The organism is Kitasatospora sp. NPDC094028 (assembly GCF_049543595.1).
GTDB lineage: Bacteria > Actinomycetota > Actinomycetes > Streptomycetales > Streptomycetaceae > Kitasatospora.
Genome location: NZ_JBMVFA010000018.1, coordinates 1 through 56,078, shown reverse-complemented (window position 1 = coordinate 56,078; position 56,078 = coordinate 1). Strand labels below are relative to the sequence as shown.

The window sequence follows — 56,078 nt, the reverse complement described above, 5'->3', positions numbered from 1 at the left end:
CGCGGGAGGCGAGGTCCGGCCAGCGCTCGTGCAGCAGCACCCAGCCGCCGGGTTGCGGCCGGGAGAGCGTCGCGCGCTCGACGAAGCGTTCGGTCGCCCTGGTGTCGGGGTGGCTGTCGAAGCGCCGGTCCTGCCAGCCCTGCACCTGTGCCCAGACCCGGCCGCCGGACTGCAGTTGCACCTCGGCTTCGAGGGTGTCGTCGGTCAGGGCGGTGATCCGGATGTGGCAGGGGAGCCGGGTGCCGGGCTCGGGCGGCGGCCCGTAGAAGCACAGTCGGCGGATGCCGACCGGGAAGACCACGGAACGGTCGGTGCGGGTGGCCATGATCCAGTAGCCGAGCAGCTGGCCGACGTTGTCGAGCAGCGCGCCCGGGGCGGCCGGTACCGTGATCACGCCACGGACGTGGTTCTCGCCGATCGCGGTCAGTTCGGTCACGCCCTGGAAGGCCGGGCCGTGGAACATCCAGCGCTCCTGGTAGAGCCCGGCGGCGGTGAGGTCCGGGGTTCGTTCGGCGGTGGGTCGCACCGGCCAGGGTGCGGGCGGCCGATCGTACCGATGCGCCAGTTCGACCGTTCCGCCGGCGAAGCCGCCGAAGGAGGCGGCGAGGCGGCCCGGCCCGGCGTCCTTGAGGGTGATCTCCACGTCCAGCGGCGTGGCGGCCGGTACCCACTGCTCGAACCGCAGGTCGGACAGCGCGGCGGTGACCCGCTCCGGGTCGGCCCGCTCGGCGGCGTCCATCAGGTGCTGGATGATCGTGGTGGCGGGGACCACCGGCCAGCGGTCCGACACCTCGGGCCAGCCCGGCCGTTGGCGGAAGAAGCAGTGGTCCAGCAAGTAGGGCATGGTGTCCACGGAGATCCGCAGCCTGTCGGCCCGGGGCGGTTCGGCCCGAGGCGGTACGGCCCGGGGTGTCGCGAGTGCCGGGGCGGGGCCGAACCGCCGCCGCGCGCCGATCAGTTCGGCCGCCGTCCGCTCGGTCTCCCGTAGCAGCGCGCCGAGTTCGGCCGCCACCGGGAAGCGGGCCGCGAGCGCGGCCAGTTCGCCGACCGGTGGCGTGGACACCGTCCCCGTGGCGGAACCCAGTTCGGATCGCAGGGCGGTGAGCGCGGTCGGGTCCAGCGAGACCAGCGCGCTGTCGAGGCCGACCGGTACGGCCGGGTGCGGGCGCTGCTCGGGGGCGGTGGGCAGCAGGGCGGCGGCGTCCGGCGAGGCGCCGTTCGCCCAGAGCGCCGCGGCGACCCGGCGCAGTTGCGCCAGCCCGTCCCGGTGCGGGGAGTTGGCGGCGACGACCAGGTGTTCGCGCTCGCCCAGGATATCGCCCACCAGTGAGCCCAGCTGCCCGGTGCCGACCTGGACGAAGGCTCGGAACCCGGCCTCGTACATCGCCTCGACCAGCGGCCGGAACCGGACCGGCTCCAGCAGGTGACGCAGGAACAGCGCACGCACCTCGGCCTCGCCGGCCGGGAAGGGCGCCGCGGTCGTCCCCGACCACACCGGCACGGTGGGCCGGTGGAGTTCGAAGCGCTCGGCGGCCTCCCGGATCGGCGCCAGGTACGGCCCCAGCATCGGGGTGTGGAAGCCCGACCGGAACGGCAGTACCTGGCCGAGGACGCCGCGGGCGCGGAAGTGCCGGACCAGCTCGGCGACCGGCTGCTCCGGGCCGCAGACGATCGCCTGCTGGGGCGCGTTGTCGTGCGAGAGCACCACCTCGGCCAGGCCCTCCACCGTCGCCAGCGCGTCGAGCACCTCGGCCGCCGAGGTGCCGAGGGTGGCGAAGGCGAGGCCGGGAACGTGCAGTGAGGCGGGGTCGAAGGTGCTCAGGAAGGAGTCCACCGCGGCGCCGGAGTGCAGCCCGGCGCAGATCATCGCCGTCCACTCGCCGACGCTGTGCCCGGCGACGCCGTCCGGCCGTATGCCGATCCGGCGCAGCGCGGCGTCCAGCAGCCGGCCGACACCGACCACGCCGGCGCCGTGCCGGGCGACGTCGCCCACCTGTGCGGTGTCGGCGCCGAGCGGGCGGGGCAGGCCGAAATGGTCGGCCACCTCCGTCACCCGGGGGACGAACTCGCCCTCCAGTCCGGGGAAGAGGAACGCCACCCGCCCGGTCGCGTGCTCCCCGAGCAGGGGGCGCGGTGCGAACCAGACGTCGTTGCGCCCGCGCCAGGCCCGGCCGCGGCTCACCGCCCGCCGGGCCAGCGCCAGCCGCTTGGCGGTCGGGTCGACGATCGCCACCCGGCAGCGCGGCGCGGGTCCGCCCCGCTCGGGCAGGCCGGCGGCCAGGACGGCGGAGTCCCCGGCCGCCAGCAGCCGCGCCAGCTGCTCCGGCCCGTCGGCGGCCAGCCGCAGCACCCGCTCGGGCTCGGCAACGACAGTCGGCCGCACGGGCGCGATCGCGGGCGAGGAGCCTGCACCGGGGGCCTGCTCCAGCACCACGTGGGCGTTGACACCGCCGAAGCCGAAGGCGTTCACCGCCGCGCGCCGCGGGCCCGGACCGGGCTCCCAGGGCCGGGCCGCGTCGATGGTGCGAAAGCGGGTCGCGGCCAGGGCCGGGTGCGGGTCGTCGCAGTGCAGCGTGGGCAGCAGCAGCCCGTGGTGCACCGCGAGCGCCGCCTTGACCAGGCCCGCGATGCCGGCGGCCGGCATGGTGTGGCCGATCATCGACTTGACCGAGCCGAGCACCGAGCGCTCCGAACCCTCCGCCGCCCGGCCGAACACTTCGGCCAGCGTGGTGAGTTCGGCGGCGTCGCCGGCCGGGGTCGCGGTGCCGTGTGCCTCCAGCAGGCCGAGTGCGCCGGGCGCGGCCGGGTCGAGCCCGGCCGCCCGCCAGGCCGCCCGCACCGCCCGGCTCTGCCCACCGGGGTCGGGGTTGGCGAGCCCGGCCGTCCGGCCGTCGCCGGCCACCCCGGTACCCCGGATCACCGCGTAGACGCGGTCCCCGTCGCGCTCGGCGTCGGCGAGCCGCTTGAGCACCACCACGCCGGTGCCCTCGCCGATCAGGATGCCGTCGGCCTGCCGGTGGAACGGGCGGATCCGCTGGCTCGGCGAGAGCGCCCGCAGCTGGGCGAACACGCTCCACAGCGTGACGTCGTGGCAGTGGTGCACCCCGCCCGCGAGGACCGCGTCGCAGCGTCCGGTCGCCAGCTCGCCCACCGCCTGGTCCACCGCGACGAGCGACGACGCGCAGGCCGCGTCCACGGTGTAGGCGGGGCCGCGCAGGTCGAGCCGGTTGGCCAGCCGGGAGGCGGTCAGGTTCGGCACCAGGCCGATCGCCGACTCCGGCCGGTCCGGCCCCAGCTGCTGAGCGAACGCCGCGCGCACGCGGTCGAGTTGACTGTCGGTCAGGTGCGGCAGCAGCTCGCCGAGGGTGCGGACCAGCTGGTGCGCGCTGCGCACGCGCTGGTCGAGTCGGACCAGGCCCGGTGTCAGGTACCCGCCGCGGCCCAGCACCACCCCGACCCGGTCGCGGTCCGGCAGACGGTCGGCTCCGCCGGCGTCCGCGATGGCCGCCGCGGCGACCTGGAGCGCGATCAGCTGGTCGGGCTCGGTGCCGGCGAGCGAGTTCGGCATCAGGCCGAACCGGGTCGGCTGCACCTCGGCCAGCCCGTCGACGAAGCCGCCGCGGCGGCAGTACAGCCGGTCCGGCGCGGCCGGCCCGAAGGCGGCCTTCGGGTCGTAGTACTCCGCGTCCCAACGACCCTCGGGGACGTCCGTGATCGCGTCGACGCCGTCGACCAGGTTCCGCCAGTAGGCCGCCAGGTCGGGCGCGCCGGGCAGCAGTACGGCCATGCCCACCACCGCCACCGGGGGCAGCTGGGTTCCGGTCAGGGACACCGCGCCGTCACCAGCCCGACGCGGTGTAGACCACGGACGGCACCGACTCCTCGCCCCAGGCCAGCTCGCGCAGTAGTGCCAGCGTGCCCGCGTCCGGATCGATCAGCCGTACGCCCCGCCGCCGGTAGTCCCGGGCCAGCTCCTCGGTGACCATGCCGCCGTGTGCTCCGGACGGCGCCCACGGGCCCCAGTGGACGGTCAGCGCCCGGCCGCCGGTCCGCAGCGTCCAGCGGGCGCCCAGCTCCTCCAGCGCGTCGTTCGCCGCGGCGTAGTCGGCCTGGCCGCGGTTGCCCAGCGCGGCCGCGACGCTGCCGAACAGCACGGTGAACCGCGGCCTGTCCGGGAGTTCGGCCAGCGCGTCGAGCAGGGCGGCGGCGCCGTGCGCCTTGGTGGCGAAGACCCGCCGGAACGAATCCGGGTCCTTCTCCGCCAGCACCTTGTCCTCGATCACGCCCGCGGCATAGACCACGCCGTCCAGCCGGCCGTACTCGGCGTGCACTTCCTTGACGGCCTGGCGGAGGGCGGCCGGATCGGCGGCGTTCACCGTCCGGTAGCGGGCCGGCGAGCCCAGCGCGGACAGCTCGTCGAGCGTCGCCGCGACCTCGCGTCCGGCCAGCAGGCGGGACGCCGCGGCGTCGACCTGCGGCAACGGGACGCCCTGCCGGGCGAGTGCGGCCCGTAGCGCGGAGCGGTCGCGGGCGGCGGCCGTCGCCGGGTCCTCGGGGCCCTCCGGGGCGGCGGTCCGGCCCAGCAGCTCCAGACGGCAGTGGCCGGCCGCGGCGAGCGTCGCCGCGAACCGCGCGGTGATCCCGCGCGCGCCGCCGACCAGCAGCACCACGGCGTCGCGGTCCAGCCCCAGCGCGGCGGTCTCCGCGACGCCGTCGCCGGCCGGGCCGGCACCCGTGCGGCCCAGCACGCCGAGGCCCTCCTCGGCGAGCGCCAGCCCCTGGCGGCCGGCCGGGCCGCGCAGCACCACCGGCTCCCGGTCGTCGGCCAGCAGCTCGGCGACCAGCGCGTCCGCCGCCTCGGCCGGCTCGACTTCGACCAGCCGGACCGTGCTGTCCGGGTACTCGCGCGCCAGCGTGCGGAACAGCCCGCGCAGCCCGTCCGCCCGGCCGCCGGCGGACGGCGTCGCGGGGCGGGCGGCGAGTAGGTGGCGCGGTGCCAGGGCCAGCGCGGCCTGCAGGGCGGGGACACAGCCGGGCAGCACCGGCGCGCCGCGCTCGGCGAGCGGGTCGAGGAGTAGCACGCCGTCCAACGGGCCGTCTGCGGGGGACAGTTCGTGTGCCGCATCGAACGGCAGGGCGGCTGCGCCGGCCGCGCCGAGCCGGGCGGCGAGCGCGGCGGCGAGGTCGTGGCCGTCGTCGCCCAGCAGGGCGAAGCGGCGGCCCGCGAGCGTGTCCGGCGATCCGGTGGGGTCGGGCAGCGGAACGGCGGCGAACCGCAGGCGGACCGGCTCGTGGCCGGCCACGACGGCGGCGGGTTCAGGGGCGGCGGCGGGCTCCGGGTTCGGTTGGGTGGCGGGGGTGGTGTGGGTGGTGAGCCAGGTGGTGATGGCCGTGACGGTGCGGGCGCGGGAGAGTTCTTCGATCTGTCGGTCGTCGAGGGTGGTGAGGTCGGTGCCGGTGGTGGTGAGGCGGCGGGCGAGTTGGCCGATGATCTCGGTGCGCTTGATGGAGTCGATGCTGAGGTCGGCTTCGAGGTCGAGGTGGGGTTCGATCATGTCGGCCGGGTAGCCGGTGCGTTCGCTGATGATCTCGACCACGACGTGCAGCAGGTCCACCGGTTCGGACGCCGCGAGCACCGTAGGCTCGGCGGCCGCGGCCGGCAGCGCCGGGGCCACCGGGGTGACCGCGGGAGCGACGGGGGCCGGCCGGGCCGGCGCCGCGGCCGCGCCGCCGAAGTACGTCATCAGCACGTCCCGTTGGGCCGCGATCAGTTCCCGGCTGGTGCGCAGGTAGTCCGCCACCAGCGCGTCACCCGCGCCTTCGTACCCGCCGTTCTCCTGCGGTGCCTGCGCGGTCATCAGAGCCTCCGGTACGGGTCGGGCCGGTGCCAGCGCACCGGGCAGCAGGTCTCCGGCGGCCGTCCGCACCAAGTGCCCGTCCACCGTCCAGCCGGGCCGGCGCGTGGTGCGCACCCGGCCCGGGTCCACCGCGTCCCGGCCGCGCAGCAGCGGCCCGGTACGCACCGGCACTCCCGCGACCGCCAGTTCGGCCAGCGCGTCGAGGAAGCCCGGCAGCCCGCGGCGACGTCCCTCGACAGCCACCACGCGGTGCGGCCGCTCGCCGAGGACGGCCGACACCAGACCGGTCAGCACCGCCCCCGGGCCGGCCTCGACGAAGACGCGCGCACCGGTTCGGTACATCGCCTCGATCTGCTCGACGAAACGCACCGGTGCGCCGATCTGCGCCGCGAGTTCGGCCCGCACCCCGGCCGGGTCCGCCGGGTAGGCGGCCGCCGTCCGGTTCGACCAGACCGGGAACTCCGGCGCGCGCACCGTCCGGGAGGCCAGCGACGCCGCGAAGCGCTCGCCCGCGCCGTCGACCAGCGGGCTGTGGAAGGCACACGCGACGGGCAGCCGCTTGACCCCGAACCCGGCCGCCCGCAGCAGTTCGCCGGCCGCCGCGACCGCCTCCGTCCCACCGGAGATCACCGTCTGCCGTGGCGAGTTGTGGTTCGCGATCACCACGCTGCCGGCCGCGCCGGACGCCGTGAGGGCTCGCCCGACCTCCTCCGACCCGGCTGCCACGGCGGCCATCGCGCCCGGATCCGCGCCCTCGCCGACCGCGTCCACGATCGCCCGGGCCCGCTCCGCGCTGAGCGACGCCAGGTCCTCCGCGCCGAGCGCCCCGGCCGCGCACAGCGCGACCAACTCGCCGTAGCTGTGGCCCCCTGCCAGGTCCGGGCGCACCCCGGCCAGCGCCAGCAGCTCGTACGCCGCGAGACCGGTCACGCCGAGCACCGGCTGCGCCACCCGGGTGTCGGTCACCGCCGCGCGCTGCGCCGCACGGTCCTCCGGGGTGAAAGCCGCCGGCGGGTACAGCACCTCGGCGAACTCCCGGCCGAGCCGTAGCTGACGCTGCAACACCGGGAAGGCCGTGAAGAGCTCCGCGAACATCCCCGGGCGCTGGCTGCCCTGCCCCGGGAACAGGAACGCCACCTGCCCGGCCTCGCCGCCCAGCGGCCCGGCCAGGTGCAGCCCGTCCGCCGGAGCGTGTTCCCCGGCCCGCGCGCGGTGCAGCAGCCCGGTCAACTCGGCCACGTCCGAGGCCACCACGGCGATCTGCACCGGCCCGCGCCCCGCCTCCGCCCGGCGGGACGCCGCCAGGGCCAGGTCCCGCAGCCGCCACGGCTCGCCGTCCGCCGCCAGTTGCAGCAGTGCCCCGACCCCGTGCAGCGCTGCGGCCCGGTCCGTGCCGCGGAACAGGAACAGCTCGGCCGGCCACTGCGGCAGGCCGTGCACCGGCGGGGGGCTGTCGTAACCGCGCAGCACCGCGTGGAAGTTGGTGCCGCCGAAGCCGAACGCGCTGACTCCGGCGACCCGTTCGGTCGGCGGAACCGCCCACGGCTGCGCCTCGGCGTGGAAGACGAACGGGCTCTCCGACTCCCGCCAGGCCGGGTTCGGCCGCTCCAGGTGCAGGGTCGGCGGCTTGACGCCGGTGTACAGGGCCAGCGACGCCTTGATCAGACCGGCCAGGCCCGCGGCACACTTGGTGTGCCCGATCTGCGACTTGACCGACCCGAGCGCGCAACTGCCCGGCGCCGCCCCGGCCTCCATGAAGACCTCGCTCAGCGTGGCCAGTTCGGCCCGGTCGCCGACCACCGTCCCGGTGCCGTGCGCCTCCACCAGCCCCACCTCGGCCGGCCCGATCCCGGCACCGCGGTACGCGCGCTCCAGTGCCGCCCGCTGCCCCTCGGGGCGCGGGGCCGTCAGGCCCAGCGAACGGCCGTCGCTCGCGCTGCCGACGCCCTGGACCACCGCGTACACCCGGTCGCCGTCCCGCTCCGCGTCGGCCAGGCGCTTGAGCACCAGGCAGCCCACGCCCTCGCCCAGCGCGATGCCGTCCGCCGAGGCGTCGAACGGGCGGGAGCGGCCGGTCGGCGAGAGCGCGTGCACCGAGGCGAACAGCAGGTAGTCGTTGATCCCGTTGTGCAGGTCCGCGCCGCCGCACAGCGCCAGGTCGCTGGTGCCCGCGACCAGCTCCTTGCAGGCCACGTCCAGCGCCGCCAGCGAGGACGCACAGGCCGCGTCCACCGTGAAGTTGGCGCCGCCCAGGTCCAGCCGGTTGGCGATCCGGCCCGAGATGACGTTGGCCAGCATGCCCGGGAAGGAGTCCTCCGTGAGCTTGGGCAGCTGGGCCGCGAGCGGCTCCGGCACCCGGCCCAGGTACGCCGGCAGGACCGACGCCAGCACCCCGGCGTTCGACAGGTCGCTGCCCGCCTCCGCGCCGAACACCACCGTGGTCCGGGAGCGGTCGAAGCTCCGCCCGCCCTCCGCTCCGCCGCCGTCGTAGCCGGCGTCCACCAGCGCCCGGCGCGCGGCCTCCAGCGCCAGCAGCTGGACCGGCTCGATGCTGGCCAGGGCGGTCGGCGGGATGCCGTAGCTCAGCGGGTCGAACGGGATCGGCGGCAGGAAGCCACCCCACCTGGACGGCGTGCTGCCGGGCTCGCCGTCCGGCGAGTAGTACAGCGCCGGGTCCCAGCGCTCGGCGGGCACCTCGGTGACCGCGTCGACCCCGCCCACCACGTTGGCCCAGAAGGCCGGTAGGTCCGGCGCGTTCGGGAACATGCCCGCCATGCCGATCACCGCGATCTCCAGCGGCGCGGCCACCGGGTCGGCCTGCGCGGCCGGCTCCAGCTCCAGCTGCTGGACCAACTGCGCGGCCCGGGTGGCCAGGAACTCGGCCGCGCCGGTGCTGACCGCCGTGTGCAGCTCGGCCAGCGTGGTGGCGGCCGAACGCAGCACCGCGACCTGGCCGGCCATGAACATCCCGCGGGCCAGCTGCTCCTGTTCGTCGACGCCGGTCAGCGAACCCGCCACCCGGTCCAGACCCTTGCTGGCGACCCGCAGCCGGCCCACGTTCAACTGCTCCAGCCGCTCCCAGACTTCGCGGTCCGGCACGCCGTCCGCCCGAAGCCGCTCGCGGGTCCGCCGGAACTCCGCGGTGAACGGGCTCGGTACGCAGCGGGTGGCGTGGCCCGGCGCCGTCTGCAGAAGCTCCGTCCCGCGCGCGGCCAGCACCTGCCGCTGGAACTGCGGCCGGACGGCGCCCAGGGCGACCGCCTCCTCGGTGAACAGGTACGCCGTGCCCATCAGCAGGCCCGCCGCCACGCCTCGGCCCGCCAGCGGTGCGGCGAGCGCCGCGACCATCGCCGCCGACCGTTCGTCGTGCACGCCTCCCGCGAGCAGCACCTCGACTCGGGTGACCGCGTCCGCGGCGTCCAGGAAGTCCGAGAGCACGGCCAACTGGGCCTCCCAGAGCGGGAAGCTGTGCTGAGGCCCGACATGCCCGCCGCACTCCGAGCCCTCGAAGACGAACCGGCGCGCCCCGTCCTCCAGGAACTGCCGCAGCAGGCCGGGGGAGGGGACGTGCAGGAATGTCCGGATCCCGGCCTGCTCCAACGTCCGTGCCTGCGACGGGCGTCCGCCCGCGATCACCGCGTGGGTGGGGCGCGCGGCCAGGACTTCGTCCAGCTGGGCGCCGCGCACCTCCTCCGGGGCGAAGCCCAACACGCCGACGCCCCAGGCGAGTCCGCCGGCCGCCGCGCTCGTGCGGGCGAGCAGATCGCGGGTCTGGTCACGGTCCGCCAGCGCCAGTGCGACGAATGGCAGCGCACCGGCGACGGCCACCGCCGCGGCGAAGGCCGGCTGGTCGCTGACCCTGGTCATCGGCCCCTGCGCCACCGGCAGTGCGCTGCCCAGCACGTCACACATCCGCGCGTCCGGCCCGAGCAGCGCGGTGGCCGCGCCCGGCGCCGACGCGGCCCGCAACCCGTCGAGCACCGCGTCCCGGACGGCCCGGACCGCTCGGCCGGCGGTCCTCCAGCGGTCGGCGAATCTCTGGGCCAGGAAACCGTCCTGACCCAGCGGCAGATCCATGACGGTTCCGTCCGGCCGGGCGCGCCGAAGCGAGCGGCGGCCGTCCACCAGCACGGTCTCGGAGCCGTCCAGGCCGCGCAGGGCGGCGGCGGCCTCGTCCGGCGGGGCCGACTCGGACAGCAGGGCCAGCTGGCTGTCCAGCACCACCCCGGCCGCACCGCCCGCCACGGCCGCCGCCGCGGTGTGCGGCCCGATCCCGCCGCACGCCCATACCGGCGCGGCGATCTCCGGTGCCGCCAGGAGCTGCTGCAGCAGCACGAAGGTGCTCAGCTCCCCGACCCGCCCGCCGCACTCGCTGCCGCGTGCGACCAGGCCGTGCGCGCCGGCCCGCAGCGCCGCCAACGCCTCGGCCAGATCCGTCACTTCGGCGAGTACCCGGTACTCGCCGGCCAGCCCCGCCACGTCCCAGCCCGGGGTCGGCGCCGCCAGCACCACGGTGTGCGGGCCGGCGCCGCCCGGGGAGCGCAGCTCATCGGGGGTCAGGCCGCAGTCGGGCTCGACCCGCACCCCGAACCGGCCGGGGGCACGTTCGTACAGCCGGGCGAGCTCCTCGCGCGCCCGGCGGTCGCCGGTGCCGAGGTCGAGCACGCCGAGCGCGCCCGCCCGGCACACGGCCTCCGCCAGGCCGGCGTCAGGTCCGTGGAACGGGGTGATTCCGATGACGAGGTCGGCCAGTGGGGGATTGGGCCTCATGGGCACTCCGGTGTGAGTCACGGTGCAGTCGGGGGCAGGTGCGACTCCTGGCGCAGTGGGCTACGCGCCTCGCGAAGGGGGGTGCGAGGCATCGTTGCGCGATCCGCTGGCCGGTTGAAGAATGACCCTACCGATTGGTAGGCCCGGCAAGGTTAAGCCAAAGTTGCATGCGCATGTCAATATCTCGCGCATGGCTGACCCACTTTTCCGACGATCACTCAACTCTCGTATACGGCAGACGACTTGCGTCGCTCCCCGGGTGATCGGGCGCTGCCGCGTGGCGGTAGTGGCGCGGCCCCGGGGTGCGGACCCGGCCCGGTGCCGCGCCCTGGCCGTCCTTGCTGCCCACCAGTACGCCGCCGGCGTGGGAGGTGATCGTATGGACCTGCTCCGGTACGGGGGTGGGCCAGGCGGTTCCCGACCATGGAGTTCATCGGCTGCGGGGGCTTCGCGGTCACCGCAGCGAGCGGATCGCCGGACTGGTGGCGACCAGGCCGGCACAGACCAGGACGGCGCCGCCGCAGAGTAGGAACAGCGTCGTCGTGCCGTACGGGAGCAGGGCGCCGGCCAGCACGTAGGAGAACGGTTCGAACGCCACGGTGGCCAGCACGACGAGGCTGAGCACCCGTCCGAGCAGGTGCTCGGGCACGCGCTCCTGCAGGGTGGCCACGACGACCACGCCGAGGAACCCGGAGCCGAGGCCGACGAGGGAGACGACCGCCGTCGCGGCGGCGACGTCGCCGGCGGCGGAGAGCCCGACCATGCCCGCGCCGATCGCCGCGACACCGGCGACCACGGCCCGGCCGCGCCGCGCCGGCGGCCGCCACCCGACCACCAGGGAACCGGCCACCGAGCCGGCACCGAAGCCGGAGAGTACGACGCCCAGGGCGCCCGCGCCGCCGAGGCGTTGGTCGGCGAGCACCGCGCCGCCCACGAGCACGGGCCCCACCACCGCGATGTTGATCAGGGCGATGGCGGCCAGCAGCCCGCGCACCAGTGGGTCCCGCCAGGCGTACCCCAGACCCGCGTGCAGGGCGCGGGCGCTGCTGAACGCCTCACCGTCGACGGCGCCCGGCACCGAACCTCCGCGCGGTACCGCCCGGACAAGCGTGCCGAGGGCGACGGCGGCCAGCGCGGCCATCGCCACGATCCCGCCGAGCGTCGCGGTGAAGCCGACCGCGGCGACGCACCCGGCGGCCACCGCCGGGCCGACCAGATCGCCCGTGGACTCCGCGCCCTGCACCAGCCCGTTGACCCGGGCCAGCTTCTCGGCCGGCACGAGGGCGGGAAGCAGCGCCAGCGCTGCGGGGAAGTACGCGGCGTCGGCGGCGCCGAGCAGCCCGCCGAGCACCGCGACCGTCGGCACCGAGGGCGAGGCGCCGGCGACCGACGCGGCGAGGGCGAGCAGGACGGCGACCCGGAGCCAGGCGGCGCCGGCCACCACCCGGGCGGGACCGAGGCGGTCGACCAGGACGCCCCCGGGCGGCAGGAGCAGCACGCGCGGCAGTGCGACGGCCACGAGCACGAGCCCGGTGGCGAAGCCGGGTTCCGACCGTTCCAGCACGTAGAGCGTGAGCCAGACGATGAACAGCGCGTCGACCACGGCCGCCAGCGCCTGGCCCACGATCAGGCGGCGCAGGTGCGCAGCGCCGAGCGGTTCGCGAGGATGACCGCGTGGCTCACCGATCAGCACCGTGAACACCTCCGCTCTCAGGTTCGGACCGGGCGCGCCGGCTGTGGCTAGGCGATGTGGGTGCCCCCGTCGACCGTCAGGGTGGCGCCGGTGATGTAGGACGCGGCGTCGGAGACGAGGAAGACCAGGGCCGCGGCCAGTTCCTCCGGCCGCCCGATCCGGCCCGAGAGCACCCGCGGCATCATCGCCTCCAGGTAGCCCTCGGCGTAGCCGTCGGTCATCGCGGAGGGGAAGAGGCCCGGCGCGAGGGCGTTCACGCGGATGCCCCGGCCGGGGGTCCACTGCTGGGCGAGGTCGCGGGTGAGCCCGAGCAGCCCGGCCTTCGACGCCGAGTAGGCGGCCTGTGGCAGGCCGCCGGTGACCAGCGCGAGGATGCTCGACACGTTGACGATGGCACCGCCGGGCGGCATCACCCGGCTCGCGGCCTGGGCCATCCAGTAACAGCCGTGCAGATTGGTGTCGATGACCTCGCGGAACTGCTCCGGCGTCTCCTCCGTCGCGGGCTGTTCCCGGCTGATCCCGGCGTTGTTGACCAGGATGTCCACCCGCCCGAACGCGCGCACGGCCGCGTCGACCAGTGCGCAGCAGTCCGCCGGCTCGGCGACGTCGGTGCGCACGGCGACGGCCCGGCGGCCGAGCTGCTCGACGGCCGTGCGCACGGCTTCCAGCCGGTCGGCGCGCCGCGCCCCGAGCACCACGTCGGCGCCGGCCTCGGCCAGCGCGGTGGCGAAGGCGACACCCAGCCCGGAGGAGGCGCCGGTGACCACGGCGACGCGACCGTCCAGCCGGAAGCGGTCGAGGACGCTCACGGCCGCCCGGCCTACGGTCGCCGCTGGTCGGCGAGGTAGTCGACCATGTCGCCGACGGTCCGCAGCTCCGCGGTCCGGTCGTCGGGGATCGTCAGCTCGAACCTGTCCTCGACGGCCACGGTGATCTCCACCATCGCCAGGGAGTCGACGTCGAGGTCGTCGGTGAACGACGTCTCGGCGCTCACCTCGGCGGGGGCGACGCCGAGGACCTCCTCGACGATCGCGACGACGGTGTTGAGGATGTCGGTGGTGTCCACCAGGGGTTCCTCCCTCTTGGGACGGGGCCGGGGCGAGCCGGCCACCGGGTGTGCTCTGCAGGTCGGTTGGCGGGTGTCGGTGGGGACGTCAGAGCCCGAGGCGCCGCCGGTAGGTGAGGAGGGTGCGCAGGAAGCCGTCCAGCTGCTCCTCGGTGTGGCCCGCGTGCGGGAACAGTCGCAGCAGGGCCTGGTTGCGGGAGACGGCCGGGTAGGAGAAGACCGGGACGAGGTAGCCGTCCTCGACGAACCACTCCCGCATCTGCAGGGCGGCGGCGTCGTTGCCGACCGGCACCGAGAGCATGTACGACTCGGTCGGCGTCGTCGGCGTGCCGGCCTCGCGCATCTGCCGGCGCAGGCGGGCGGCGTGCGCCAGGTAGTCGTCGACGATCCCGGGGTTGTCGGCGAGGACGGCGATCGTGCGCTCGGCGGTGTAGGCGGTCGGCGGCTGGATGGCGGCGGTGAACATCGAGGTGCCGGAGAGCAGTTCGAAGGCGTCGATGGCCGCCGCCGGCCCGGCGATCGCGCCGCCCTCCAGGCCGACGGCCTTCGACAGGGACACCATGACGAAGTCGGCCCGCTCCCGGATCGCGGCCGCCTCCCGGGCGTAGGGACGGTTCTCCGGCCCGTAGACCATGAAGCCGTTCGCGTCGTCGATCATGCTGACGGCGCCGTGCCGGTCGCACTCGTCGAGGATCTCCACGATCGGCCCCATGGTGCCGTCGGCCGAGTAGATGCTCTCCGCGATCACCACGGTCTTACGGGCGCGGACCCGGTCCAGGATGCGGGCCAGGTCCCCGACGTCGTTGTGCCGGAACGCGTGGACGGTGCGGCCGAAGCCGAGCCCCTGGAGGCCCTTCCAGATGCTCCAGTGGACGTCACGGTCGACGACGAAGACGGTGTCGCGGTTGCGCACCTCGATCCCGGTGTCGAAGTGTGCGGAACTGCTCATCGCGTGGACGAACCCGATGTTGGCCAGCAGCCCGGTGGCGAAGCTGATGGCCCGTTCCTTGCCGGTGTGGCGGGCGATCGTCTCCTCCAGCACCTGGTGCGGGCGGCAGATCCCCTGGGTCATCCTGGACCCGCTGGTGCTCAGCCCGTGGGCGAGCGCCCCCTCCGCGAAGTGCCGCCGCACCGGGACGTGGCGGTCCAGGTCGAGGAAGCTGATGCTGGCGAAGTTCACCAGCTCGCGGCCGTTGCGGACGATGGTCGGCCCGACCGGGCCGTCCACCACCGGCGGGCGGTACGCCGTGTCGTGGGTGTTCGCCTCGACGAAGGCGTCGAAGGCCCACGGGGCCAGGCGGTCGGCGGAGGGCGCGGCGGCGCGGGGCCTGGTCATGGCGGGGTCTCTCCTCCACGGTGGGCGCGGGGTGGCAAGGGCTCCAGGGCTGTGGCGAGCCGCCCGAGCGAGGCCCGGCCGGCCAGCTCGTCCGAGGCGATCCCGGTGAAGCCGGACCGGTGGAGCAGCGCCAGCAGCCGGGGGACGCCGACCAGGGTCACTCCGTGGTCGGCGAGGCAGCGGTTCAGGTCCACGGCGTCGGGGCCGACCGAACTGCTCGGTGCGACGGTGGCCACGGCGGCGGCCAGGGCCCGTTCGGCGCCCGTCGCGGGCGGGCGCGCAGGGATCCGCGGCGTGCCCGTGTCGGTGGTGGCGGACCGGTCGGCCGTCGACAGCAGGTAGCGGCCCGGGGCGATCAGGCCGGGTACCTCGTCCAGGTGGTCCAGGACGTGGCGGTGCAGGTCGGCGGGGGTGACACCGCGGTCGGTGCGAGCGCGGGCGACGAGGTGCGGCTCGTCGCCGTCCCCGCCGGGCGCCACCGTCACGTCGAGCACGCCGGGATGGCCGCGCACCACCTCCTCGACCACGGCCGGGCGCACCCACCCCTGCGGGGCGCGCCACCAGCCGGCGGCCGCCGGTGCGGGCGGGCCCGCCGGGACCGGGCACTCGGCACCGTCTGCGACCGCGCGCAGGAGAGCGCACACCCGGACGGGCAGCGCGGCGGCCTGCCCGGCGTCCAGCAGGTGGTCCCCGACCATGACGTCGAGGGTGACGGCGCCCCCGTCGAGGGCGAGATCGACGTAGAGCGTGTCGCAGGGCTCGTCGGGCGCGCTGCTGATCCAGCCGTCTGACGGCGCGCTCAGCCCGGGGACCAGGTAGTCACGCGGCCACGAGTAGCAGTTGTACTCGATGGCGGGCACGGACACGACGCCGCGGCGACGGTCCAACCGCGCCTGGGCGGCGACCAGTTCGGCGGGGCGCCAGTGACCGTGCCGGTAGCCCGCGGCGGAGGCGGCGGCGACCGAGGCGATCACCGCACCGAACGCCGCGCCCGGGCGCAGGGCGATCTGCACCGGCACCGTCAGGGCCCGGACACCGACGCTGTGCCGATCGGCGGCCCGGACCCGGTTGGACACCACCACCGAGGCGAGGAACCGGTGTTCGCCGGTACGGGTGGCGACGTCGTGGGCCAGCGCGGCGAGCACGACGACCTCCGGGCTGGCCCGATGGCGCCGGGCGACGCGGACGAGGTCGTGGTACGCGGCCACCGAGCGGTGCTGGAGGCGGTGGCGCCCTGAACCGCGGCCGGCCCCGCCGAACGGCGCCAGCACGCCGGTCGGGTTGCGCGCGAGCCGCACGAGCCACTCGCGCTCCGCCGCGCGGGCCCGGTCCGGGGACTGGGCGGCGACCGTGTCGAGCGGGTGCACGCCGGTGTTCGCCGGTGCGCCGGTACCGCGCAGCCGCTCGTGCAGCTGGCCGAGCACCACCGCCAGCGCCCAACCGTCGATCAGCACGTGGTGGGCGGCCATCAGGACCGCGCGCGGCTTCCCCGCTTCGAGCAGCACCCTGGCGAACCAGGGTGGATTCCGCTCGGGATCGATCGGACGAGCGGCCAGCGCCGCGGTGGCGGCCGCCAGGGTGCCGGCGTCGACGACGGGGACGTCGAGCCGGTCGACCGGCAGTGGCGCCCAGTCCGCGCGGTGGACGTGCTGGACCGGACGGAGCGGGTCGACGGTGCTGCGCAGCGCCTCGTGGCGGGCGGTGAGGGAGGCGAGCGCCGCGTGGACGTCGGCGACGGTCGCCGGGGGCGGGACGTGGCAGTGGTCGGCGAGCGGTGTCGGGTTGACCCGACGCGACGGGGGGATGGTGCGTTCGAACCAGTGCCACTGCTGGACCCAGGTCAGCGGTCCGCTGCGGATGGCGGTGGCGGGGCGCGAACTCGGCTCCGGGACGTGGTTCACGGCCGCCGCCTCACACGGCTCGGACCACGAGGGCGGCATTGTGGCCGCCGAAGCCGAACGAGTTGCTGAGCGCGATCCGCATCCGCTCGTGGTGCTGCGCCCGGTGCGGGACGAAGTTGATGTCCGGGTCGATGGGGTCGTCGCAGTTGACGGTCGGCGGGACGTCGCCCGTGCGGAGGGCCTGGATCGACACCACGAGCTCGACCGCTCCGGCGGCGCCGATCATGTGCCCGGTCATCGACTTGGTGGAGCTGACCGGGATCCGGGTGACACGGTCGCCCAGCACCTTGCGCAGGACGGCCGCCTCGGTGGCGTCGTTCAGCAGCGTTCCGGTGCCGTGAGCGTTGACGTAGTCCACGTCCGCTCCCGTGATGCCCGCGTCGCGCAGCGCCGCCTCGACGGCGAGGCACGCGCCCCGGCCCGCGGGGTGCGGGGCGGTCCAGTGATGGGCGTCGGAACTCGCCCCGTAGCCCGCGAGTTCGGCCAGCGCCGTCGCTCCTCGCCGCTCGGCCACCTCGGCGGCCTCCAACACCACCACGGCGGCTCCCTCGCTCATCACGAACCCGTCCCGCCGCGCGTCGAACGGCCGGCACGCCGCGGCCGGTTCGTCGTTTCGCCTGGACAGCGCGCGGGCGTTGCCGCTGCCCGCGAGGTCGACGGTGGTGACGCAGGCGTCGGCGCCGCCGGCGAGGACGATGTCGGCCTCCCCGTGGCCGATCATGCGCATCCCCGCGCCGACCGCGTCCGCGCCGCTGGCGCACGCCGTGCTCTGTGCCCGGCTGGGCCCCTGGGTGCCGAGCCGCATGCTGATCTCGCAGGCGGCGCTGTCCATGGCGGTGGTGACCTGGGTGAACGGGCTGATGCCCCGCGGCCCCCGGTCGCGCAGCGTGTTCGCGGCGCGGTAGATCGAGCCGACCGGGCCGTAGCCGCTGCCGATGACCACGGCGACCCGCGGCGCCAGGCCGTCGTCGACGACGAGCCCGGCGTGCGCGCACGCCTCCAGCGCCGCGGCGAGGGCGTACTGCGCGTACGGGTCGGCGCGGCGGCTGACCGTCGGCGGCATGTAGCGGCCGGGCGCGAAGCCGCGGACCTGTCCGCCGATCCGGACGTCCAGACCGGGCACGGCGATCGCGTCCACGGTGGCGATGCCGCTGCGCCCGGCCAGCAGCGCCGTCCACGTCTCGTCGACGCTGTGGCCGAGCGGCGTCACCGCGCCGTACCCGGTGACCACCACCCGGCGCCGGGACGGGCTGCGCCCGACGCCGCTCCGCTCCTTCCTCACGTCCGTCACTGGGGAACCACCTCGGCGTCGCGGAGGGCCGGCAGGATGTCGTCGGGTGCGACCGGCACCATCAGCACGGCGGTGCCGCCCTGGGCGCAGAACTTTCGTGCGGCGTGGATCTCCCCGGTCAGCGCGGTCTTGTCGCGCAGCACCCGGTAGTGGAGGTCCGGCCCGTCCACGGCGGGCGGCGGCGCGCCGGGGCGGGTGAAGGGGTGGCGTTCGGCGTCGAGCCCGAGGCGGGAACGTTGGGCGTCCAGCCAGCCGTAGCCGCCGTTGCACAACACCACGTACAGCACGCCGCCGTGGGCCGCGGCGGTGACGGCGATGTCCGCGCGGGCCGCGAGGAACGCCCCGTCCCCGACGAACGCGGTGACCTCGTGGTCCGGGGCGGCCCGCTTGACCCCGATGGCCGCGGCCGCGCCGAAACCCAGCGGGGTCTGCTCGGACGGCACGACGGACCCGCCGCCGACGTGGAACGGGAAGCCGTAGGACCACATGTCCTGCAGCCCGTTCTCCTGCACCAGGACGCGGAGTTCGCCGGAGGTGGCGTCGAGTGCGGCGAGCAGCTCGGCGATCCGGATCCCCGGCAGCGCCGCCGCGCGGGCCAGTTCGGCCTCCACCGCCAGCGACATGGCCGTACGGGCGTCGGCGATCCGCTTCCCCCACTGCTCGGTGGCCCGGCCGTCCTCGTCCAGCGCCCGCGACCAGCCGAGCACGGCGTGCCGGGCGTCGCCGAGCACGCGCGGGCCGGCGAACTCGGCGGACAGCCCGGCCGGATCCACGTTGACCTGTACCACCGGGACCGGCGGCCAGGGTGTGCCGCCGTCGACGACCGTCTCCTCCAGGCGCCCGGCGAGGGACACCACCAGGTCGCAGGAGGACCACAACGCGCGGGCGGGAGCGGCGGCGTAGAGGCCGGCCAGGCCGCAGAACAGCGGGTGGTGCTCGTCGACGGCACCGCGGCCGGAGGCGGTGGTGAAGACTGCCGCGCCGAGGCGTTCGGCGAAGCGCTCGACCACGCCACCGCCGTTGCGGTGCCGCATCCCGCCGCCCACCAGCAGCACCGGACGCCGGCTCCGGCGGATCGCCGCCAGGGCCCGTCCCGGCGCCACGGGCACGGAGTCGGGGAGCAGCGGTTCGGGCAGCGTCGGCGGCGGCCCGGTGACGGTGATCTCCGCCGTGCGGACGTCGTCGGGGATCTCCAGGTAGACCGGCCCGGGCGGCGGGCCGACGGCTCGGGTCAGCGCCGTCACCGTCGCGGGGACGACCCGGTCCGGATGCCCGACCCGGTGGGCCCACCGCACGAGCGGTGCGGTGACGGCGACCTGGTCGAGTTCCTGGAAGCCGCCGCTGCCCCGGCGGCGTTCGGGCCCACCGGCGGCCAGCACGAGCACCGGCGCGCCGGACTCCCGCGCCTCCAGCAGGCCCGTGGCGGCGTGGGTGACGGCCGGGCCCTTGCCGAGTGCGCAGACGGCGGGCCGACCGGACTGCAGCGCGTAGCCGGTCGCCATGTACATCGCGTTGCGCTGATCACGGCAGGGGACGAGGTCGAGGCCGGCGGCGTCGAGGGCGCGGAGCAACTCCAGGTCGTCGCCGGGGAGTCCGAAGCAGGTGTCCACGCCGTTCGCCACCAGCAGGTCGACGATCGCGGACCACGCGTCGGGGTACCGCTCGCTCATCTTGCTCACCTCAGTCCCCGATCGCCGCGGCAGGGGCGGCAGTCGGCAGGTTCCGCGCCACGGCCTGCGACATGAGCAGTGGTTCGGCGTGCCGCTCGCCGCCGTAGGAGACGTAGTTCGCCCTGATCCCGAACCCGCCGAACGGGCGGTTGCCGTCCTCGGCGTCGAGCAGCGTGTGGTTGACGCAGATCCGGTGCCGCTTGGCCAGGACGTCCACCGTCTCCGGGTCGTTCCCGTAGAGCATCGCTCCCAGCGCGCGCTCGCTGAAGTAGGGGGTCTCCAGCCGTTCCCGCAGCAGCCGCGCGCTGGGGTAGGCCACGACGTTGAACACCGGGGCGAACATCTCGGCGAGCGGGATCTTGTCGTGGAAGCCCCACAGCAGCACGGTCGGCTCGATCCTGCGGGACGGCAGGTCGAGGCGCCCGCCGTGCCGAATGCGGTGGGTGTGCCGTACCAGGTAGTCCGAGCAGTTCACCAGCGCCGAGTCGGAGAAGATCGGGCCGTAGTCGGCGACGGGGTCGCCGTTCTGCCCGAAGCGCAGCGAGGTCAGCTTGGCGGACAGCAGGTCGACGAATTCCTCGGTGCGGCGCTTCGGCGTGAACACGACGTCGGGACCGAAGCAGTCCTGGCCCGAGTTGTAGAGCCGGATCCTCGTGAGGTCGTGCACGGCGCGGGTGAAGTCGGCGTCGGGTGCGATCACGAAGGGGTTGATGCCGTGGCCGAAGAACAGGAAGAGCTGGTCCTCTGCCAGCCCTTCGCGGATGGTCTCGGCATTGGCGTAGTCGCCGGTGAAGACGATCAGGTCCGCTTCGCGCACCGGTCCCGTCACGAATTTTCGCTGGCTCAGCTCGGAAAGGTCGATCGGCAGGCCGTGCACCGATGCCAGCAGATCGTGCAGGCGTTGCATCTGGCTTTTCGTCTCGGAGGACGGGCGAAAGGTGATTCTCTCGCTGTAAAGCGAGGCTATGAGCATGTAGAGCGCGTAGGAATAGAGCGGAATGTTGGAGGGCATGAAGACCGCGGTCCGGGGCACGTGGCAGGGCCGGACCCGGCGGATCTCCTCCTCCGCCCCGTCCAGGGTGGCGAGGAACGAACGGATCTCCGCCTCGGCGGTGTGGAGGGGCGAGGTCTCGGTGAGGATCCTCAGCACCTCGTCCTCGTGGTCGGCCACGTACCGGCGCACCGCGCGCAGCGCGCCGACCCGGTCGGCGAAGGGGGCGCGGTAGCCCGTCGCGTCGACGGTCGAGGCGGACGCGGTGACGTCGGGGGGCGTGCGGTTCGAGGCGGAGAGCGAGGTCATGGCGATGGTCTCCAGGGCGGCCCGGTCGGGCTTTCCGGTGTTCGTGAGGGGCAGCGAGGGCAGCACGAGGATGTGGTCGGGCTGCTCGTAGCGGGCGAGCGCGGGGCGCAACAGTCGTTTCCAGTACGCGGGTTCGTGCCCGTCCGGGTCCGCGATCACGAACACCAGGCGGCTGCCCAGGCGTGCGTCGGGGACGGCGACGACCTGCGTCTGTGCGCCGGCCTCCCCGGCCTGTTCGGCGAGCTGGTCGGGGTAGAGGGTGTGACCGTCGCGGTGCACGGCGTGCTTGCGCCCGATCGGGAAGACCCGGCCGGCGCCGTCGAGCAGGCCGATGTCGCCGGTGCGGTGCACGGGGCTCGACACCGGGACGATCTCGCCGTCCTCGCCGAGCCGGCCGGTCATCAACCCGTCGCTGCGGACCACGAGTTCGCCGACTCGGCCGGGGGGAAGCGGCCGGCCCCGGTCGTCGTGGACCTCGACGACCACCCCGGGCAGGGGCGTGCCGCAGCCGACCGGATCGCCGGGCGGTGCGAGCGCGATGTTCCCCACCTCGGTCGCCCCGTACCCGTCGAGCAGGTGCCGCCCGGTGCGGGCGTGGAACCGGGCGGCCAGCGCGCGCCCCAGCGGCGCGCCGCCCACGCACCAGGCCCGTACCGCCCCCAGCGCGTCCGCGAGGGCGGGGCGGCGGTCGAGCAGGTTGAGCAGGCTGTAGTAGGTCGACGGCGCCCCGTCGACGACGGAGAGGCCGTGCTCGACGCCGACCGCGAACGCCCGGTCCAGCCGCGTCGTCGGCCCGTGGACCACCAGCGTGCCGCCGCCCAGCCACCAGCAGAGCACCAGCGACAGGCCGTACTGGTGGGAGTACGGCAGGACGGGCAGGAAGACCTCGTCCGGTCGGTACCCCATGCGCTCCGCACTGAGCGCGAGGTTGTCCAGGATCGAACGGCCGGAGCGGACGATGCCTTTGGGGCTGCCCGTCGTGCCCGACGACCACGAGATCGCGGCGTCCCGGCGCCGGGCCCAGCGCGCGAGATCCGGCCCGGCCGTCGGGTCCGACCTGCCGAGCGGCGCCGCGGTGTCGCCCTCACCCTCGCCGACGTCGAGCACCACGCGCGCCTGGGCGCGGATCCGCGACCGCTGGGCCGGTGCGGCCCGGTGATCGGCCAGGACCACCGAGGCGTCGAGGTGGACGAGTGCGAGCAGAACGACGACCCATTCCAGGGAATTGGCCCCGCTCATCATCACCCGTGAGCCGGGTCCGACACCGCGGCGGGAAAGGGATTCGGTGGCACCGAATATCCGGGACACGATTTCGTCGGTCTCCCAGATGCGCCCCTCGGGCGAGATCAATCTCCTGGAAACGGGCACCGTGCACTCCTCAATACCAGGCGGTTCGAGGTGACTATCGCACACCCGGGGAACGGTGTCGAGGGGTGCGAGAAAATACCACTGCGTGTACGGGATAACTGTGTGCGAAGTGGCGGAAGGGAAATGTGAGGAGTGGGATTTCCTCAATAGAATTCATTTGATCCGATAATTGAATGGGTGGTTGCTCAGGTCTTCGGGGCGTCCGGCGCGAGGGTGCTGTCCGGCCGGCACGATCTTGGCTTGCTGTCGGCTTCGGGTGCGGGTGGTGAGGGCTGGTTGTCGGACGTCGTCGAGACTCGTGTCCACCATGGCGACCGCCCCTCGGTCCGTTCGCCGCAGGCGCGCGGCAAGACCTGAATGCTCACCGTCAGAAACGCGTGTGTGGTCGCCAGAGTAGCGGCGATAGTCGGTTTCATCCAGGTGTCGTGTGCATGCTCGACAGATGCGGGTCGGGTGCCAGCGGTCGGGTGACGGCCCGTCAGTCGGTGGCCGGGTGCGAGCCGGCGGGGTCGCTCGCCGACGGGATCTCGGCGCCAGGCAGCTGCCAATGGCGAGCCGCCTGCTGGGCCGCCCACATCCGGGCGTACCGGCCGCCGGGCTCGCCGAGCAGTTCGGCGTGGGTGCCGCGCTGGGTGACCTGGCCCGCGTCGACGACCACGATCTGGTCGGCGCCGACCACCGTGGACAGGCGGTGGGCGATGACCACCACGGTCCGGCCGGCCACCAGGCGCTCCACGGCCTGTTGGACCACCAGCTCCGACTCGCTGTCCAGCGCCGCCGTGGGTTCGTCGAGCAGGACCACGGGCGCGTCCTTGAGGATCGCCCGGGCGATCGAGATGCGCTGGCGCTCGCCGCCCGAGAGGGCCGAGCCGATCTCGCCGACCCGGGTCTCGTACCGCTGCGGCAGCCGGTCCACGAACTCGTGCACGTTGGCGGCGCGGGCCGCCGCCTCGATCTCCTCGTCGGTGGCGTCCGGCCGGGCCATCGCGATGTTGGCCCGGATGGTGTCGTCGAAGAGGTGCACGTCCTGGAAGACCACGGCGATGTGGCGCAGCAGTTCGTCCGGCTCCAGCGTGCGCAGGTCCACGCCGCCGAGGCGGACGGTGCCGTGCTGCGGGTCGGCGTAGCGGGCCATGAGCCGGGTGACGGTGGTCTTGCCCGAGCCGGACGGCCCGACCAGTGCGGTCAGGCTGTGCTCGGGCACGGTGAGGTCGAAGTCCCGCAGGGTGGGCCGGTCCTGCCCGTCGTATCCGAAGGTGACCTGCTCGAAGCGGAGTTCGAAGTCCTTGGGTTCGGCGCCGCCCGGGTCGACCGGCAGGGACGGCAGTTGGAGGACCTCGTCCACCCGGGCCAGTGCGGCTTCGGACATCTCGAACAGCTTGGTCATCACGGCCGCCATGCTCAGCGGCTCGGCGAACCGTGCGGCGGTCACCACGACGGCGACCAGCAGCCCCGGGGACAGACGGGCGTCGAGTACCAGCGCGGCGCCGACCGCGACCAGCGCCACCAGGGCCAGCCGGACCAGGAGTTGGGCGGCGGCCAGGGGCACGGCGGCCGAGCGGTTCGCGGCCGACTGGGTGTGGTGCTGGTGGGCGAGCACCTCCTTCAGCCGGGGCGAGCCGGCGCCGGACTGCCCGGTGGCCCGGAACACCGGCTGGCCCTGCACGTACTCGACGATCCGGCCGGCCGTGCGCGCGTCGGCCTCGTCCACCGCGTGGAAGCCGGCGTTGGACGAGCTCTGCACCCGGCGGACCAGCGGTAGCGCCGCGCCCACGGCCGCCGCGAGCACCAGCCCGAGCCGCCAGTCCAGCAGGGCGACCACCAGACCGAGGACCACCGGGACGGTCACCAGCTGGACGAACAGGGTGGACAGCGTGGAGACGGCGGTGGCCGCGGCGGTCGCGTTGGCGCCGACCACCGAGGTCAGGTCGCCGGCCGCCCGGCGGGCCAGCTCCTGCTGCGGGATCGCCCGAAGCCGCTCGCCCAGCCGCAGCCTGGTGGCCTCGGTGACCAGGTGCCAGTAACCGTACGTGAAGCCCAGCTCCCGGACCCGCAGGGCTCCTTCGAGCACCACCAGGCCGGCGAGCACCCCGGTCCAGAGCCAGGCCCGGCCGGTGTCCACCGGCTCATGGGTGAGCTCGGCGAGCAGCGGTACGAAGCTCGCGTACGCCGCCGTCTGGACCAGGCTCGCCGCGACCGAGATCCGCAGGGTGCGGCGGAACTGCGGCGCGTACGGGCCGGCCGCGGTGAGCATCAGACGCAGGATCCGCCTCATCGGACGGCCTCCTTTCCGGTGGTGCGGGGGCCGTTGGAGCCGTGGTCGCCGGCGGCGTGGCCGGACAGCCCCCAGCCGGCCGCCCGGTCGTGGCCGGCCCAGAGCCCGGCGTAGCGGCCGTCGGCCGCCAGCAGGTCGGCGTGCCGGCCGCGTTCGACGATCCGGCCGCGGTCCAGTACGGCGTCGGGTTCGCCGTTCGCCAAGCTTTGGCAATGATTTCCATCTCGGGCCCGGCAGGCCTGGTTATGAAAATCGTTTTTATCTAGGCTGAGTGGCGTCCACCGGCGCTGGACCCTGTCCACGGGGCAGGGCCGGCAGGTATGCGAGGAGTAGCCCGCCATGAGCACCGCCCAGTCCCGCCGCAAGCCCCTCAGAGCCGTCCTCGGCGCCGCCGCCGTGGCCGCGCTCGCCGCGACCGCCGCCTGCTCGACCTCCTCACCGGCGAAGACCGCCACCTCCTCGGGATCCAGCAGCGCCGGCGGCAGCTCGAAGGTGATCCAGGTCGTCGCGGCGGAGAACTTCTGGGGCTCGATAGCCACCCAGCTCGGCGGTGACCACGTGAAGGTGACCAGCGTGATCACCAACCCGGACACCGACCCGCACTCCTACGAGCCGACCGCCGCCGACGGCCGTACGGTCGCGGGCGCGGACTATGTGATCAGCAACGGGATCGGCTACGACGCCTGGTCGGACAAGCTGCTGTCCGCGAACCCGGCGTCCGGCCGGACCGCGCTGAAGGTCGGCGACCTGCTGGGCAAGAAGGAGGGCGACAACCCGCACCAGTGGTACTCGGCGGAGAGCGTCACCAAGGTGATCGACCGGATCACCGCCGACTACAAGAAGATGGACCCGGCCGACGCGGCCTACTTCGACACCCAGAAGCAGACCTTCACCACCCAGACGCTGGCCAGGTACACCCAGCTCGAAGCCGACATCAAGGCCAAGTACGCCGGTACCCCGATCGGGGCCTCGGAGTCGATCGTCACCCCGCTCGCCGAGAGCGTCGGCCTGAAGATGCTCACCCCGGAGACGTTCCTGGACGCGGAGAGCGAGGGCACCGACCCGACCGCCGCCGACAAGGCCACCATCGACCAGCAGATCTCCGGCAAGCAGATCAAGATCTACGTCTACAACAGCCAGAACTCCAACCCCGACGTGGTCGCCCAGGTCAACGCGGCCAAGGCGCAGGGCATCCCGGTCGCCCAGGTGACCGAGACCCTCGCCCCGGCGAACGCCACCTTCCAGGACTGGCAGACCCAGCAGCTCCAGGGCATCGCCGACGCGCTGAAGCAGGCGACGGGCAAGTGAGCATCCACCCGGCCGAGAAGGTCCGTACGGAGATGGAACGCACCGCTCCCGGCGGAGAGCCGGTGCTGTCGCTGCGCGGGGCCGCCGTGCGCGTGGGCGGACGGACCCTGTGGTCGGGTGTCGATCTGACCGTGGGGGCCGGGGAGTTCACCGCCGTCCTCGGCCCCAACGGGGTCGGGAAGTCGACCATGGTCAAGGTCCTGCTGGGCATCCTCCCGGCGGCGGCCGGAGAGGTGCGGGTGCTCGGCGCGGCGCCCGGCGAGCGCAACGCGGCAGTCGGCTACCTGCCGCAACGCCGCAACTTCGACGCGAGCGTACGCATCCGCGGCATCAACGTGGTGCGGCTGGGGCTGGACGGGGATCAGTGGGGGATCCCCGTCCCGTTCCTGAACCGTGCCAAGCGCCTGGCCGCGCGCCAACGGGTCGAGCAGGCCGTCGAGTTGGTCGGCGCCACCGCCTACGCGCACCGGCCGATCGGGCAGTGCTCGGGCGGCGAGCAGCAGCGGCTGCTGATCGCCCAGGCACTGGTCCGCCGCCCGCGCGTGCTGCTGCTGGACGAGCCGCTGGACAGCCTGGACCTGCCCAACCAGGCCGCGATCGCGGCTCTGCTGGGGCGGATCTGCCACCAGGAGGGCGTGTCGGTGCTGATGGTCGCCCACGACGTCAACCCGATCCTCCACCACCTGGACCGGGTGGTCTACATCGCCGAGGGCGGTGCCGTCTCCGGCACTCCGGCCGAGGTGATCACCTCCCAGACGCTGACCCGCCTGTACCGCACGGCCGTCGAGGTGCTGCAGACGTCGGACGGGCGGCTGGTGGTCGTCGGCCAGCCCGAGGCCCCGGCCGTCCACACCGACCGGCACCCGCACGGAGGCTCCTGATGCTGCTGGCATCCGACGCGACCTCGCCGGCCTTCGGCTGGGACCTGATCGCCGACTTCCAGGACATGTGGTCCTACGACTTCATGGTGAACGCCTTCCGCGCCGGCCTGGTCGTGGCCGTGGTGTGCGCGGTCGTCGGCTGGTTCATGGTCCTGCGCCGCCAGACCTTCGCCGGGCACACCCTCTCCGTCGCGGCCTTCCCCGGAGCGTCGCTGGCCGTGCTGGCCGGCTTCTCCACCACGCTCGGCTACTTCGGGTTCTGTATCGCCGCCGCACTCGTGATCGCCGCCCTGCGGCGCAGCGGGTCGGAGGAGTCCGCCGTCACCGGTACGGTGCAGGCGTTCGCGCTGGCCTGCGGGTACCTCTTCATCAGCCTGTACAAGGGCCTGCTGGAGGGGCCGACGGCGCTGTTGTTCGGCAGCTTCCTGGGCATCACCACCGGCCAGGTCGTGATCCTCGCCGTGGTCGGCGCGGTGGTCCTCGGCGTGCTGGCGGTGATCGGACGGCCCCTGCTGTTCGCCTCGGTCGACCCGGAGGTGGCGGCCGGACGCGGCGTACCCGTACGGGCCCTGGGTGTGCTGTTCCTCGTGCTGCTGGGTGCGGCGACGGCCGAGGCGAGTCAGATCACCGGCACGCTGCTGGTCTTCGCCCTGATGGTGATCCCGGCCGCGACCGCTCAACAGCTCACCGCCCGGCCGGGGTCGAGCCTGCTGCTGTCCGTGCTGATCGCCCTGGCGGCGTGCTGGACCGGGCTGATCGCCGCGTACTACCAGCCGTACCCGCTCGGCTTCTTCGTCACCGGCTTCGCCTTCGCCGGGTACGTCCTCGCGCACCTCTACCGCTTCGCCCGCGACGCCGTCGCACGGGGGCGTGCGCCGCTCGCGATCGGAGGCTCGGCATGACCGGGGTCATCAGTCAGGCGTTCTTCCAACACGCCCTGCTCGCCGGGACGTTCATCGCCCTGGCCTGCGGCCTGGTGGGCTACTTCCTGGTGCTGCGCGCGCAGATCTTCACCGGCGACGCGCTCAGCCACGTCGCGTTCACCGGCGCGATGGCCGCCCTGGCCGGCGGCTACGACCTTCGGCTCGGCCTGTTCGCCGCCACCATCGGCGTCGGGCTGCTGATCGGCGGGCTCGGTCGCAAGGGGCGTGCGGACGACGTGGTGATCGGCAGCGTCTTCGCCTGGATCCTCGGGCTGGGCGCCTTCTTCCTGACCGTCTACACCACCTCCCGCAGCGGCGCCCAGGGCGGCGCGGGCACCAGCGTGCTGTTCGGCTCGATCTTCGGCCTGCACGGCAACCAGACCACGACTGCCGTCGCCGTCGCGGGGGCGATCTGCCTGCTCGTGCTCCTGATCGCCCGACCGCTGCTGTTCGCCACTCTGGACGAGGCCGTCGCCGCCGCCCGCGGGGTGCCGGTACGGCTGCTCGGCTTCGCCTTCCTCGCCCTGGTCGGCGCGACCGCCGGCGAGGCCACCCAGGCCGTCGGTTCGCTGCTGCTGCTCGGCCTGCTCGCCGCCCCGGCCGGCGCCGCCGTCCGGCTCACCGACCGGCCGTTCCGCGCGCTCGCGCTGTCCGCCGCACTCGCGGTGGCGGAGATGTGGGGCGGGCTGCTGCTGAGCGCGGCAGCGCCCAAGCTGCCACCGAGCTTCTCCATCATGGCCACCGCCAGCGCCGTCTACGCCGCCACCTTCCTCGTCCGCCCGTCCCGCGCCGCCCAGCCGGCGACCACCTGATCGCGCCGCGACAACCGGGGGTGAAACCGTGACCGAGGTGAGGACCAGCGCGCTGACGGAGGCCTTCCAACGGGCCTCCGACCGGCGCACCACCATGGTTGACCAGCTCAGGGGCGACGGGCTCGGCCGCCTGACTCCGCAGCGCGCGGAGGTCCTGCGGGCGCTGGCGGGCTGCGAGGACTTCGTCAGCGCCCAACTCCTGCACGCCGGCCTGCTCGCCACCGGTTCCCGGGTCGGTCTCAGCACCGTCTACCGCACCTTGACCGCGCTCGCCGCCGTCGGCCGAGCCGACGTCGTGCGCGACACCAACGGCGAACGGCTCTTCCGCTACCGGCCGGGCACCGACCACCAGCACTACCTGATCTGCCGCGTATGCGGGCTGAGCCGGCCGGTCGACTCCACCGCCGTCGAGACCTGGGCCGACCGCATCGCCGAGACCTCCGGCTTCGCCGACGTCCACCACACCGTGGAACTCACCGGCACCTGCACCGCCTGCCGCACCACCGCCGGAACGGCCGGCTGACGCGTCACGCGTCCGACCGTGCGGTGAGCTCGCCGAAGTCACGTGTCGTTGACGGGAGCTGGTCGAGGTGCGGTCGCTCACCCGCGCGCGGCCGAGCGGCCCGGTGCGAACCGGGCGGCAGGGCTCGGCACTACGGCCCGACGACGGCGGTCCAGTCGGGTGCGGCGAGCGGGGCGAGAGCGCGGAGGTGGTTCAGGACGGCCGGGTCCTGAGCGTCGAGCCAGTCGGCGAGTTGGCGGAAGGAGACGCAGCGGACACCGCCGCGGTGGCAGAGGTCCTTCATCGTCGCCTCGGTCTCCTGGAGCCGGGAAGGGTGCCCGGGAGCGAGGTCGGTGTCGACGACCAGGGGGGCGCGGCTGCCGTTGTAGACGTGTTCGAAGGCGTTCAGGTACGTCTGCCGCGTCTGGTCGGCGGAGAGCACCTCATGCGTACCGGAGGCGTCGGGGATGCGCTGGAGCGGGAAGTCCCAGATGCCGTCGGTCTGCGTCGGCCAGTGCTGGGTGTCGCCGGGCGAGCCGGCGTCGTAGCGCCAGCCGGCGTCCTTCTCGGCGGGGACCAGGTTCGGTCGGCCCTCCAGGCACGGGGCGCGGCCGCCGGCCAGCTCGGTCTGGTAGTCGAAGGGCAGCGGGGGCAGGTCGGTGAAGCCCGTTCCGGTCTTCCAGAAGTTGACCATCGAGTAGCCCTGGCCGATCTCGCTCCGCCAGTCGGCGGTCGACCAGTCCCGGGCGCCCTTCGGGCCGCAGAACTGGCCGATGAAGCCGTCGGCGATCTCGTCGCCGTCCAGCCAGGCCCGGCCCAGCTGTTGGAGGGTCGCGCGGACCTGGGCGTCGGTGGGGAAGGGGACGGCGGCGGTGCCGATATCGTGCTGCGGCGGCTGGTACTGCCAGCGCTTCGTGGCGGGGAGCAGGTCGATGCCGCGCACGAAGAAGGTCACCTCGGCGCCGTTCGCCTTGGCCGCCGTGCGGGCGCGGGAGAACAGGTGGCCGCCGTCATCCCGCCGATCACCAGGAAGCCGCCGGCGTGCAGGAAGTCGTGTTCGAGGGAGCCGCGGAAGGCCGCCCAGCCGCTCCGATCGCTCGACGGCACCCGCGGCTTGAGCCACTCCGGGCGGCCGAACCGCGCCCAGAGCAACCCCATGACCACCGCGGTCGCGAGGGAGGCGAGGAAGCGCGCCGCCACCAGCTCGGGCTGCCCGCGGAAGGCGACGGCGGTGGCCACCAGGACCACCGGGTTGACGGCCGGCGAGGAGAGCAGGAACGCCAGCGCGGCGGCCGGAGCCACCCCACGCGCGATCAGCCGCTCGGCCACCCGCACGGAGGCGCACTCGCAGCCCGGCAGCACGACCCCGGCCGCGCCGGCGATCGGCACGGCGAGCAGCGGGTTGCGCGGCAACGCCCGCTCCAGCAGCCGGGCCGGGACGAACGCGGCGATCGCCGCCGACAGCACCACACCGAGCAGCAGGAACGGCAGCGCCTGCACGCAGACGGCGACGAAGACCGCGCCCCACGCCTCCAGCCAGGTCGGACCCTTCCAGTCACCCAGGACGCGGCGCCCGACCAACACCGTCAGGATGCCGGCGACCAGCACCTCAAGCGAACCGATCCGACGGCGGGCACGGCCGGTGGGGCCCGCGGCCGGGTGCGGCCGGGCCTCGACGGCGGTCTGGTCAGCCATGGGGGCCGGACGCTCCTTCGCTCAGGATGACGGGGCGTGGCCGCATCCCACGGCGCGGCCGGGGGCGAGTCTAGATGCGCCGGGCCGGCGAACGGACGGCGGTACGTGCGGCCGGGCTCGGGGTGAGCCGGCCCCTGGTCTCGCAGCACCTGCGGGGGCTGCGCCCCTTGAGGATCGTCACCGCGCACCGCCGGTCCCGCGAGGTCGAGTACTCGCTCACCGGCGAGCACATCGCCCGCATCGTGCTGGACGAGATCCGGCACGCGTCCGAGGACTGAGCGGGCGGTCAGCGGACCGGTGAGAGAACGGCGTCACGCGCCGGCTCGCCGTGGTGGATGTCGTGCCCGGTGGGGCAGTACTCCTCCCAGGCCGGGAAGGGGTCGTCGGTTTGCCACGCCTCGGGATCCGACCCGAGTTCGGTGTCGCTCAGCAGGCACTGCTCCAGGGCGGCGCGCAGTTCCTCCTTGCGCAGGCCTGTGCCGATGAAGACCAGTTCCTGCCCCTGGGCGAGCTGGTCGGAGCCGGCGGTGCCGGGCAGCGCCGCCCGCATGCCGGAGGGTTCGAAGCGGGCGACCGAGCCGGCCTGTGACCACAGCCCGGTGACGTCGGGGCGCGAGGCGAGCCAGAAGAATCCCTTGGAACGGAGCACCGTACCGAACTCCCCGTCGTCCAGCCGGTGGCCGACCAGGTGCCAGAGGCGGGCCGGGTGGAAGGGGCGGTCGGCTCGGAAGACCAGGCTGGAGATGCCGTACTCCTCGGTCTCGGGCACGTGGTCGCCGTTCAGCTCGGCGACCCAGCCGGGTGCCTCCTGGGCGCGGGCGACGTCGAACAGGCCGGTGCCGAGCACCTCCTCGGCCCGGACCCGTCCGGCGACCGAGCGGACGATCCGAGCCGCGGGGTTCAGTCGGTTCAGCGTAGCCGCGAGGCGGTCGGCCTCGGCCGGGGTGACCAGGTCGGTCTTGTTGAGGACGATGACGTCGGCGAACTCGACCTGGTCCATGAGCAGGTCGCTGACGGTGCGTTCGTCGTCCTCGTACTGGTCGAGGCCGCGTTCGGTCAGTTCGTCGCCGGTCTGCAGCTCGGGGAGGAAATTGGCGGCGTCCACGACGGTGACCATGGTGTCCAGGCGGGCGAGGTCGCCAAGGGTGGCGCCGTCGTCGCGGGCGAAGGCGAAGGTGGCGGCGACCGGCATGGGCTCGGAGATGCCGCTGGACTCGATGAGCAGGTAGTCGAAGCGGCCGGCGCGGGCGAGCCGGTCGACCTCTTCCAGCAGGTCGTCGCGCAGGGTGCAGCAGATGCAGCCGTTGGTCATCTCGACCAGCCGCTCCTCGGTACGCGACAGCGTGCCGCCGTCGCGTACCAGGGCGGCGTCGATGTTGATCTCGCTCATGTCGTTGACGATCACCGCGACCCGCAGGCCCTGGCGGTTGTGCAACAGGTGGTTGAGCAGGGTGGTCTTGCCCGCGCCGAGGAAGCCGGACAGGACGGTGACGGGCAGTGGTGCGGGCGTGGCGGGCTGGGACACGGGGTGGGACACGAGCGGGTCTCCTTGCGGGGGGTCCGGGGGTCAGCTACGGGTGGTGCCGTAGCGGCGGTTGAACCGCTCGACCCGCCCGGCGACGTCCACCACGCGGGAGGTGCCGGTGTAGAAGGGGTGGCTGGCGGAGGAGATCTCGACGTCGATGACGGGGTAGGTGTTGCCGTCCTCCCACTCGATCGTGTTGGTGCTGGTGGCGGTGGACCGGGTGAGGAAGGCGAGGCCGCCCGCCTTGTCGCGGAAGACGACCGGGCGGTAGGCGGGGTGGATTCCGGGCTTCATGGGCGTGCTCCTGTCGGGCCGGTTCGGGGTCAGCGCTCTTCGCGGAAGTCGACGTGCTGGCGGGCGACGGGGTCGTACTTGCGCAGGACCAGGCGGTCGGGGTCGTTGCGGCGGTTCTTGCGGGTCACGTAGGTGTAGCCGGTGCCCGCGGTGGAGCGGAGCTTGATGATCGGGCGCAGGTCGTTGCGTGCCATGACGTCCTCCTCGTGGTGGGCGGGTGCAGAGCGGGTGCGGGAGTCCGGCGACCTACGCACCCGTTGGTCGGCCGGTCGTGCTCGTGGTCGGTCAGCTGAGGGACAGGGCCCGCAGGGCGGCGGGTCCGTGGGCGAACCCGGGGTCGATCTGCCGGGTCAGGTCCTCGCCGGTGTCGGCGTTGGCCCAGGCGGTGGCGTTCTTGAGGTGGAAGGCGACCGCCTGCGCCTGGAAGGCCAGCCAGTCCTTGGTACGGGCGTCCACAGCGGCGTGAAGCCGTTCCAGGGCGGCCCGGTTGGCGTCTTCGAGGCGGTCGAGCGGCGCGTGGCGGCCCTGTTCCCGGGCGCGCACGTAGGGCGAGTGCTCCAGACAGACGAGGAGGTCGTCGCCGACGTGCCGACGGAGGAACTCGACGTCCTCGGGGCCGGTGATCTTGTTGCCGACCACGGCGAGCGCGACGGAGTGGTCGGCGGCGTAGTCGCGGTACTGGCGGTAGACGGAGACGCCCTTGCGGGTGGGTTCGGCGACGATGAAGGTCAGGTCGAAGCGGGTGAACAGGCCGGAGGCGAAGGAGTCGGCGCCGGCGGTCATGTCGACGACGACGTACTCGCCGGGCTGGTCGACCAGGTGGTTGAGGTAGAGCTCGACGGCTCCGACCTTGGAGTGGTAGCAGGCCACGCCGAGGTCGTCCTCGGTGAACGCGCCGGTGGCCAGCAGCGTCACCCCGTCCACCGTGCGGGCGAAGCGCTGGTGGACCAGGTCGGTGCCGGCGGGCCGGAGCAGGCGCGAGCCCCGCCCGGGTGGCGTGGTCTTCGCCATGGCGGTGGCCGAGGAGATCAGCGGGTTGCTGCCGCGCAGGTACTCCTTGAGCTCCGGTAGGTGTTCGCCGAGCGCGGGCAGCAGGAGGGCCTGGTCCTCGCTCATGCCGAGGGCCGTGGCCAGGTGCTGGTTGATGTCGGCGTCGACGGCGACGACGGTCCGCGCGGACGCGGTCAGATGGCGGACGAAGAGCGCGGACAGCGTCGTCTTGCCGCTGCCGCCCTTGCCGACGAATGCAACCTTCACGTGCACTCCGAAGCTTATCGAAGATGAAAACCATTAACGTCTTCGACTGTCGACCATGGGGCGATGGCATGTCAAATCGCCTGCGGTGGCGGGTTGCCCGCCGCGTGCGCGTCGCCCTCCGGCGCCCCGTGGGTGGATCGCAAGCGGGTCGACCCGTCCCGAGTTCGCCCCTGGGGCGATGGGCCCGGCCTGGGTAAAATGAATCCCGTTTTCATTTAGGCTAGTGTGGTGCCGCACAGCCCACCGAACGGAGGTCGGTCATGTCCGCCCACTGCCAGCTGACGGGGCGCAAGCCCGCGTTCGGCAACGCGATCTCGCACTCACACCGGCGCACCCGGCGCCGCTTCGACCCCAACATCCAGCGCAAGCGCTACTGGCTGCCCAGCGAGGGCCGCTACGTCCGGCTCACGCTCAGCGCCAAGGGCGTGAAGACCGTCGACATGATCGGCATCGAGGCCGCCGTCGCCCGGATCCGGGCCCGAGGAGAGAAGATCTGATGGCCAAGCAGAGCAAGATCGCCAAGAACGAGCAGCGCCGCGCGATCGTCGCCCGGTACGCCGACCGGCGGGCCGAGCTCAAGCGCGTCATCGCCTCCCCGGCGAGCAGCCCGGACGAGCGCGCCACCGCCCAGAGCGAGCTCGCCCGCCAGCCGAGGGACGCCAGCGCCACCCGCGTACGCAACCGGGACGCCGTCGACGGACGCCCGCGTGGCTACCAGCGCGCCTTCGGCCTGTCCCGGATCAACCTGCGCACCATGGCCCACGCCGGACAGCTGCCCGGCGTCCGCAAGTCCAGCTGGTGAACGCCGTGTCCGAGCACGCCAAACTCCCCGTCGTGGTGGTCGCCGGCCTGCACCAGGACGAGCGCCGCCGGGCCGTCGACGAGCTGCTCCAGGGCTGCGCCGACACGCTCGTCCTGCACCACGACCTGCGCGACGCCTCCCGCGGCATCATCCACCGCGAAGTGCGCGACGCCGAAAGAACGTTGGGCCGCACCACGGCGGCGCTCACGAACGACTGCCCGTGCTGCGCCCTGCGCGAGGACTTCCTCCCCGCGCTGCTGTGCCTCGCCGATCGCGGCCGCCACCGCCTGGTCGTCGTCGAGCTCTGGGGCGGCAGCGACCCGCACCCGGTCGTCGAGCTGATCGCCGAAGGCGAGGTCGGCGACCGCCGTATGGCGGACTCCGTCGAACTCGTCGGCGTGGTGACGGCGGTGGACCCGCTGCGGCTGATCGGCGAACTCTCCGTGTCGGACGACCTCGCCGAGTGCGGTCTGCACACCAGCGCTGACGATTCCCGTACCCGGGCCGAGGCGCTCGCCCATCAGATCGAGTACGCCACCGTCCTCGCCGTCCCGCGCGCGGGCGTCGAAGGGGACGCCCCCGAACGGCGGGCCGGGCTCGCGATGATGCACCAACTCCACTCCACCGCAAGGATCGTGCGCATCGGTGCCGGAGCGCTGATCCGCGCGGCGCTCGGCGGGTTCGACGTCGCCGCTGCCCGGGACCGGGTCAACCCGGCCATCGCCCTGCTGCCCCAGGAACACGACGAGGCCGGGGTGGCCACCCTGGTGTGGGAGCGTCGACGTCCGCTGCACCCCGCCCGGCTGTACGAGGCACTGGAGCAACTCGTCCCGGCAGCCCAGCGCAGCCGGGGCCGCTTCTGGCTGGCCAACCGGCCCGACCTGATGCTGGCCTGGGACGCCGCCGGAGCCAATCTCGCAGTCGAGGAGTGCGGCCCCTGGCTGGCCTCACTGCCCGACGCCACCTGGGACCTCTATCCGCCCGCCCGCCGCGCCGCGGCCGCCCTCGACTGGCACCCGATGCACGGCGACCGGATACAGCAACTCAGCTTCACCGCAGAGGGGCTGGACGTCGACGGGATCACCGAACTGCTCGACTCCTGCCTGCTGACCGACACCGAACTGCTGGTCGGGGAGCCCGGCTGGAAGGCCCTGCCGGACGCCTTCGAGGACCTGCTCGACCCAGTCCCCTGACCACGGAAGGACGTACCGACATGGCCAAGCGCACCGGAGCCGGGCGACCCGCCAAGCCCCGCCCGAACCCCCTGACCGAGGCCGGCATCACCTACATCGACTACAAGGACACCAACCTCCTGCGGAAGTTCATCTCCGACCGCGGCAAGATCCGCAGCCGCCGCGTCACCCGCCTCACCGTCCAGCAACAGCGGGCCATGGCCACGGCGATCAAGAACGCCCGTGAAATGGCTCTGCTGCCCTACTCCTCCACCAACCGCTGACCGAACAGGAACTTCCTCATGGCCGTCCCCAAGCGCAAGACCTCCCGCAGCAACACCCGCCACCGCCGATCCCAGTGGAAGGCCACCGCCCCGCAACTGGTCCCCATCACCATCGAGGGCCGCGAGCACCTCGTCCCGCGCAACCTCGTCAAGGCGTACGAGCGCGGCCTACTCACGCCCTGAGTCAACGTCTGATTCCTGATGGCTGGGCTCGCAGTTCCGTTCGACGCCATCGAGGACCCGCGCGGGGACGTCAACCGTCGTCTGGGCGCAGGGCCTGAGCATGTGCTCCGACCTGGGGCGGCTTCTTTCAAGACGCCGAGGTTCGTCAAGGATCGTGAGTGCTCGCCGACCCGCGCGTGCGCGACGGTGTCGGCCGGCGGCGGCCGCGCGGAGGAGTTGGGCGATCGGGTGGGAGACGGTGCGACGCATCGACTTGTCACACCGACCCAGGCGAGATTGCAGGCCTCGTCGGCCGGTGCGAGTCGACCCCGTCTGGGGTGCATCGCCAATTGGGAGCGGCCGTGCCCGCCACCGTAGTGGCTGGACGGCCGTTCCCAGAGCCTGACCAACTCCGGCTACCCGTAGGTTAGTTGTGGCCGAAGCTGAACTCGGCGGTGACGGGGGCGTGGTCGGACCAGCGCTCGGCGTGGGAGTCGGCGCGCTCGACGTAGGCGGCGATGCAGGTGCCGGCGAGGCCCGGGGTGGTGACGACGAGGTCGATCCTCCAACGGAACACGACCAATGGGGTGCCTCAGCGGTAGGTGTAGTACATCGTGTTGCTGGTGCCACACGAGGTGTGGACAACGACCGGCACAGTGCCGGGCTTGTGGGCATTCGGCGCGACCGCGACGAAGATCCCCAGGGACTGCGCGAGGATGACGGCCGGAACGCCGCCGAAGGTGACCCCGGTGACGTCGTTGAGGTTCGAGCCGATGAGCAGGACGTCGCTGCCACTGGCGGCGGGCCCGAAGCTCGGAACGACGGCCTGCAGGCTCGGAGGCGAGCAGCTGGTGACCGTCTGGATGTCGACGGGGGAGGTGGAGCCGTTGAAGGCGGCGCTTCCGTTGTAGACGGCGGTCAGGAGGTGGGTGCCGACGCTGAGGGCGGAGGTGGTGAAGGTGGCGACGCCGCCGACGAGGGTGGTGGTGTGGAGCAGGGTGGCGCCGTTGAAGAACGACACGGTCCCGGTGGGGGTGCCGGCTCCGGGGGGGACGGCAGCGACGATGGCGGTGAGGACCTTGGCCTGCCCGAACACCGACGGGTCGGGGGCCGACGCGAGGGCGGTGAGGGTGCCGGCCTTGCTGACCGTCTGGGTGTCGACGGGGGAGGTGGAGCCGTTGAAGGCGGCGCTTCCGTTGTAGACGGCGGTCAGGAGGTGGGTGCCGGCGCTGAGGGCGGAGGTGGTGAAGGTGGCGACGCCGCCGACGAGGGCGGCGGTGCCGAGCCGGGTGGCGCCGTTGAAGAACGACACGGTCCCGGTGGGGGTGCCGGCACCCGGGGCGACGGCAGCGACGGTGGCGGTCAGGACCTTGGGCTGGCCGAACACAGACGGGTCGGGGGCGGACGTCAGCACCGTGGTGGTGTCGGCCGTGTTCACGGTCTGGGTGTCGACCGGTGAGGTGGAGCCGTTGAAGCTGACGTCGCCGTTGTAGACGGCGGTCAGCAAGTGGGTGCCGGCGCTGAGGGCGGAGGTGGTGAAGGTGGCGACGCCGCCGACGAGAGTGGCGGTGCCCAGCAGGGTCGGGCCGTCGAAGAACGACACGGTCCCGGTGGGGGTGCCGGCTCCGGGGGCGACGGCGGTGACGGTGGCGGTGAGGACCTTGGGCTGGCCGAACGCAGACGGGTCGGGGGCGGACGTCAGCACCGTGGTGGTGTCGGCCGGGTTGACCGTCTGGGTGTCCACGGGCGAGGAAGAGCCGTTGAAGCTCGCGTCGCCGCTGTAGACCGCGGTCAGCGGGTGGCTGCCGACGCTGAGGGCGGAGGTGGTGAAGGTGGCCGCGCCGGTGGGGTCCAGGGTGGCGGTGCCCAGCAGGGTGGTGCCGTCGAAGAACGACACCGTCCCGGTGGGGGTGCCGTCCACGGAGGTGACGGTGGCGGTGACGCTGACGGTGTTGTCGCCGTTGTTGGTCACGTACTCGTGCAGGCCGTCTGGCGTGATCGCCACGTCGAACGGCCCCGCACCCACGGGAATGGTCGCCGCTATGGTGTTGGTGGCGGTTTCGATCACGCTGACCGTGTTGTCGCTGTTGTTGGTCACATAGGCGTGCAGACCGTCGGGCGTGATGGCGACGCAGGTGGGTGCGGTTCCCACGGGAATGGTCGCCGCTATGGTGTTGGTGGCGGTTTCGATCACGCTGACCGTGTTGCCGCCGTTGTTGGTCACGTACGCGTGCAGACCGTCGGGCGTGATCGCCACGTCGAACGGTGCGGTTCCCACGGGAATGGTCGTGGTGACGGTGTTGGTGGCGGTTTCGATCAGGCTGACCGTGTTGCCGCCCTTGTTGGCGACGTACGCGTGCAGACCGTCGGGCGTGATCGCCACCCCGGTCGGGAGACCGCCCACCGCCACCGTCGGATCCAGCGGACTCACAACGGCCGCTCCCTGATTGGGCCCTGCGAATTCCCGCAGTTGACGCCACTTCGATTGAAAGTCGTTGGCCATAACACACCCCTTGATCCAGATCGGGGGTGAGGCGCCCGAGACAGCTAGTTGACGTCGCATCAGCTGACGCATCAACAAGAGCTTCTCGCAACTCTTTCACGGGTGCCCACCCGGCATTTTCCACTGGCCGTCTTGGCCAGAACAGGCGAAGCCCGTCACCGGGGGGATGGGCAGCCCGCCGGGTCGATGCCAGTAGTAACCCACCATCCCTGCAGCTGGAACAGAGCGAGCACGAAGAAGTCACTCGAACGGAGCAGTGCTTGCTGCCAAGTTCACTTATGACTCAAGTCGAGTTCTATGAATGTCTCTACGCCCGGGCTGACTCGCTCTTCGAGCTCACCGATTCGACGCTGTGTGCGGACGGGTCGGTGAAGACTTCGGTCGAGCTGCCGCTGGCGGTCGAGCACCGGCGGGGCACGGTGCCCTTTATGCGGCGCTGGATCGGGGCTGGCTGGAGCCGGCGCGGTTGCGTCGCACGTTGGCCGGCCTGCCGCCGCCGAAGGCAGCCGACGGGCGGATCGTGTCGGCCGTGGACGTGAGCAACTGGCTCCGCCCCGATGCCCCGATCAGCGACGATCGGTTGTTCTGCCACGTCTACGGGCGGGGCGACCGCAGCAGTGATCAGCTCGTGCCCGGCTGGCCGTACTCCTTCGTTGCCGCGCTGGAGTCCGGCCGCATCTCTCCTGCGCTCGCCGGCGACGATGGGCCTGAAGCTGACCGGCCGCTCCGTGAAGGCGCGCAAGATCGCCCGCGACGCCAAGGGCCTGCCCATCCGCATGGCGAAGCCCCTGTTCGCGGAGGAGGAGTGGGCCGCCGTCCAGGCGGCGATGGACGAGCGCTCGGTCACGAAGGAGCGCTCGAACGGGGCCTCGCCGTGGTTGGGCGTGGTGCAAGCCCTCGAAGTCCTCGTCGACGAACGCCGCCGCCTCGCCGCCCTCCCCCAACGCCCCTCCGCCTGGGTCGAGGCCGAGACCGGCCAGACCTTCGCCGATGCCTGGGCCCGAGCCGATCAGGAACACCGCCGACAGCTCCTCCTCGGCTTCAAAGCCCGCCTCTACATGACACCCACCACCGATGGCTGGTACCTGCCCGCCGAACTCGAAGCACGAGCACGGCAACTTGAGTGCGCCGGAAGCTCGACGTAGGTCGGGTGATCCGGGGTCGGTGTGGGTGTGAAGCCGACCGACGGCAGGTCCGGGTGATCGGCTGCGACCACCGTGCAATCACCAAGGTGGAACTGGGGTCTGACCTGCGGCCCGCGGTGGGAGCTCGCACCCGGCACACGCCCCACTCGCGTACCAGCGGCGGGTGCAGTGGCGTTGCCCGGGACCTCTCGGGTCAGGGCGCCAGGTCCCGGCGGAGCAGCAGCGGGACCGCTGCGCCGAGACCGGCGGCTCCCACGGCCAGCAGGACGGCGAACGACCCCCAGGTGAGGGTGCCGTGGGCGAGCGCGTCGCCGGGTGTGTAGTAGTGGAACGGGCTCAGGTACCTCAGCGGTGCGGCCGGGTGCCAGGCCATGGCGATGAAGTTGACGGCGAAGCCCACCGCGCCGACGGTGATGGTCGCGCCGATCACCTGAGCCTTGCGCTGTCCGGCGGCCGACACGGCCAGGGCCGGACCGGTCAGGCAGGCCGTGAACGCGAAGCCCATCAGTCCGGCGGCGAACACGCCGCGCAGTGCGACGGCGTGGTGGAGGTCGGGCGAGAGCGCGACGCCGCCCGCCACGGTCAGGACGGCGGCGGTGTTGAGGGCCAGGGACGCGACGAGCACGGCCGCGGCCCGCTCGCCCAGCAGCCGCAGCCGGGACACCGGGCGGACCATCAGGAGTTCGACGGTGCCCGACTCGACGTCGGCCGCGACAGCGGCGGCCGTGAGCGATCCGATGGCCGTCAGCTGCATCGCGATCCAGAACGGGTGCACCAGGCCCGCGCCGAGAAGTCCGGCGTAACTCGCGATGGACACATCGCCCGTCGAACCGGAGAACGCCTTCAACGCGTCCGGTGCGGCATGCCCACTGCCGGCGAACATCTGGACGGGCGGCACCGCCCGGATGACCAGCACCATCAATGCCTCGAACACCACCATGCCCGCAGCGAGCATGGCCAGCATCCGCCGGCGCCGGTGCAGGGCCAGCCAGAACAGGGGGAACCGACCTCTCATGACCGTGCCTCCGCTTCGCCGACCGGCCGGCGGTACAGGTCGAGGAACGCCTCGTCCAGTCCGGCCTCCTCCACCGAGAGATCCACCACTGGCAGCTGCGCCAGGAGTCGGCGCAGCTCCTCCACCAACTCCTCGGGCGGTATGAGCAGCTGGACCTCGGTGCCGTGCCAGCGCGGCGACCACCGCTCGGCGCGCCCCAGGGCACGGGCGCCCCGCCCGTCCGCGAACACCAGCCGCACCCGCCGGGCCCGCTCCTCCCGCAGGGCCGACACCGCCTGGACGGCCACCAGCTTCCCCGCCCGCACGATCGCCACCCGGCCGCAGGACCGCTGGACCTCCGGCAGGACATGGCTGGACAGCAGCACGGTGCGCCCGGCCGCAGCGGCCTCGCCCAGCAAGGCGAAGAACTCCTCCTGCACCAGAGGATCCAGACCCTCGGTGGGCTCGTCCAGCACCACCAGCTCCGGATCGTGCTGGAGCGCCTGCACCAGTCCCAGCTTCTGTTTCATACCGCGCGAGTACTCCCGTACCGGGCGGGCCAGATCGGCGGGCGTCAGAGCGAGGCGCTCGCACAGCTGCGCGCGGTGCGTGGTCGCAGCGCCCTGAAGGTCTCCGAGCAGTCGCAGCGTCTGCGTGCCGGTCAGCTCCGGGTACAGCCGCAACTCGCCCGGCAGGTAGCCCAGGCGCGGGGCGAGTCGGCGATGATCGGCGACCGGGTCGAGCCCCAGCGCCCTGACCCGGCCGCCGCTGGGCCGCAGCAACCCCACCAGGCAGCGGATGGTGGTGGTCTTCCCGGCGCCGTTGGGGCCGAGGAAGCCGAACACCTCGCCCCGCCGGACGGTCAGGTCCAGTCGGTCGACGCCGACCTTGCGGCCGTAGTTCTTGGTCAGTGCGGCCAGCTCGATCGCCGGCCCGTCGTGGTCCATCCGCTACCTCCCATGTCATGCGCGAACACCGCGCCCGCCGCACGGTCGTCCCGGGCCTGGCGCAGCCGTACGCGATGACGGTGACCTACTCGCATGGGTCGGCGGCAGGGTCTGTTGGTCCCGGTTGTGAGGCGATCGGTCCCCTCGTGTCCCCAGGGCGTTGCGAGGAGCGGGTCTGAGGGTCGTCCTGGCGGGCGTGGACCTGACGGTCCTTGGAAGAGGGTGGTGATCTGGTCCGGCACGGCGTTCATGACGGGCAGGGTCGCGCGGATCACGACAGCCGATTCGGTGCAGAGCGTCGGCAACTCCAGGAGGGGAGACGAGTGGAAGGCGTGGCCGTGGCGCAGGACCAGGACTGGTGTAGCAGGCTGGATGCCGCCTTGGTGGACCCGAAGGGCCCTGTGAACGGGGTCGGGGCCGAGTCACGGATGATCACGTGATCATCCGTGACCACGGCCGGGGCCGCCATGCTGGGCGCCGCGCAGGACGGGCCGTCCTGGCTCATGAGGCGGACGTCCTGGACCCACAGACGCGCTCCAGCTGGAGCGTCATCGTCACCGGGATCGCCAGGCTCGTCACCGGGCCCGAGGAGCAGTGGCGCTGCAGTGAGCTGCTGAATCCGTGGACTCGGCGGTGGGATGGAGTCCGTCGTGCGGACCAGCGCGGACTTGGTGACCGGCTACCGCATCGGCTGACCACGGCGACCGGGGACCTTCGGCCTTGAGCGAGTGCACCTCCTGGCCCCAGCGGATGCCTGGCCGAGGCGGTGGGATGAAGGCAGCGCGGTACCGGTGGGCACCGGAATCGCCTTTGTCACCGTCAGAAGGGCAGGATCATCATGAAGGCCGCCGTCGTCCGCGATTTCGCCGCACCGCTGGTCATCGAGGACCGTCCGGTACCTGAGCCGGGCGCGAACCAGGTCCGGGTCCGGATCGAGGCCTCCGGCCTCTGCCACACCGACATTCACGCGGCCCACGGCGACTGGCCGGTCAAGCCCAGCCCGCCGTTCGTCCCCGGGCATGAGGGCGTCGGCATCGTCGAGGCGGCCGGTGACCAGGTCCGCCACGTCCGGGTGGGCGAGCGGGTCGCCATCGCCTGGCTCGCGGACGCCTGCGGGCGCTGCGACCAGTGCGTCTGCGGCTGGGAGACGCTCTGCCTCCAGCAGCACAACAGCGGCTACTCGGTGGACGGCGCCTACGCCGAGTACGCGCTCGCGCACGGCGACTACGTCGTCCCCGTCCCCGACGGCATCGACCCGCTGGACGCGGCGCCGCTGTCCTGCGCGGGCGTCACCACCTACAAGGCGCTCAAGGTCTCCGGTGCCCGCCCCGGCACCCGGGTCCTGATCTCGGGCATCGGCGGCCTCGGCCACCTGGCCCTCCAGTACGCCCGGATCTTCGGCGCCGAGACCATCGCCGTCGACGTCACCGACGACAAACTCGCCCTCGCCCGCGACCTCGGCGCCGACCACGTGATCGACGCCCGCACCCAGGACGTCGCCGCCGAGGTCCAGGCCCTCGGCGGAGCCCACGCGGCCATCGCGCTCGCCGTCAGCAACGCCTCCTTCCAGGCCGCCTACGGCGCCCTGCGGCGCGGCGGCACGCTCGTGCTGGTGGCACTGCCGGCCGGCGGGAGGCTCGAACTGCCGGTCTTCGACACGGTGTTGAACGGTACCAAGGTGATCGGCTCGATCGTCGGCACCCGCGAGGACCTCACCGAAGTCCTCCGCCTCCACGCCCTCGGCCGCACCCGCGTCATCCGCGAGACCCGGCGGCTGGACGAGGTGAACGCCTGCTTCGACGAGGTGCTGGCCGGCAAGGTCTCCGCCCGCCTGGTCTTCGACCTGCGCGGCTGAGCTCCGGGCCGCGCCCACAACCCTGCTAGACAGACTCGAAAGGGAACAACATGGACAGGATGACGGCACAGCGGCGGATCGTGGTGGGTGTCGACGGATCGGCGTCCTCCCGTGCCGCTCTGCGGTGGGCGGCACGGCAGGCCGCCCTGGTCGGCGCCACGGTCGAGGCGGTGATCACCTGGGAGTACCCGGCCGTCTACGGCTGGGATGTGCCCGTGGCCGGCGTGGCCGACGTGGACGTCGCCGCGTACGCCGGAAAGACGCTCGCCGAGGTTGTTGCACAGGAGACGGGCCCCCAGTGCCCGGTGGAGGTGCGCGAACGGGTGGAGTGCGGCAACGCCGCCCAGGTCCTGTTGAAGGTCGCCGACGGTGCCGAACTCCTGATCCTCGGCAACCGCGGCCACGGGGGCTTCGCCGGGGCGCTGCTCGGCTCGGTCAGCCAGCACTGCGTCCAGCACGCCTCCTGCCCGGTCGTCGTCGTCCGGGACACCGGGCACGAGCACGCCGAGCATGCGAACGGGCCGGCCGCCGGCCGGTGACCCGCACCCGCGGCCGACAGGATCTCCAGCCGATGTACCAGTCCCTCGCGCCGTCCGGCCCCGCGGACACGGCGGCCGACCGGCAGGACGAGGCAGTCGGGATGCCCGCTCGCCAGGCCGCCACTCAGGAGGCCGACCACGTGCTGGCCGCATGGGCAGTACCCGCGCCGGGAGCCGTGGACGAGGGCTGTGCCAGGCAGGGCTTCTTCGCGACCGAGGAGGCCTTCGACGAGCTGACCGACGCGCTGAGGCTGGCTCGCGAGAACGGGGTCGCGACTCCGAAGGACGGCGTCGCGAGCCTGGAGGACAGGGGCGCGAGCTGAGCGGCGGCCGAGGGCAAGGACTTGGGACGGGTGTCGTGCGGCGGCCGGCTCACCGTGGTGGCGAGCCAGCGGGTTGCTTCCGTGCCCGTCAAAGGTCGGCCAGGGCCGGGGTCAGGCCTTCTTGACCACGCTGGACTTGAGTTGCATGGCGCCGAAGCCCTCGATGCGGCAGTCGATGTCGTGGCCGTCGACGCCGTCGACCAGGCGGATGTTGCGGACCTTGGTGCCGGCCTTGATGCCGGAGACGCTGCCCTTGACCTTGAGGGCCTTGATGACGGTCACGGTGTCGCCGTCGTTCAGTACGTTGCCGACCGCGTCCTTGATGACCCGCTCGCCGGCGCCGGCCGACGCGGCGGAGTCGCCCTCGGCGGGCACCCATTCGTGGCCGCACTCCGGGCAGACCATGAGGGCGTTCATCTCGTAGGTGTACTCGCTGGAGCACTGTGGGCACGGGGGGAGGTTGTCGCTCATGTGTTCAGGATGTCCAGTCGTGGTGAGGCGTTTTCCGTGGTCAGCGGGCACGGAAGGGCAGGTGCTGGCCAGGCTCATCCGGTACTTCCGATACCGACCGGGTGGGGCTGCCAGGGGCGGGACGCGGTCAGCACGACGGCCCCGGTCGCGCCTGCGGCGGATCACCATGGCGCCTCGGCTCGGGTCAACGGGCTGCTCCTGCGGCGAGGGGGAGATCAGCGGTCTCGGTCTGGCCGTGCAGGTGGTTGCGGGCGTAGGCGATGGCGTCCGGGGTGGTGGCGAACACGTGGCCGTCCGCGCGGAGCCGGTCGAGAATGCCGAGGGCGTCGAGGGGCCGGTGGTGTTCGTCGCGGATGCCGGAGACGAGGACGAGGGTGCCGCGGCGCTGCAGTTTGGTGATGGCGTCGCCGAGGACGGTGGCGCCGCTGGCGTCGACGGCGCTGACCCGGGACATCCGCAGGATCGCGACCTTGACCTGGGCGGATTCGGTGAGTTCCAGCAGGAAGCGGTGGGCGGCGGCGAACAGCAGGGGGCCGTCGATGCGGTAGGCGACGATGTGCTCGGCGAGCAGCGACTGTTCTTCGTCGTGGTGGTCGGCCGGGGGCAGGTCGGCGTGCAGCGGGACCTGCTCGACGCGTGCCGCCCGGGCGACCGCGGCGAGCGCCAGGACGCCGGAGACGAGCAGACCGACCACGACGGCGGTGACCAGGTCGAAGGCGAGGGTGGCGGCGGCGGTGAGCACGAGGACGGTGGCCTCGCCGCGGCCGGTGCGGGCCAGCGCGCGCAGTGAGCCGACCTCGACCATGCGGACGGCGGTGGCGATGAGCACCCCGGCGAGGGCAGCCAGCGGGATGCCGGCCACCAGCGGCGCGGCGGCGAAGACGATCACCGCCAGGACGGCGGCGTGGACGAGGGCGGCGAGCCGGGAGGCGGCGCCGGAGCGGACGTTGACGGCGGTGCGGGCGATCGCGCCGGTCGCGGCGACGCCGCCGAACAGCGGGGCGGTCAGGTTGGCCAGGCCCTGGCCGAAGAGTTCGCGGTTGCTGTCGTGGCGCTCGGAGACGCTCATGGCGTCGGCGGCGGTCGCTGACATCAGCGACTCCAGGGCGGCCAGCGCCGCCACGGCGAGGGCGGAGGGGAGCAGGGCGGGGATGGCGGAGAGGTCCAGGAAGCCCAGTGAGGGCATGGGCAGTCCGGCGGGCAGGTGGCCGATGGTCGCGACCGGCAGGTCGGCTAGCTTGGCGACCAGGGTGGCGGCGACCACGGCGATGAGGGAGAACGGCAGGGACGGCTTCAGCCGCACGCCGACCAGCATCACGGCCGCGACGCCCAGGGCGAGTGCGAGCGCCGCCCAGTGCGGTGCGGCGGCGAAGTCGTGCACGGCCTTGGCCGCGACGACGGCCGGGTTGTCGCCCTCGGGTTTCTTCACCCCGAGCGCGCCGGGCACCTGCTGCGACGCGATGACGCCGGCGATGCCGACCGTGAAGCCCTCGACGACGGGTACGGGGACGTACGCCATCCAGCGCCCCGCCCGTACCAGCGCCAGCGCGACCAGGATGACGCCGGCCAGCAGGCCGACGGTGAGCACGCCGCCGGTGCCGTAGCGGGCGACGATCGGGACCAGGACGACGGTCATGGCGCCGGTCGGCCCGGAGACCTGGAGGTTGGAGCCGCCGAAGACGGCGGCGAGCGCGCCCGCGACGACGGCGGTCGCGAGGCCCGCCTCGGCGCCCGCGCCGGAGGATATGCCGAAGCCGAGGGCCAGCGGCAGGGCGACGATCGCCACCGTGAGGCCGGCGAGCAGGTCCTTGCGCGGGGAGCGGCCCATGGTGGCGAGGATCTGCCGGTTGGGCAGGACGGAACGCACCCGGTCGAGGAGGGCGTGGGCGGCGCTCATGCCCGGAGATCCTTGACCGCGGTGGTGGTCGCGGTCAGTTCGCCGAGGAGCTGGCGCTGGTCGGTGATCATCTCGCCGAGGATGCGGCGGGCTGCCCGCAGCAGCCCGGCGACGTCCGGCGTGCTGAGCGCGTAGACGACGGTGTTGCCGTCCCGGGTGGCGGTGACCAGGTTGGTGCGGCGCAGGACCGCGAGCTGCTGCGAGAGGCTGGACGCCTCGATGTCCAGAGCGGCGAGCAGGTCGCGCACCGGCAGCGGGCCGTCCTGCAACAGTTCCAGCACCCGAATGCGCACCGGGTGGCCCAAGGTGCGGAAGAACTCCGCCTTCGCCTGGTACAGCGGGACGGCCATGATTCAGCTCTCTCCTTGCTCCGCTTCCTCGGCGGTGTCCGGGACGTCGATGCCGTGGTCGGCCGCGATCCGCAGCAGTCCCGCGACGCGCCCGGCATACGCCTGGGCACCGTCGTCGTCCCCGCGCTCGCGGGCTTGGTTCAGGGCCTGGCGGGCCTGGGCCAGCTGCTCGCGCAGCTCCTCGTCGAACACCGCGGTCACGACCACCCTCCCCGGTCGCCGGTACGACACCGGACGCACCTTGTGCCGATCCAACTGCACGCCAGCATGTATGAATATGAAGAATTTTTCAAATCGCTTGTTTCGCATGTGATGGATTCCGATAGTGATGATCTCTTGTGGTCAGTAGCGGTCATCGGGCTGTCGAGACGGTGCGGGATGGCGCTCGGTGCGGTCGGGGATTCCGCGGGCCTGGACCTGCAGCTCGCCGCGGCCGGCACCACCGATGTCGTCCGCGCACATCAGCGGGCGGCGGAAGCCCTCGGGCTGCACGGGGAGGTGCTGGAGGACAGCCTGACCACGCTCACCCACCAGTGCCACCTGGTGCGCCCGCTCACGTCGCCCGGTGGGAAGGACCTGTTCCTCTATCTGGTCCTCGACCGTGCCCGGGCAAGTCTCGCCATGGCCCGCCACCACCTGCGGCGCATCGACGCGGAACTGGTCGTCTGAGGCCGGGCACTCGGCGGGCGCGGCCGGTTCAGTCCCGGGCGGGGCGCTCGGGCTCGGCGCGCAGGCCGTTGAGGAGTTCGGCCTGGTCGCTGATGACGCCGCTGAGGATGGTGCGCGCGACCCGCAGGAGCTCCGCCACCTGGGGATTGGTGAGGCGGTAGTAGACGGTGGAGCCTTCCCGGCGGGTGGCGACCAGGTTGGAACGGCGCAGGACGGCGAGCTGCTGGGACAGGTGCGAGGCCTCGATACCGACCTCGGGCAGCATCTCGGCGACGGCGTACTCGCGCTCGCTCAGCAGTTCCAGGACGCGGATCCGCGCGGGATGCCCCAGCGTCTTGAAGAACTCCGCCTTCAACTGGTACAGCGGCGCGCCCATCACGCGAGGCGGGGTGGGCGTTCCGGCGTTCACGTCGTCACCGTCTCTATCGGGCACAGCATTCTTTCCAGGGTTGACTTTAGCAACCGGATGATCGACTCGGCTGTTCGGGCCGGTCAGGACGCCGCGAGGGCGGCGACGGCCGTATCGAGGTCCGGGAACACCCGGATCACGGACAGGGCGGCGGCTGTCGCCAGGGCATGGGCGCCGCGTTCCCCGAGGCCGCACACCGCCAGCGGGCCGCGGTCGGCCGACAGGCGGCCGGTGGCGTCGAGGATCGCGTCCTCGCCCGAGCGGTTCCAGCCGGTCAGCGCCGTCATGTCGACCACCAGCGGACCGGAGCGACGGGCGACGGCCCAGTCGAACGCCCCCTGGAAACGGTGCGTCGCGTCCTGACCGAGGAAACCGGTCAGCGTTATCACGCCCACGTCGCGCTGCGTCGCGAACTCCCACTGCATGCTCACCGCCGCCCCCAGGCACAACTCCAGGGGCGGCGGCGAGCGGGCATGCACCCCTCGCGACCAGCGGGGACGGCTCGGAGAGAAGAGCGCCCGCAGCACCCGCACGGGCCGCGCCCACCCGGCACAAGGCGACACACCACCACTGCCCGTACCGGATACGGAGCGGACGGCGCCGTGCGGCACTGCGGTGAGATACGCATTCCTCCTCCTGACCGTGCATGCAATTGACAATGTTAGCAACTGCTAAGGTCGTCATGCGACAGCCCACCGGAAGCGTGCTGCCGCCGGGAGGCCGCCCTGGAACCGACGCCGGGGCGGCCCCGCCGGTCGCGAGGAAGCGCGCTCTCCCACGTCCCGCCGAGGCACACCGCGAGGTCATCGATGGACGACGCCGTCACCGGCCGCCGGGCGGCGGCCGAGTGGCCCGGGGCCCAGCCGGGCAGCGCCTGCCGTACCAGGCCGTGGGCCAGCACGGCGGCCAGCAGGGGAGCACTCCAGTGCACGCGCAGCGGTGCACCCGCGAGGTGGCCGACGGGCAGGGATCCGGTCGCCGGGGAGCCTCCACCGAAAAGACCGGGACGGTGATGCCCGCCGCCTCGGCGGCCGGTCCGCGTCATCGTGGACCCCGCCGGGACCGCGTTTCCGTACTTGCCCTGCCCCGCTCGTGGCGAGGCCTCGTCGGCCGTTCGGTATCCCTCGTCTCAGCCCCTGCCTCTGCTACGCCGTCGTCGGTGTCACCAAGGAACACGACGGCCGCACCTCGGGGGAGAGACCGTAGGTCCCGATTCCGGCGGACCAACGGGCACATCTGCCACCAGCGCACGGGACCTTCCGGCGAGGACCCGTTTCAGCGGGGCTTCTGCCCACGGGCCGGGTGCGGTTGCGGTCCGGTGGCCGGCCGTGTGTGCCGACCTGGCGGTCCCGCCAGGTCGGAGGCGGTTCCTGCCTCGGCCGGCGGCGGTGGGCTTCTGCGACAATCGACCGGCCGGTAACAAAGACGGACGGAGGGAGGCCTGCGTGGGCCGGGACGGAGTGCGGTCGCGGATGCCGCAGCTGCGACTGGATGAGCTGTTGGAGGAACTCCAGGCGCGGATCGACGCGGCCCGGGGTACCCGGGACCGGGTGCACAGCCTCCTGGAGGCCGTGCTGTCGGTGGGCCGGGAGCTGGACCTCACCCAGGTGCTGCGGCGGATCGTGGAGGCGGCCGCCGTGCTGGTGGACGCGCGGTACGCGGCGCTGGGGGTGATCGGGCCGGACGGCGAGACGCTGTCGGAGTTCCTGACCGTGGGGCTGTCGGAGGAGGAGATCGCGAAGATCGGCCCGTACCCGACGGGTCAGGGCATTCTCGGCGAGCTGATCCGCAATCCCGAGGCGCTTCGGTTGACGGACCTGTCGGACCATCCGGCCTCGCACGGCTGCCCGGTGCACCACCCGGTGATGCGGACCTTCCTGGGCGTGCCGGTGCGGGTGCGCGAGGAGGTGTTCGGCAACCTCTACCTGACCGACAAGCGGGGCGGTGAGGAGTTCGACGCCGACGACGAGTCGGTGCTCTCGACCCTGGCGGTCGCTGCGGGGGTGGCGATCGACAACGCCCGCCTGTACGAGGAGGCCCAGCGCCAGCATCGCTGGCTGAGCGCGAGCGCGGAGATCACCCGGAGCCTGCTGTCGGGCAGTTCCCGCTCCGAGGTGATGGAGCTGATCGCGCGCCGGGCGCGGGAGATCACCGGCGCCGCGCTGGCGGACGTGTCGATTCCCGTCCCCGGTACCGACACGGTCCGGGTGGAGCTGGCCCTCGGTGGTGACGCGGCTGCCAGGCAGGGCCTGGTGGTGCCACTGGACGGGACCCTGTCGGGGGAGGCGTGCGCGCAGGGCTCGCCCGCGACCACGGTCGACCTTTCCGGTGATCCGCGGCTGTCCGGCGGCCCTCGGAGGTTCGAGGGGCTCGGCCCGGCGGTGGCGGTCCCCCTGGGGCGGGCCGAGGGGCCGGTCGAGGGCGTGCTGCTGCTGGCCAGGGAGGCCGGTGAGCCGGCGTTCACCGAGCGGGAGACCGGCCCGCTGCTGGGCTTCGCCGACCAGGCGGCACTGGCCCTGGAGGTGGCGGAGCGGCGCCGCGACGCCGAGCAGCTGGCGATGCTGGAGGACCGGGACCGGATCGCCCGGGACCTGCACGACCTGGCCATCCAGCGGCTGTTCGCGACCGGGATGACGTTGCAGAGCGCGGCCCGGTTCATCGAGCACCCGGGTGCGTCGGACCGGGTGCTGCGTGCGGTCGCCGACCTGGACGAGACCATCAAGATCATCCGGTCGACGATCTTCGGGCTCCGAGCGCGCGAGGATCATGCCGGGCAGGGATTGCGGGCCAGGGCCATGCGGGCCGTCGAGCAGGCGCAGGCTGTCCTGGGCTTCCCGCCCAGGCTGAGCATGGAGGGCTTGCTCGACACCGATGTCCCCGCGGAGGTCGCGGAACACGTCGTGGCCGTGCTCGGGGAGGCGCTGAGCAACGCGGCCCGGCACGCGAAGGCGAACCGTGTGGAGGTGCTGCTGCACGCCACCGGGCAGCAGGTCGTGCTGACGGTGCAGGACAACGGTGTCGGTGTCCCCGAGCAGGGGCGGCGCAGCGGCCTGCGCAATCTCGCCGAGCGGGCGGAGGGCCTCGGGGGCGCGTTCGAGGTGATCGTCCCGGCTGAGGGCGGGACCCGGCTGACCTGGTCGGCTCCGCTGGTGTGAGAAGTCGGGCGCCGATGTTCGCGGGGCTCGTCACGTCTCGTAGACCGGTGAGCCGGGCAGGGAGCGCCCGGTCACCAGTTCCGGGCGGATCCGGATGGTCACGTGACCGGCCGTCCTCGCGGGGGCGGGCACGACGGCAGGATTGGTGCGGCCCTCCTCGATGTCGGAGGTGACGTCCGCCCGCCCGAGGACGGTGACGCTCCAGCCGCTGCCGTCGGCTTCGTCGAGTTCGCTCGCCTCGAAGGCGACGATCGCGTCGGCGACGGCTCGGGTGATCTCGGAGTCGGTGGGGGCGTGGAGCAGGACGCTGCCGTCCGCCGCGATCCGGTAACGGACCGGCATGACGGCCGGCAGCGCACCAACGGTGTAGACCAATCGGCCGACGGCTGTTCCGCTGAGAAGTCTCAGGCACTGCGGCTCGTCCAGTGGTGTGAATTCGGCGGTCATGGCATCCATGCTCGGTGGGGGGCATGTCCTTCCGCGAGGGGCTGATGGTCCCCCGGGAGGCCTCCGGGTGGCCCCGTGTACCGGGTGCTTTCGGCCCGGGCGCGAGTGCCGCTCAGACGGTCCTGCGGGCCGCCGGGTGGTCCTGGCCCGTCAGTACCTGGGTGGCGATGATCGCGGCCTGGACGCGGCGCTCCACACCGAGCTTGGCGAGCAGGCGGGAGATGTGGTTCTTGACGGTCTTCTCGGCGAGGTAGAGCCGCTGGCCGATCTGCCGGTTGGTCAGGCCCTCGCCGACCAGGGCGAGGATCTCGCGTTCGCGCTCGGTGAGGTGCGGGCCGTCGGACGCCTGCTGGGTGGTGGCCTCGCCACGCAGTCTGGCCATCAGCCGGGTGGCGGCGCCGGGGTCGAGCATGGACTGGCCGGAGGCGACCGTGCGGACCGCGGAGACGAGGTCGGTGCCGCTGATCTGCTTGAGGACGTACCCGGCGGCACCGGCCATGATGGAGTCGAGCAGGGCCTCCTCGTCGTCGAAGGAGGTGAGGATCAGGCAGGCCAGTTCCGGCATCCGGGACCGCAGTTCGCGGCAGACCGTCACGCCGTCGCCGTCGGGCAGTCGCATGTCCAGGACCGCGACGTCCGGGCGCAGCGCCGGAACGCGGGTGAGCGCCTGCGCCACCGTGGAGGCCTCGCCGACCACCGTGAAGCCGGGCTCCGCGTCCAGGAGGTCGTGCACGCCCCGCCGGACCACCTCGTGGTCGTCGAGGAGGAACACCTTCACCGGGCTGCCCGCGTCGGCCGCCGTGTCGTCCGCCATCACCGCTCCGTGCTCAGCCTGCCCCAGCGGCAGGTCGTACAGATCTCATCGCAGTCTGCCGGATGCCGGGCGGGGCCGATAGGGCCGGAGGGCCCTCATCGCGAGGGGTGTCCGGACACCGTGTGTGCGGGTCGGCCGTCAGGCCACCGCGGCCAGCGCGGCGGCGGGCTCCGGTACCGGCTGATCCGTCGGGGGTACGGGCATGCGGCGCGGGGTGGGAAAGCCTACAGGGCCGTACCCGGCACGCAGCAGCATCTGGGGTGCGCCGCGATGTGGGAGCGACCGGGCCAGCCGGCTGCGCAGGTCGGGCCACTCCAGGGGCTGGTGGAGCATCGACGCGCGCAGCCCGTGGAGGGTGAGGATCAGCAGAGCGTGCTGCAGGGCCTGACCCGCGCGCAGCCAGTCGACGGGGTGGTCGCTCCGGGTGACGAGCATGAGGAGACGCGGGTCGGGTTCGTACTCGGCCTTCGGCCGGCCTGCCGTGCGTTGCGGTGTGAAGTTCCGCATCGGCAACAGCCCGTCGGAGTCCAGGGCGCCCAGGGCACGGGGCGGCACACCGGTGTCGTCGCCGGGCCCCGCGATCCAGTTCAGGCCCTCGGCCAGGCGCTCCGGGGCCAGGCCGTTGCGCTGTTCCGCCTCCGCTGTGAGTTCGAGCAGGTGGACCCGGGAGGTGTGCTCCGGCGGCCACAGCGTCGCACCGTCCTGGTGTGCGGCCTCGGTGGCCTCGGCGAGGACGGCGGAGGGCACGGGCTCGGGGGTGAACGGGAAGCGGCTGCTGCGGCGCTGCCGGACGGCTCGGTACAGGTCCGGCCTACGGGTCAGGGCCGCCCGGGGCCGACCGGCGAGACGGACGACGGCCAGCAGGTCGGGGACACTCGGGTCGGGCAGCAGCCGAACCACCGGTTCCCGGCTCAGATGGACCGCGGCGACCCGGAGGTTGAACAGGGCGGCGCCGACCGAGAGGTGCAACGCCCGGCCCTGGGGGTCGGTGCGCGGCAGCCTCCGCAACGGGTGTGAGAACACCTCGACGGTGTTCGCCTGCGCGTCGGTGCGGAACAGCCAGGGTTGCGTGTTGTGGATGGACGGGGCGGCGCACGCGGCGGCGATGAGAATCCCGTGGACGGGATCGTTGACATCGCGGCTGCCGGCGGACTGTGCGGACATCGGGGTCGTCTCCTTCCGAGTGGCCGGTGCGGTCAGCCCGCCCGGTTGTCGCGTGAGGCGCGGCCGCTCCACACGGGCTCCAGCAGGGCCCAGGAGTGCTGCCATGCCCGGTCGGCCCGGCGGTCCAGGACGTCCAGACGGATGCCGAGACCGGTGACGACGAGGACTCCGAGGCCTCCGAGGAGGAACAGCCCGAGGCAGGCCGCCTTGGCGGCGATGGCGGCCGATCCGAGCGGGGACGCCACGGAACGGCCGGCATCGTCGACCCATATGCCGATGGTCGAACCGGGGGCCGTACCGCCCGGCACCGGGACGCTGCCCGTGGTGCGCTGCCCGGTGGGGTAGACCCAGACGGCGTCGGCCTCGTACCGCCGCCTGCCGGCGCCGGTGTCGGCCTCCCGCTGCACCGGAGTCAGCACGACCGCCTGGACCTGGTGCAGGCGGGCGGCCGTCACCGAGGCCTGGTGCCGGACAACGGCGAAGTCGGCCGCCGCCGCGCCCGCGCTGCCGAGCACGGCAAGTCCGATGCCGAGCACGGCTAGGACCAGGGCCCGGCTGCGTGAGCGGTCGATTGCGCGACCCAACGGATTCCGGCCCTTCCCGAGAGCCTGCCGCAGGTGGTGGCGGAGGAGCGGCACCGGGCCGGCTTGCTCGGGCGCGGTGTTCATTTCCGGTCCTCCTTCGTGGACGGTCTGGCAGATGGTGGCAACCGGCACGGGCCGGTCTTCAGGGGTGGGGGACGACCGCCACCGGGGCGGTGGAGTGGTGGAGTACGGCGTGTGCGACGGGTCCGAGCAGCATGCCGATGTGGTGACGGCGCTCGCGTCGACCGATGACGACCAACTCGGCACCGGCGGAGGCGTCCAGGACGGCCTTCGCCCCGCCGCCGAGCCGGACGTCCCCGACGACGGCCACGCCCGGATAGTTCGCCAACTGACGGGTGAGGTGCTGTGACAGCAGGGCCGCCTTCGTACCCTCCTGGCCAGGGATGTCCACCGGAGGCGGCATCATGCCTCCGAAGGCCCAGGCCGGGGCCGGGTCCCAGCCGTGGACGGCGCACAGCCCGGCGCCGCGGCGCTCCGCCTCCGCGAAGGCGAATTCGAGGACTGCTTCGCTCGGTTCACCGGAGTCGATGCCGACCACGACGTCGCCGACGGCGGCGGTGCTCGCGCGAGGGAGGGGCCCTGCCTCGCGGACGAGGACCGTCGGGACCGTCGCGCGGGCGGCGACCGCGAGGGAGACCGATCCGACGAGCAGGCCGGCGAATCCCCCGAGACCCCGGGAGCCGAGCACCAGCATCTCCTGTCCCCGTGCTTCGGCGACCAGTTCGTCGACCGGGTCGTCGGGCCTGACGGCGGTCTCCACCGACAGTTCCGGGTGGGCGAGGCGGATTCGGTCGGCGACGCGGGCGAGGGCGTCGAGCGCGGCGGGCCTGAGGTCGCCGGGCTCGGCCCGGTCCGCGTTCTCGCCGTTCAGCCAGGGCCAGACGTGCAGGAGGCGCAGGGCCGCTCCGAGCCGCTGGGCCTCCGCCGCCGCCCACAGGGCGGCGGTCTCGCTCTGCGGTGAGCCGTCGAGGCCGGCCAGGACGTGTCGCGTCGTCACGGATGCTCCTTCGGGGTCGGGCTGAGGGCCGGGCTCGACCGTGGCCCGGCGAGCACCAATCTCCCGCGGGGCCTCGCGGGACCCCAGGGTCGGACGGAACCCGTCGGTGGGCCGGTGGTCCCGAGGGGGCGGATCCGGCAATGCGTCATGCGCCGTGCGCCGTTGGGCGGTCCGGTGCTGTCGGGACTATCGGACAGGGAAGACAGGGACCGCCGGTGCGGGAAGCGGGACCGTTGGCCCATGGGGCCGGCCGCTCGCGGATTCGAGGATCTTCTCAGCGGGCCACGGCGGAGACCGGGCCCGTCAGCGTGATTGAGCACCTGGCAAAGGAGCCCCTGATGTCCGTACACGACAGCGGAAGACCACCGGTGAGCACGTCGGGGGACGGCCCACAAGGGCGTAATACCTCCTTCGGGCTGCCCGCGGCGACGGCGCTGGTGGTGGGCAGCATCATCGGTACCGGCGTGTTCGCGCTGCCGTCGGCGCTCGCGCCGTACGGGCCGATCGCGCTGGTGGCGTTCGTGCTGGTGACAGTCGGGGCGCTGGCGCTGGCGGTGACCTTCGGGCGGCTGTCGGAGCGGGTGCCGGGCAGCGGTGGCCCGTACGTCTACGCCCGGGAGGCGTTCGGCGAGTTCGCCGGGTTTCTCAC

At 73.2% G+C, this 56,078-nt stretch carries 52 protein-coding genes and 2 pseudogenes (1 of these 54 running past the window's edge); 21 read left to right on the top strand and 33 right to left on the bottom strand.

Translation table 11 applies throughout. The annotated features are described in order from the left end of the window. The 10 genes from ACPC54_RS25135 to ACPC54_RS25090 form a co-directional block, all read right to left on the bottom strand. Positions 1-3,832, bottom strand: the 5' portion of a protein-coding gene (locus ACPC54_RS25135) for a beta-ketoacyl synthase N-terminal-like domain-containing protein (protein ID WP_498967864.1). Its footprint begins 710 nt before the window's first position; the window shows 3,832 of its 4,542 coding nt (coding positions 1-3,832); its start codon is at positions 3,830-3,832; the stop codon falls past the left edge of the window. Between the two features lie 7 nt (positions 3,833-3,839). Continuing rightward, complete coding sequence (locus ACPC54_RS25130; RefSeq protein WP_498967862.1) at positions 3,840-10,628, bottom strand: SDR family NAD(P)-dependent oxidoreductase; 6,789 nt, start codon at positions 10,626-10,628, stop codon at positions 3,840-3,842. Between the two features lie 454 nt (positions 10,629-11,082). Beyond that, on the bottom strand, positions 11,083-12,321 hold the full coding sequence (locus tag ACPC54_RS25125; protein WP_498967860.1) for an MFS transporter: 1,239 nt from the start codon (positions 12,319-12,321) through the stop codon (positions 11,083-11,085). A 47-nt stretch (positions 12,322-12,368) separates the two neighbouring features. Continuing rightward, positions 12,369-13,130, bottom strand: a complete 762-nt coding sequence (locus ACPC54_RS25120; RefSeq protein ID WP_498967859.1) for an SDR family NAD(P)-dependent oxidoreductase — start codon at positions 13,128-13,130, stop codon at positions 12,369-12,371. 11 nt (positions 13,131-13,141) lie between these two features. After that, positions 13,142-13,390, bottom strand: coding sequence for an acyl carrier protein (locus ACPC54_RS25115; protein ID WP_498967982.1), 249 nt, complete (start codon positions 13,388-13,390; stop codon positions 13,142-13,144). 85 nt (positions 13,391-13,475) lie between these two features. After that, positions 13,476-14,723, bottom strand: a complete 1,248-nt coding sequence (locus tag ACPC54_RS25110; protein ID WP_188306964.1) for an aminotransferase class I/II-fold pyridoxal phosphate-dependent enzyme — start codon at positions 14,721-14,723, stop codon at positions 13,476-13,478. Further along, positions 14,720-16,624, bottom strand: coding sequence for a condensation domain-containing protein (locus ACPC54_RS25105; RefSeq protein WP_498967856.1), 1,905 nt, complete (start codon positions 16,622-16,624; stop codon positions 14,720-14,722). Before ACPC54_RS25105 ends, ACPC54_RS25110 begins: the two co-directional genes overlap by 4 nt. 10 nt (positions 16,625-16,634) lie before the next feature. After that, positions 16,635-17,915 carry a beta-ketoacyl-ACP synthase II gene (gene fabF, locus ACPC54_RS25100; RefSeq protein ID WP_498967855.1) on the bottom strand — a complete coding sequence of 427 codons (1,281 nt, stop codon included), beginning with the start codon at positions 17,913-17,915 and terminating at the stop codon, positions 16,635-16,637. Next, the gene (locus ACPC54_RS25095; protein WP_498967853.1) at positions 17,912-19,585 is read right to left on the bottom strand and encodes a thiamine pyrophosphate-binding protein; all 1,674 of its coding nucleotides are present in this window, start codon (positions 19,583-19,585) and stop codon (positions 17,912-17,914) included. Before ACPC54_RS25095 ends, fabF begins: the two co-directional genes overlap by 4 nt. A 10-nt stretch (positions 19,586-19,595) precedes the next feature. Further along, complete coding sequence (locus tag ACPC54_RS25090) at positions 19,596-22,193, bottom strand: aldehyde dehydrogenase family protein (protein ID WP_498967981.1); 2,598 nt, start codon at positions 22,191-22,193, stop codon at positions 19,596-19,598. A 237-nt stretch (positions 22,194-22,430) separates the two neighbouring features. On the opposite strand from ACPC54_RS25090, the gene ACPC54_RS25085 reads away from it, so the two are divergent. Then, the gene (locus ACPC54_RS25085) at positions 22,431-22,610 is read left to right on the top strand and encodes a hypothetical protein (RefSeq protein WP_498967852.1); all 180 of its coding nucleotides are present in this window, start codon (positions 22,431-22,433) and stop codon (positions 22,608-22,610) included. Between the two features lie 121 nt (positions 22,611-22,731). On the opposite strand, the gene ACPC54_RS25080 is transcribed toward ACPC54_RS25085, so the two are convergent. Further along, complete coding sequence (locus ACPC54_RS25080) at positions 22,732-24,528, bottom strand: ABC transporter ATP-binding protein (protein WP_498967851.1); 1,797 nt, start codon at positions 24,526-24,528, stop codon at positions 22,732-22,734. Next, the gene (locus tag ACPC54_RS25075; protein ID WP_498967849.1) at positions 24,525-24,731 is read right to left on the bottom strand and encodes an ABC transporter ATPase/permease; all 207 of its coding nucleotides are present in this window, start codon (positions 24,729-24,731) and stop codon (positions 24,525-24,527) included. The genes ACPC54_RS25080 and ACPC54_RS25075 overlap by 4 nt, the downstream gene beginning before the upstream one ends. 136 nt (positions 24,732-24,867) lie before the next feature. Here ACPC54_RS25075 and ACPC54_RS25070 point away from each other — a divergent pair, with 136 nt between their 5' ends. The 5 genes from ACPC54_RS25070 to ACPC54_RS25050 are packed head-to-tail and all read left to right on the top strand — an operon-like array spanning position 24,868 to position 28,975. Next, on the top strand, positions 24,868-25,836 hold the full coding sequence (locus ACPC54_RS25070; protein WP_498967848.1) for a metal ABC transporter solute-binding protein, Zn/Mn family: 969 nt from the start codon (positions 24,868-24,870) through the stop codon (positions 25,834-25,836). After that, positions 25,833-26,717 carry a metal ABC transporter ATP-binding protein gene (locus tag ACPC54_RS25065; RefSeq protein ID WP_498967846.1) on the top strand — a complete coding sequence of 295 codons (885 nt, stop codon included), beginning with the start codon at positions 25,833-25,835 and terminating at the stop codon, positions 26,715-26,717. The genes ACPC54_RS25070 and ACPC54_RS25065 overlap by 4 nt, the downstream gene beginning before the upstream one ends. Then, positions 26,717-27,619, top strand: a complete 903-nt coding sequence (locus ACPC54_RS25060) for a metal ABC transporter permease (RefSeq protein ID WP_498967845.1) — start codon at positions 26,717-26,719, stop codon at positions 27,617-27,619. The genes ACPC54_RS25065 and ACPC54_RS25060 overlap by 1 nt, the downstream gene beginning before the upstream one ends. After that, complete coding sequence (locus ACPC54_RS25055) at positions 27,616-28,452, top strand: metal ABC transporter permease (protein ID WP_498967843.1); 837 nt, start codon at positions 27,616-27,618, stop codon at positions 28,450-28,452. The genes ACPC54_RS25060 and ACPC54_RS25055 overlap by 4 nt, the downstream gene beginning before the upstream one ends. A gap of 28 nt (positions 28,453-28,480) precedes the next feature. Continuing rightward, complete coding sequence (locus ACPC54_RS25050) at positions 28,481-28,975, top strand: Fur family transcriptional regulator (RefSeq protein ID WP_498967841.1); 495 nt, start codon at positions 28,481-28,483, stop codon at positions 28,973-28,975. 130 nt (positions 28,976-29,105) lie between these two features. Here the strand turns inward: ACPC54_RS25050 and ACPC54_RS25045 are convergent, their stop codons facing one another. Both ACPC54_RS25045 and ACPC54_RS25040 read right to left on the bottom strand, forming a co-directional pair. Then, positions 29,106-29,909, bottom strand: coding sequence for a polysaccharide deacetylase family protein (locus ACPC54_RS25045; RefSeq protein WP_498967839.1), 804 nt, complete (start codon positions 29,907-29,909; stop codon positions 29,106-29,108). Continuing rightward, entirely contained in the window at positions 29,906-30,649 is a 744-nt protein-coding gene (locus tag ACPC54_RS25040) for a permease (RefSeq protein ID WP_498967837.1), read from the bottom strand. Before ACPC54_RS25040 ends, ACPC54_RS25045 begins: the two co-directional genes overlap by 4 nt. Before the next feature lie 122 nt (positions 30,650-30,771). On the opposite strand from ACPC54_RS25040, the gene ACPC54_RS25035 reads away from it, so the two are divergent. Next, positions 30,772-30,927 carry a hypothetical protein gene (locus ACPC54_RS25035; protein ID WP_498967836.1) on the top strand — a complete coding sequence of 52 codons (156 nt, stop codon included), beginning with the start codon at positions 30,772-30,774 and terminating at the stop codon, positions 30,925-30,927. Between the two features lie 8 nt (positions 30,928-30,935). Here the strand turns inward: ACPC54_RS25035 and ACPC54_RS25030 are convergent, their stop codons facing one another. The 4 genes from ACPC54_RS25030 to ACPC54_RS25015 form a co-directional block, all read right to left on the bottom strand. Beyond that, positions 30,936-32,186, bottom strand: a complete 1,251-nt coding sequence (locus ACPC54_RS25030; RefSeq protein ID WP_498967834.1) for a GTP-binding protein — start codon at positions 32,184-32,186, stop codon at positions 30,936-30,938. Between the two features lie 30 nt (positions 32,187-32,216). After that, a complete protein-coding gene (locus ACPC54_RS25025; RefSeq protein ID WP_498967832.1) occupies positions 32,217-32,468 on the bottom strand; it encodes a type B 50S ribosomal protein L31 in 252 nt (83 codons plus the stop codon). Between the two features lie 29 nt (positions 32,469-32,497). Continuing rightward, positions 32,498-32,662 carry a 50S ribosomal protein L33 gene (rpmG, locus tag ACPC54_RS25020; protein ID WP_498967831.1) on the bottom strand — a complete coding sequence of 55 codons (165 nt, stop codon included), beginning with the start codon at positions 32,660-32,662 and terminating at the stop codon, positions 32,498-32,500. Positions 32,663-32,753: 91 nt separating this feature from the next. After that, positions 32,754-33,725 carry an ATP-binding protein gene (locus ACPC54_RS25015; protein ID WP_498967830.1) on the bottom strand — a complete coding sequence of 324 codons (972 nt, stop codon included), beginning with the start codon at positions 33,723-33,725 and terminating at the stop codon, positions 32,754-32,756. Positions 33,726-33,985: 260 nt separating this feature from the next. On the opposite strand from ACPC54_RS25015, the gene rpmB reads away from it, so the two are divergent. The 5 genes from rpmB to rpmF are packed head-to-tail and all read left to right on the top strand — an operon-like array spanning position 33,986 to position 36,166. Continuing rightward, the gene (gene rpmB, locus ACPC54_RS25010) at positions 33,986-34,222 is read left to right on the top strand and encodes a 50S ribosomal protein L28 (protein ID WP_498967829.1); all 237 of its coding nucleotides are present in this window, start codon (positions 33,986-33,988) and stop codon (positions 34,220-34,222) included. Continuing rightward, positions 34,222-34,527, top strand: coding sequence for a 30S ribosomal protein S14 (rpsN, locus tag ACPC54_RS25005; RefSeq protein ID WP_498967827.1), 306 nt, complete (start codon positions 34,222-34,224; stop codon positions 34,525-34,527). The genes rpmB and rpsN overlap by 1 nt, the downstream gene beginning before the upstream one ends. Further along, on the top strand, positions 34,524-35,720 hold the full coding sequence (locus ACPC54_RS25000; RefSeq protein WP_498967826.1) for a CobW family GTP-binding protein: 1,197 nt from the start codon (positions 34,524-34,526) through the stop codon (positions 35,718-35,720). Before rpsN ends, ACPC54_RS25000 begins: the two co-directional genes overlap by 4 nt. A 20-nt stretch (positions 35,721-35,740) precedes the next feature. Further along, on the top strand, positions 35,741-35,983 hold the full coding sequence (gene rpsR / locus ACPC54_RS24995; protein WP_391495272.1) for a 30S ribosomal protein S18: 243 nt from the start codon (positions 35,741-35,743) through the stop codon (positions 35,981-35,983). A gap of 18 nt (positions 35,984-36,001) precedes the next feature. Then, on the top strand, positions 36,002-36,166 hold the full coding sequence (rpmF, locus tag ACPC54_RS24990) for a 50S ribosomal protein L32 (protein ID WP_498967824.1): 165 nt from the start codon (positions 36,002-36,004) through the stop codon (positions 36,164-36,166). 406 nt (positions 36,167-36,572) lie between these two features. On the opposite strand, the pseudogene ACPC54_RS24985 reads toward rpmF, so the two are convergent. Together ACPC54_RS24985 and ACPC54_RS24980 are read right to left on the bottom strand one after the other, a co-directional pair. Beyond that, positions 36,573-36,713 (bottom strand): annotated as a pseudogene (locus ACPC54_RS24985) (exodeoxyribonuclease III); the annotation flags it as partial. Positions 36,714-36,737: 24 nt separating this feature from the next. Continuing rightward, on the bottom strand, positions 36,738-38,576 hold the full coding sequence (locus ACPC54_RS24980) for an Ig-like domain repeat protein (protein WP_498967823.1): 1,839 nt from the start codon (positions 38,574-38,576) through the stop codon (positions 36,738-36,740). A 350-nt stretch (positions 38,577-38,926) separates the two neighbouring features. Between ACPC54_RS24980 and ACPC54_RS24975 the strand changes: the two are divergent. Together ACPC54_RS24975 and ACPC54_RS24970 are read left to right on the top strand one after the other, a co-directional pair. Then, positions 38,927-39,330, top strand: a pseudogene (locus ACPC54_RS24975) (transposase); the annotation flags it as partial. Positions 39,331-39,349: 19 nt separating this feature from the next. Beyond that, a complete protein-coding gene (locus tag ACPC54_RS24970; protein WP_498967987.1) occupies positions 39,350-39,793 on the top strand; it encodes a hypothetical protein in 444 nt (147 codons plus the stop codon). Positions 39,794-39,986: 193 nt separating this feature from the next. Here the strand turns inward: ACPC54_RS24970 and ACPC54_RS24965 are convergent, their stop codons facing one another. Then, positions 39,987-40,808 (bottom strand): ABC-2 transporter permease, encoded by an 822-nt coding sequence (locus tag ACPC54_RS24965; RefSeq protein WP_498967822.1) that lies wholly within the window; start codon positions 40,806-40,808, stop codon positions 39,987-39,989. Further along, complete coding sequence (locus tag ACPC54_RS24960) at positions 40,805-41,734, bottom strand: ABC transporter ATP-binding protein (RefSeq protein WP_498967821.1); 930 nt, start codon at positions 41,732-41,734, stop codon at positions 40,805-40,807. The genes ACPC54_RS24965 and ACPC54_RS24960 overlap by 4 nt, the downstream gene beginning before the upstream one ends. Positions 41,735-42,170: 436 nt before the next feature. On the opposite strand from ACPC54_RS24960, the gene ACPC54_RS24955 reads away from it, so the two are divergent. The 4 genes from ACPC54_RS24955 (at position 42,171) to ACPC54_RS24940 (ending at position 44,451) form a co-directional block, all read left to right on the top strand. Beyond that, positions 42,171-42,458 carry a pyridoxamine 5'-phosphate oxidase family protein gene (locus ACPC54_RS24955; protein WP_498967820.1) on the top strand — a complete coding sequence of 96 codons (288 nt, stop codon included), beginning with the start codon at positions 42,171-42,173 and terminating at the stop codon, positions 42,456-42,458. Between the two features lie 114 nt (positions 42,459-42,572). After that, the gene (gene adhP / locus ACPC54_RS24950; RefSeq protein WP_498967818.1) at positions 42,573-43,589 is read left to right on the top strand and encodes an alcohol dehydrogenase AdhP; all 1,017 of its coding nucleotides are present in this window, start codon (positions 42,573-42,575) and stop codon (positions 43,587-43,589) included. A 59-nt stretch (positions 43,590-43,648) separates the two neighbouring features. Then, positions 43,649-44,128, top strand: a complete 480-nt coding sequence (locus tag ACPC54_RS24945) for a universal stress protein (RefSeq protein WP_498967817.1) — start codon at positions 43,649-43,651, stop codon at positions 44,126-44,128. Positions 44,129-44,160: 32 nt separating this feature from the next. Further along, positions 44,161-44,451: a hypothetical protein gene (locus tag ACPC54_RS24940; protein WP_498967816.1), complete on the top strand. Its 291-nt coding sequence runs from the start codon at positions 44,161-44,163 to the stop codon at positions 44,449-44,451. A gap of 111 nt (positions 44,452-44,562) precedes the next feature. Here ACPC54_RS24940 and ACPC54_RS24935 read toward each other — a convergent pair whose 3' ends face one another. The 4 genes from ACPC54_RS24935 to ACPC54_RS24920 all read right to left on the bottom strand — a co-directional run bounded on the left by ACPC54_RS24935 (position 44,563) and on the right by ACPC54_RS24920 (position 47,370). After that, positions 44,563-44,922: a zinc ribbon domain-containing protein YjdM gene (locus ACPC54_RS24935; RefSeq protein ID WP_498967815.1), complete on the bottom strand. Its 360-nt coding sequence runs from the start codon at positions 44,920-44,922 to the stop codon at positions 44,563-44,565. Between the two features lie 184 nt (positions 44,923-45,106). Further along, positions 45,107-46,819: a SulP family inorganic anion transporter gene (locus tag ACPC54_RS24930; RefSeq protein ID WP_498967813.1), complete on the bottom strand. Its 1,713-nt coding sequence runs from the start codon at positions 46,817-46,819 to the stop codon at positions 45,107-45,109. Then, entirely contained in the window at positions 46,816-47,169 is a 354-nt protein-coding gene (locus ACPC54_RS24925) for an ArsR/SmtB family transcription factor (RefSeq protein ID WP_498967811.1), read from the bottom strand. Before ACPC54_RS24925 ends, ACPC54_RS24930 begins: the two co-directional genes overlap by 4 nt. A gap of 3 nt (positions 47,170-47,172) precedes the next feature. Next, on the bottom strand, positions 47,173-47,370 hold the full coding sequence (locus ACPC54_RS24920; RefSeq protein WP_498967810.1) for a hypothetical protein: 198 nt from the start codon (positions 47,368-47,370) through the stop codon (positions 47,173-47,175). A 42-nt stretch (positions 47,371-47,412) separates the two neighbouring features. Here ACPC54_RS24920 and ACPC54_RS24915 point away from each other — a divergent pair, with 42 nt between their 5' ends. Beyond that, positions 47,413-47,838, top strand: coding sequence for a hypothetical protein (locus ACPC54_RS24915; RefSeq protein WP_498967809.1), 426 nt, complete (start codon positions 47,413-47,415; stop codon positions 47,836-47,838). Positions 47,839-47,866: 28 nt separating this feature from the next. Here ACPC54_RS24915 and ACPC54_RS24910 read toward each other — a convergent pair whose 3' ends face one another. Together ACPC54_RS24910 and ACPC54_RS24905 are read right to left on the bottom strand one after the other, a co-directional pair. Then, positions 47,867-48,214 carry an ArsR/SmtB family transcription factor gene (locus ACPC54_RS24910; protein ID WP_498967979.1) on the bottom strand — a complete coding sequence of 116 codons (348 nt, stop codon included), beginning with the start codon at positions 48,212-48,214 and terminating at the stop codon, positions 47,867-47,869. A gap of 116 nt (positions 48,215-48,330) precedes the next feature. Further along, positions 48,331-48,672: an STAS domain-containing protein gene (locus ACPC54_RS24905; protein ID WP_498967977.1), complete on the bottom strand. Its 342-nt coding sequence runs from the start codon at positions 48,670-48,672 to the stop codon at positions 48,331-48,333. Positions 48,673-49,719: 1,047 nt separating this feature from the next. Between ACPC54_RS24905 and ACPC54_RS24900 the strand changes: the two genes are divergently transcribed. Beyond that, positions 49,720-51,402 carry a sensor histidine kinase gene (locus ACPC54_RS24900; protein ID WP_498967808.1) on the top strand — a complete coding sequence of 561 codons (1,683 nt, stop codon included), beginning with the start codon at positions 49,720-49,722 and terminating at the stop codon, positions 51,400-51,402. A gap of 30 nt (positions 51,403-51,432) precedes the next feature. On the opposite strand, the gene ACPC54_RS24895 is transcribed toward ACPC54_RS24900, so the two are convergent. From ACPC54_RS24895 to ACPC54_RS24875, 5 genes are all read right to left on the bottom strand, one after another. Then, positions 51,433-51,849 (bottom strand): pyridoxamine 5'-phosphate oxidase family protein, encoded by a 417-nt coding sequence (locus tag ACPC54_RS24895; protein WP_498967807.1) that lies wholly within the window; start codon positions 51,847-51,849, stop codon positions 51,433-51,435. A 112-nt stretch (positions 51,850-51,961) separates the two neighbouring features. After that, positions 51,962-52,663: a response regulator gene (locus ACPC54_RS24890; protein ID WP_498967805.1), complete on the bottom strand. Its 702-nt coding sequence runs from the start codon at positions 52,661-52,663 to the stop codon at positions 51,962-51,964. 138 nt (positions 52,664-52,801) lie between these two features. After that, positions 52,802-53,827 (bottom strand): Acg family FMN-binding oxidoreductase, encoded by a 1,026-nt coding sequence (locus ACPC54_RS24885; protein ID WP_498967804.1) that lies wholly within the window; start codon positions 53,825-53,827, stop codon positions 52,802-52,804. A gap of 32 nt (positions 53,828-53,859) precedes the next feature. Then, positions 53,860-54,495, bottom strand: coding sequence for an Rv1733c family protein (locus ACPC54_RS24880; protein ID WP_498967802.1), 636 nt, complete (start codon positions 54,493-54,495; stop codon positions 53,860-53,862). Between the two features lie 58 nt (positions 54,496-54,553). Then, positions 54,554-55,429, bottom strand: a complete 876-nt coding sequence (locus ACPC54_RS24875) for a universal stress protein (protein WP_498967801.1) — start codon at positions 55,427-55,429, stop codon at positions 54,554-54,556. Between the two features lie 338 nt (positions 55,430-55,767). Here ACPC54_RS24875 and ACPC54_RS24870 point away from each other — a divergent pair. Continuing rightward, positions 55,768-56,078 (top strand): amino acid permease (locus ACPC54_RS24870; RefSeq protein WP_498967799.1); only part of this gene is annotated, 311 nt, incomplete at its 3' end.

Excerpts from the sequence above, each read along its gene's own strand:
- ACPC54_RS24935 (WP_498967815.1), bottom strand. The coding sequence starts at position 44,922 with ATGAGCGACAACCTCCCCCCGTGCCCACAGTGCTCCAGCGAGTACACC.
- rpmG (WP_498967831.1), bottom strand. The coding sequence starts at position 32,662 with ATGGCACGCAACGACCTGCGCCCGATCATCAAGCTCCGCTCCACCGCG.
- ACPC54_RS24905 (WP_498967977.1), bottom strand. The coding sequence starts at position 48,672 with ATGCAGTGGGAGTTCGCGACGCAGCGCGACGTGGGCGTGATAACGCTG.
- ACPC54_RS24930 (WP_498967813.1), bottom strand. The coding sequence starts at position 46,819 with ATGAGCGCCGCCCACGCCCTCCTCGACCGGGTGCGTTCCGTCCTGCCC.
- ACPC54_RS25040 (WP_498967837.1), bottom strand. The coding sequence starts at position 30,649 with ATGGCTGACCAGACCGCCGTCGAGGCCCGGCCGCACCCGGCCGCGGGC.
- ACPC54_RS24970 (WP_498967987.1), top strand. The coding sequence starts at position 39,350 with ATGGGCCTGAAGCTGACCGGCCGCTCCGTGAAGGCGCGCAAGATCGCC.
- rpmB (WP_498967829.1), top strand. The coding sequence starts at position 33,986 with ATGTCCGCCCACTGCCAGCTGACGGGGCGCAAGCCCGCGTTCGGCAAC.
- ACPC54_RS24885 (WP_498967804.1), bottom strand. The coding sequence starts at position 53,827 with ATGTCCGCACAGTCCGCCGGCAGCCGCGATGTCAACGATCCCGTCCAC.
- ACPC54_RS24965 (WP_498967822.1), bottom strand. The coding sequence starts at position 40,808 with ATGAGAGGTCGGTTCCCCCTGTTCTGGCTGGCCCTGCACCGGCGCCGG.
- ACPC54_RS24945 (WP_498967817.1), top strand. The coding sequence starts at position 43,649 with ATGACGGCACAGCGGCGGATCGTGGTGGGTGTCGACGGATCGGCGTCC.
- ACPC54_RS24900 (WP_498967808.1), top strand. The coding sequence starts at position 49,720 with ATGCCGCAGCTGCGACTGGATGAGCTGTTGGAGGAACTCCAGGCGCGG.
- ACPC54_RS24880 (WP_498967802.1), bottom strand. The coding sequence starts at position 54,495 with ATGAACACCGCGCCCGAGCAAGCCGGCCCGGTGCCGCTCCTCCGCCAC.
- ACPC54_RS24910 (WP_498967979.1), bottom strand. The coding sequence starts at position 48,214 with ATGGGCGCGCCGCTGTACCAGTTGAAGGCGGAGTTCTTCAAGACGCTG.
- rpsR (WP_391495272.1), top strand. The coding sequence starts at position 35,741 with ATGGCCAAGCGCACCGGAGCCGGGCGACCCGCCAAGCCCCGCCCGAAC.
- ACPC54_RS24940 (WP_498967816.1), top strand. The coding sequence starts at position 44,161 with ATGTACCAGTCCCTCGCGCCGTCCGGCCCCGCGGACACGGCGGCCGAC.
- ACPC54_RS24960 (WP_498967821.1), bottom strand. The coding sequence starts at position 41,734 with ATGGACCACGACGGGCCGGCGATCGAGCTGGCCGCACTGACCAAGAAC.
- ACPC54_RS25110 (WP_188306964.1), bottom strand. The coding sequence starts at position 14,723 with ATGACCAGGCCCCGCGCCGCCGCGCCCTCCGCCGACCGCCTGGCCCCG.
- ACPC54_RS25025 (WP_498967832.1), bottom strand. The coding sequence starts at position 32,468 with ATGAAGCCCGGAATCCACCCCGCCTACCGCCCGGTCGTCTTCCGCGAC.
- adhP (WP_498967818.1), top strand. The coding sequence starts at position 42,573 with ATGAAGGCCGCCGTCGTCCGCGATTTCGCCGCACCGCTGGTCATCGAG.
- ACPC54_RS24925 (WP_498967811.1), bottom strand. The coding sequence starts at position 47,169 with ATGGCCGTCCCGCTGTACCAGGCGAAGGCGGAGTTCTTCCGCACCTTG.
- ACPC54_RS25130 (WP_498967862.1), bottom strand. The coding sequence starts at position 10,628 with ATGAGGCCCAATCCCCCACTGGCCGACCTCGTCATCGGAATCACCCCG.
- ACPC54_RS24890 (WP_498967805.1), bottom strand. The coding sequence starts at position 52,663 with ATGGCGGACGACACGGCGGCCGACGCGGGCAGCCCGGTGAAGGTGTTC.
- ACPC54_RS25080 (WP_498967851.1), bottom strand. The coding sequence starts at position 24,528 with ATGAGGCGGATCCTGCGTCTGATGCTCACCGCGGCCGGCCCGTACGCG.
- ACPC54_RS25070 (WP_498967848.1), top strand. The coding sequence starts at position 24,868 with ATGAGCACCGCCCAGTCCCGCCGCAAGCCCCTCAGAGCCGTCCTCGGC.
- ACPC54_RS24895 (WP_498967807.1), bottom strand. The coding sequence starts at position 51,849 with ATGACCGCCGAATTCACACCACTGGACGAGCCGCAGTGCCTGAGACTT.
- ACPC54_RS25095 (WP_498967853.1), bottom strand. The coding sequence starts at position 19,585 with ATGAGCGAGCGGTACCCCGACGCGTGGTCCGCGATCGTCGACCTGCTG.
- rpsN (WP_498967827.1), top strand. The coding sequence starts at position 34,222 with ATGGCCAAGCAGAGCAAGATCGCCAAGAACGAGCAGCGCCGCGCGATC.
- rpmF (WP_498967824.1), top strand. The coding sequence starts at position 36,002 with ATGGCCGTCCCCAAGCGCAAGACCTCCCGCAGCAACACCCGCCACCGC.
- ACPC54_RS25055 (WP_498967843.1), top strand. The coding sequence starts at position 27,616 with ATGACCGGGGTCATCAGTCAGGCGTTCTTCCAACACGCCCTGCTCGCC.
- ACPC54_RS25060 (WP_498967845.1), top strand. The coding sequence starts at position 26,717 with ATGCTGCTGGCATCCGACGCGACCTCGCCGGCCTTCGGCTGGGACCTG.